Source organism: Nitrobacter sp. (assembly GCF_051535235.1).
Lineage (GTDB): Bacteria > Pseudomonadota > Alphaproteobacteria > Rhizobiales > Xanthobacteraceae > Nitrobacter.
This window is the reverse complement of sequence record NZ_JBPPLZ010000004.1, coordinates 337,911-378,934: the sequence shown is the minus strand read 5'-3', so window position 1 is coordinate 378,934 and position 41,024 is coordinate 337,911. Positions and strand designations below refer to the sequence as shown.

At 61.9% G+C, this 41,024-nt stretch carries 41 protein-coding genes and 2 tRNA genes; 21 read left to right on the top strand and 22 right to left on the bottom strand.

Features of this window, described 5'->3' with window-relative positions; genetic code table 11:
* Positions 1-569 precede the first annotated feature (569 nt).
* The gene (locus tag ACS3WA_RS08200) at positions 570-2,306 is read left to right on the top strand and encodes a FecR domain-containing protein (RefSeq protein WP_438278022.1); all 1,737 of its coding nucleotides are present in this window, start codon (positions 570-572) and stop codon (positions 2,304-2,306) included.
* Positions 2,307-2,627: 321 nt separating this feature from the next.
* On the opposite strand, the gene ACS3WA_RS08195 is transcribed toward ACS3WA_RS08200, so the two are convergent.
* Positions 2,628-3,038: an NADH:ubiquinone oxidoreductase subunit NDUFA12 gene (locus ACS3WA_RS08195; RefSeq protein WP_438278021.1), complete on the bottom strand. Its 411-nt coding sequence runs from the start codon at positions 3,036-3,038 to the stop codon at positions 2,628-2,630.
* 294 nt (positions 3,039-3,332) lie between these two features.
* Between ACS3WA_RS08195 and ACS3WA_RS08190 the strand changes: the two genes are divergently transcribed.
* Both ACS3WA_RS08190 and ACS3WA_RS08185 read left to right on the top strand, forming a co-directional pair.
* Entirely contained in the window at positions 3,333-3,614 is a 282-nt protein-coding gene (locus ACS3WA_RS08190) for a GNAT family N-acetyltransferase (protein WP_438278020.1), read from the top strand.
* A gap of 121 nt (positions 3,615-3,735) precedes the next feature.
* A complete protein-coding gene (locus ACS3WA_RS08185; protein ID WP_438278019.1) occupies positions 3,736-4,008 on the top strand; it encodes a GNAT family N-acetyltransferase in 273 nt (90 codons plus the stop codon).
* A 168-nt stretch (positions 4,009-4,176) separates the two neighbouring features.
* Here ACS3WA_RS08185 and ACS3WA_RS08180 read toward each other — a convergent pair whose 3' ends face one another.
* Positions 4,177-4,554 carry a DUF3597 domain-containing protein gene (locus ACS3WA_RS08180; protein ID WP_438278018.1) on the bottom strand — a complete coding sequence of 126 codons (378 nt, stop codon included), beginning with the start codon at positions 4,552-4,554 and terminating at the stop codon, positions 4,177-4,179.
* A gap of 463 nt (positions 4,555-5,017) precedes the next feature.
* Here ACS3WA_RS08180 and ACS3WA_RS08175 point away from each other — a divergent pair, with 463 nt between their 5' ends.
* The 3 genes from ACS3WA_RS08175 to ACS3WA_RS08165 all read left to right on the top strand — a co-directional run bounded on the left by ACS3WA_RS08175 (position 5,018) and on the right by ACS3WA_RS08165 (position 8,804).
* Entirely contained in the window at positions 5,018-5,953 is a 936-nt protein-coding gene (locus ACS3WA_RS08175; RefSeq protein WP_438278040.1) for a DUF2189 domain-containing protein, read from the top strand.
* A gap of 291 nt (positions 5,954-6,244) precedes the next feature.
* Entirely contained in the window at positions 6,245-7,678 is a 1,434-nt protein-coding gene (trmFO, locus tag ACS3WA_RS08170) for a methylenetetrahydrofolate--tRNA-(uracil(54)-C(5))-methyltransferase (FADH(2)-oxidizing) TrmFO (protein ID WP_438278017.1), read from the top strand.
* Between the two features lie 25 nt (positions 7,679-7,703).
* Positions 7,704-8,804 carry a serine/threonine protein kinase gene (locus tag ACS3WA_RS08165; RefSeq protein WP_438278016.1) on the top strand — a complete coding sequence of 367 codons (1,101 nt, stop codon included), beginning with the start codon at positions 7,704-7,706 and terminating at the stop codon, positions 8,802-8,804.
* A gap of 3 nt (positions 8,805-8,807) precedes the next feature.
* Here the strand turns inward: ACS3WA_RS08165 and ACS3WA_RS08160 are convergent, their stop codons facing one another.
* The 5 genes from ACS3WA_RS08160 to yajC are packed head-to-tail and all read right to left on the bottom strand — an operon-like array spanning position 8,808 to position 13,323.
* Positions 8,808-9,671: a phytoene/squalene synthase family protein gene (locus ACS3WA_RS08160; protein ID WP_438278015.1), complete on the bottom strand. Its 864-nt coding sequence runs from the start codon at positions 9,669-9,671 to the stop codon at positions 8,808-8,810.
* 46 nt (positions 9,672-9,717) lie between these two features.
* The gene (locus tag ACS3WA_RS08155) at positions 9,718-10,104 is read right to left on the bottom strand and encodes an Mth938-like domain-containing protein (protein ID WP_438278014.1); all 387 of its coding nucleotides are present in this window, start codon (positions 10,102-10,104) and stop codon (positions 9,718-9,720) included.
* A complete protein-coding gene (secF, locus tag ACS3WA_RS08150) occupies positions 10,101-11,291 on the bottom strand; it encodes a protein translocase subunit SecF (protein WP_438278013.1) in 1,191 nt (396 codons plus the stop codon). Before secF ends, ACS3WA_RS08155 begins: the two co-directional genes overlap by 4 nt.
* A 16-nt stretch (positions 11,292-11,307) precedes the next feature.
* Entirely contained in the window at positions 11,308-12,909 is a 1,602-nt protein-coding gene (gene secD, locus ACS3WA_RS08145; RefSeq protein ID WP_438278012.1) for a protein translocase subunit SecD, read from the bottom strand.
* Positions 12,910-12,921: 12 nt separating this feature from the next.
* On the bottom strand, positions 12,922-13,323 hold the full coding sequence (gene yajC / locus ACS3WA_RS08140; protein WP_438278011.1) for a preprotein translocase subunit YajC: 402 nt from the start codon (positions 13,321-13,323) through the stop codon (positions 12,922-12,924).
* 190 nt (positions 13,324-13,513) lie between these two features.
* On the opposite strand from yajC, the gene ACS3WA_RS08135 reads away from it, so the two are divergent.
* Complete coding sequence (locus tag ACS3WA_RS08135; protein WP_438278010.1) at positions 13,514-14,479, top strand: ATP-binding protein; 966 nt, start codon at positions 13,514-13,516, stop codon at positions 14,477-14,479.
* Positions 14,480-14,630: 151 nt separating this feature from the next.
* On the opposite strand, the gene ACS3WA_RS08130 is transcribed toward ACS3WA_RS08135, so the two are convergent.
* Both ACS3WA_RS08130 and ACS3WA_RS08125 read right to left on the bottom strand, forming a co-directional pair.
* Positions 14,631-15,956: a peptidoglycan DD-metalloendopeptidase family protein gene (locus ACS3WA_RS08130; RefSeq protein WP_438278009.1), complete on the bottom strand. Its 1,326-nt coding sequence runs from the start codon at positions 15,954-15,956 to the stop codon at positions 14,631-14,633.
* Between the two features lie 157 nt (positions 15,957-16,113).
* Positions 16,114-16,767, bottom strand: a complete 654-nt coding sequence (locus tag ACS3WA_RS08125; RefSeq protein ID WP_438278008.1) for a protein-L-isoaspartate(D-aspartate) O-methyltransferase — start codon at positions 16,765-16,767, stop codon at positions 16,114-16,116.
* Positions 16,768-17,068: 301 nt separating this feature from the next.
* Between ACS3WA_RS08125 and ACS3WA_RS08120 the strand changes: the two genes are divergently transcribed.
* Positions 17,069-17,458 carry a response regulator gene (locus ACS3WA_RS08120; RefSeq protein WP_438278007.1) on the top strand — a complete coding sequence of 130 codons (390 nt, stop codon included), beginning with the start codon at positions 17,069-17,071 and terminating at the stop codon, positions 17,456-17,458.
* Between the two features lie 170 nt (positions 17,459-17,628).
* Here ACS3WA_RS08120 and surE read toward each other — a convergent pair whose 3' ends face one another.
* Positions 17,629-18,396 carry a 5'/3'-nucleotidase SurE gene (gene surE, locus ACS3WA_RS08115; protein WP_438278006.1) on the bottom strand — a complete coding sequence of 256 codons (768 nt, stop codon included), beginning with the start codon at positions 18,394-18,396 and terminating at the stop codon, positions 17,629-17,631.
* Positions 18,397-18,598: 202 nt separating this feature from the next.
* Here surE and ACS3WA_RS08110 point away from each other — a divergent pair, with 202 nt between their 5' ends.
* A complete protein-coding gene (locus tag ACS3WA_RS08110) occupies positions 18,599-18,799 on the top strand; it encodes a hypothetical protein (protein ID WP_438278005.1) in 201 nt (66 codons plus the stop codon).
* 42 nt (positions 18,800-18,841) lie between these two features.
* On the opposite strand, the gene ACS3WA_RS08105 is transcribed toward ACS3WA_RS08110, so the two are convergent.
* The 6 genes from ACS3WA_RS08105 to ACS3WA_RS08080 form a co-directional block, all read right to left on the bottom strand.
* Positions 18,842-20,170: a chloride channel protein gene (locus tag ACS3WA_RS08105; RefSeq protein WP_438278004.1), complete on the bottom strand. Its 1,329-nt coding sequence runs from the start codon at positions 20,168-20,170 to the stop codon at positions 18,842-18,844.
* Positions 20,170-21,648, bottom strand: coding sequence for a serine--tRNA ligase (serS, locus tag ACS3WA_RS08100; RefSeq protein WP_438278003.1), 1,479 nt, complete (start codon positions 21,646-21,648; stop codon positions 20,170-20,172). The genes ACS3WA_RS08105 and serS overlap by 1 nt, the downstream gene beginning before the upstream one ends.
* Before the next feature lie 162 nt (positions 21,649-21,810).
* On the bottom strand, positions 21,811-22,620 hold the full coding sequence (tatC, locus tag ACS3WA_RS08095; protein WP_438278002.1) for a twin-arginine translocase subunit TatC: 810 nt from the start codon (positions 22,618-22,620) through the stop codon (positions 21,811-21,813).
* A complete protein-coding gene (gene tatB / locus ACS3WA_RS08090) occupies positions 22,617-23,138 on the bottom strand; it encodes a Sec-independent protein translocase protein TatB (protein WP_438278001.1) in 522 nt (173 codons plus the stop codon). Before tatB ends, tatC begins: the two co-directional genes overlap by 4 nt.
* 109 nt (positions 23,139-23,247) lie before the next feature.
* The gene (locus ACS3WA_RS08085) at positions 23,248-23,484 is read right to left on the bottom strand and encodes a twin-arginine translocase TatA/TatE family subunit (RefSeq protein WP_438278000.1); all 237 of its coding nucleotides are present in this window, start codon (positions 23,482-23,484) and stop codon (positions 23,248-23,250) included.
* Between the two features lie 198 nt (positions 23,485-23,682).
* Positions 23,683-24,345 carry a protein-L-isoaspartate O-methyltransferase family protein gene (locus tag ACS3WA_RS08080; RefSeq protein WP_438277999.1) on the bottom strand — a complete coding sequence of 221 codons (663 nt, stop codon included), beginning with the start codon at positions 24,343-24,345 and terminating at the stop codon, positions 23,683-23,685.
* Between the two features lie 256 nt (positions 24,346-24,601).
* Between ACS3WA_RS08080 and ACS3WA_RS08075 the strand changes: the two genes are divergently transcribed.
* The 4 genes from ACS3WA_RS08075 (at position 24,602) to ACS3WA_RS08060 (ending at position 26,172) form a co-directional block, all read left to right on the top strand.
* A tRNA-Asn gene (locus tag ACS3WA_RS08075) sits at positions 24,602-24,676 on the top strand.
* Positions 24,677-24,967: 291 nt separating this feature from the next.
* Positions 24,968-25,441, top strand: a complete 474-nt coding sequence (locus ACS3WA_RS08070) for a hypothetical protein (RefSeq protein ID WP_438278042.1) — start codon at positions 24,968-24,970, stop codon at positions 25,439-25,441.
* Positions 25,442-25,595: 154 nt separating this feature from the next.
* Entirely contained in the window at positions 25,596-25,793 is a 198-nt protein-coding gene (locus tag ACS3WA_RS08065) for a hypothetical protein (protein ID WP_438277998.1), read from the top strand.
* Between the two features lie 160 nt (positions 25,794-25,953).
* The gene (locus ACS3WA_RS08060; RefSeq protein WP_438277997.1) at positions 25,954-26,172 is read left to right on the top strand and encodes a hypothetical protein; all 219 of its coding nucleotides are present in this window, start codon (positions 25,954-25,956) and stop codon (positions 26,170-26,172) included.
* A gap of 53 nt (positions 26,173-26,225) precedes the next feature.
* Here the strand turns inward: ACS3WA_RS08060 and glmU are convergent, their stop codons facing one another.
* Entirely contained in the window at positions 26,226-27,587 is a 1,362-nt protein-coding gene (glmU, locus tag ACS3WA_RS08055) for a bifunctional UDP-N-acetylglucosamine diphosphorylase/glucosamine-1-phosphate N-acetyltransferase GlmU (protein ID WP_438277996.1), read from the bottom strand.
* 148 nt (positions 27,588-27,735) lie between these two features.
* Between glmU and ACS3WA_RS08050 the strand changes: the two genes are divergently transcribed.
* Complete coding sequence (locus tag ACS3WA_RS08050) at positions 27,736-29,106, top strand: hypothetical protein (RefSeq protein WP_438277995.1); 1,371 nt, start codon at positions 27,736-27,738, stop codon at positions 29,104-29,106.
* 185 nt (positions 29,107-29,291) lie between these two features.
* Positions 29,292-29,672, top strand: a complete 381-nt coding sequence (locus ACS3WA_RS08045) for a hypothetical protein (protein WP_438277994.1) — start codon at positions 29,292-29,294, stop codon at positions 29,670-29,672.
* Here ACS3WA_RS08045 and ACS3WA_RS08040 read toward each other — a convergent pair.
* The gene (locus tag ACS3WA_RS08040) at positions 29,632-31,257 is read right to left on the bottom strand and encodes a beta-(1-6) glucans synthase (RefSeq protein ID WP_438277993.1); all 1,626 of its coding nucleotides are present in this window, start codon (positions 31,255-31,257) and stop codon (positions 29,632-29,634) included. The two genes, ACS3WA_RS08045 and ACS3WA_RS08040, sit on opposite strands and share 41 nt — an antisense overlap.
* A gap of 259 nt (positions 31,258-31,516) precedes the next feature.
* Here ACS3WA_RS08040 and ACS3WA_RS08035 point away from each other — a divergent pair, with 259 nt between their 5' ends.
* The 5 genes from ACS3WA_RS08035 to ACS3WA_RS08015 all read left to right on the top strand — a co-directional run bounded on the left by ACS3WA_RS08035 (position 31,517) and on the right by ACS3WA_RS08015 (position 37,878).
* Positions 31,517-32,092 (top strand): beta-1-3, beta-1-6-glucan biosynthesis protein, encoded by a 576-nt coding sequence (locus tag ACS3WA_RS08035; RefSeq protein ID WP_438277992.1) that lies wholly within the window; start codon positions 31,517-31,519, stop codon positions 32,090-32,092.
* A gap of 191 nt (positions 32,093-32,283) precedes the next feature.
* Positions 32,284-34,950 carry a glycosyltransferase gene (locus ACS3WA_RS08030; RefSeq protein WP_438277991.1) on the top strand — a complete coding sequence of 889 codons (2,667 nt, stop codon included), beginning with the start codon at positions 32,284-32,286 and terminating at the stop codon, positions 34,948-34,950.
* A gap of 147 nt (positions 34,951-35,097) precedes the next feature.
* Positions 35,098-35,173, top strand: a tRNA-Lys gene (locus tag ACS3WA_RS08025).
* A gap of 86 nt (positions 35,174-35,259) precedes the next feature.
* Positions 35,260-36,159 carry a hypothetical protein gene (locus tag ACS3WA_RS08020; RefSeq protein WP_438277990.1) on the top strand — a complete coding sequence of 300 codons (900 nt, stop codon included), beginning with the start codon at positions 35,260-35,262 and terminating at the stop codon, positions 36,157-36,159.
* Between the two features lie 516 nt (positions 36,160-36,675).
* The gene (locus tag ACS3WA_RS08015) at positions 36,676-37,878 is read left to right on the top strand and encodes a KAP family P-loop NTPase fold protein (protein ID WP_438277989.1); all 1,203 of its coding nucleotides are present in this window, start codon (positions 36,676-36,678) and stop codon (positions 37,876-37,878) included.
* A 609-nt stretch (positions 37,879-38,487) separates the two neighbouring features.
* Here the strand turns inward: ACS3WA_RS08015 and ACS3WA_RS08010 are convergent.
* A complete protein-coding gene (locus tag ACS3WA_RS08010) occupies positions 38,488-38,667 on the bottom strand; it encodes a hypothetical protein (protein ID WP_438277988.1) in 180 nt (59 codons plus the stop codon).
* Between the two features lie 135 nt (positions 38,668-38,802).
* Here ACS3WA_RS08010 and ACS3WA_RS08005 point away from each other — a divergent pair, with 135 nt between their 5' ends.
* A complete protein-coding gene (locus tag ACS3WA_RS08005; RefSeq protein WP_438277987.1) occupies positions 38,803-39,408 on the top strand; it encodes a hypothetical protein in 606 nt (201 codons plus the stop codon).
* A 24-nt stretch (positions 39,409-39,432) separates the two neighbouring features.
* Here the strand turns inward: ACS3WA_RS08005 and ACS3WA_RS08000 are convergent, their stop codons facing one another.
* Genes ACS3WA_RS08000 through ACS3WA_RS07990 form a run of 3 tightly spaced genes read right to left on the bottom strand, consistent with a single transcriptional unit; the run spans position 39,433 to position 41,014 of the window.
* Positions 39,433-40,086 carry a hypothetical protein gene (locus tag ACS3WA_RS08000; protein ID WP_438277986.1) on the bottom strand — a complete coding sequence of 218 codons (654 nt, stop codon included), beginning with the start codon at positions 40,084-40,086 and terminating at the stop codon, positions 39,433-39,435.
* Positions 40,077-40,835 (bottom strand): terminase large subunit domain-containing protein, encoded by a 759-nt coding sequence (locus ACS3WA_RS07995; RefSeq protein WP_438277985.1) that lies wholly within the window; start codon positions 40,833-40,835, stop codon positions 40,077-40,079. The genes ACS3WA_RS08000 and ACS3WA_RS07995 overlap by 10 nt, the downstream gene beginning before the upstream one ends.
* Entirely contained in the window at positions 40,835-41,014 is a 180-nt protein-coding gene (locus ACS3WA_RS07990; protein WP_438277984.1) for a hypothetical protein, read from the bottom strand. The genes ACS3WA_RS07995 and ACS3WA_RS07990 overlap by 1 nt, the downstream gene beginning before the upstream one ends.
* Positions 41,015-41,024: the final 10 nt, after the last annotated feature.

Below are 41,024 nucleotides of genomic sequence, written 5' to 3'. Positions count from 1 at the left end.
AACCGGCTATGACAATGGTTCGGAACATCTTGCGCGGCTTTGTCTGGCTCGAATCAGGGCCGGAACATTGTACAGAAATTTAAAGGCTCCAAGCCGCTCGCAGGCGCCCGGTTAACACGGGGATTGCGGCGGGGGAAGGGCGGCCTGCGTACGCGCCAACAGTCGGATGCGGCAGCCTTCTCAGGGATCGCAGATCGAGTCGCGCCCGATGGAGCGGCGGCGGCCGGCGATCTTCGATGATGGCCGTTCGAATCGCCGACCTCAAAAAGCGCGGCCGCATCGACGGCGCGATCCTATCAAGGCGTGCTGAAAATTCGGAGAACGCCATCGACCTCGTTGCGACCGAGCTTTTGTTGCTGCCTCAACTCCGGCACGCACGTCCCGAAACGAGCAGGCTTGGGCAAGCCGGTTTGGGGACGAGCATATGGCAGTGGATTTAGGGCAACAGATCGCATCATTCGAGTCCTGAACGGTATTTTGGTAAGCCCGTGGGGTTGGCGCATTCGAGGTGTTCAGGGCTATATTCGAGGCTATACTCGCCTTTTCAGTTTTGCGTGTCGGGGATTGCCATGAGCCGGACGGGGGCGTTTCAGCTTGCGATAACGACGGCCGTGCTGGCGCTTTGCGGCGCGACAGCGCAGGCCCAACAGGTCGGCACGGCATCGGCGGTCAACCCGGCCGCGACCGCGAACCTGAAGACCATCACCATCGGCCAGTCGATCGCGCACAAGGAACGCATCCAGACCAAGTCCAGCGGCTCGGTGCAATTGCTGTTCCTCGACAAGACCTCGATGACCATCGGTCCGAACAGCGACCTTACGATCGACGAATACGTCTATGATCCCAGCGCCAATACCGGCAAGCTGGCGGCGACGCTCGGCAAGGGCGCGCTGCGTTTCGTCGGCGGCCAGATCAGCCATAACGGCGATGCCGAGATCAAAACCGCATCGGCGTTGATCGGCATTCGTGGCGGCGTGATGATGACCGACGGCAAAGGCGGCATCTATTCCGGCTACGGCACGATGACCGTGAACTCCGGCGGTCAGACCGTGACGCTCGGAGCCGGCGAATTCACACAAACTCAAGCGGGCGGCCCGCCGACTCCGCCCGGCCTGCCGCCGCCGGGATTCGTGCAGAAGCAGATCGCACGCTTTCAGAGCGCGGCCGGTCAAACCGGCGGCGCACGCCGGGGCGCGGCGTCGCCGGCAAATGTCGCAGCCGCAGAGCACAGTGCGACCGGATCGCCCGGCGGATTGGTGACGGGATCGGGCGCGCCGCCCTCTCCTGCTCCGCCCACCATCGTCCAGCAGGTCAATGCGATCACGTCCGCGTTCACGCAGTCGATCCAGACGTCCAATCAAGCGGCGGCGTTGCAGGAGATCGTGCAGGATCGGCCGACGGGCGGCAACAACACACCGCCTATCGACAACAGCCCGCGACCTTCGGCAACGCTGACCGGATACGTCGGGGGACTGGACGTCGTAAACCTGAACAATACCAATCAGGCGCCTGACTCACGTCCGATCACCGGCACGGCGGCGATCAACCTCGATGCGGCCAACAATCGCGTTCAGGGCAATCTGGACATATACGCCTATGATCCGGCGAATCCGTTCACGCAACTCGCGCAAAGTATTCACGCGCTGCTGCAGTTCGGATCGACAGGATCGACCGGCCCGGCCAACAGCGGCTATTCCAATTACAACAATTTTTATGCGAACATCCCCGACAACTCCACCGTCAATAACAAAGCGGTCACCGGCGTGCTCGTTTCCGCCAACGGCATCGCAGCGAACCAGGTCGTCACCGGCGCGATCCCCAATCTGACGGCATGTCAGTGCGACTATACGCGCTGGGGATTCTGGGCGGTCAGTGCAGCCAACGGCAATGCGACGCCGGACGAAGCGCTGATTGGCACCTGGGTCGCCGGCCGGCCGGTCGGCAGCATCAGTGACGTGCCCACGACGGGTACCGCAACCTACACCGGTCACGTCATCGCCAACGTGAACAGCGCGGGCTTCGTCGCCGGCGGCTTCTCCAACGCCGTAGACTTCGGTGCGCGATCCGGCGCGGTCAGCGTAACCAACCTCGACGGCGCCAACTACGCCGGCACGGTGAATTTCAACAACGACCCTCGTAATTTCGGTGGCACCATTGCTGGCAATGTCGGCGGCCGCAGCATGGCCCTGCAGGGCAGCTTCTTCCAGGGTGCGCACAGTCCCGTCGGCGAGATGGGTGGAAGCGTTGCGATTTCAGGCGCCAACAATTATCTCGGCAGCGGCATTTTCGCGGCCAGCAAGCGCTGAGAGTTGCCTCAATCGCGCTGAGCCTCGGGTGAGTTTGATTGAATTGTCATGGCCGGCTTCAGGCCGGACATCCACGTCTTGCAGCGTGGATCGACTCGGCATGTGGATCGAAAGACCTGGATCGCCGGCATAGGCAAGCGAAGCGAGGCCGTTCTCCGAACGGCCATGATCCGGTCATGACCCGCTGAGACGCTTCATCGCCCACTCATCCTGAGCGAGCGCGTCGAAATCACCATGGCGCGACGCGCTGCGAAGTGCGCGGCTGCCCAGAACGCAGTTCGTGCGGCGTGTCAGGGATTGAGATATGGCGCGTCGGTGTCTTTATTTCCCCGGCATCCAGGGCTGGTAATCGCCGGTCGCCTTGGGACGGCGGCCGCTTACCATGGTGGAGCCGGGCGGGCGATAGGCTGCCGGCGTGCCGGTCATGTTCGGCACATGCGGCTTTTGCCATTCGCGCGGCCGATAGTCCTCTTTGGTCGGCGGAACATCCACAATGTGATGAATCCAGCCGTGCCACTCCGGCGGAATGCGGCTGGCTTCCGTGTAGCCATTGTAGACCACCCAACGCCGCTCGAAGCCGAGCGTCGGATCGATCTTCCCGCCGCGCGTCCGGTAATAGCAGTTGCCCTGGCTGTCTTTCCCGACCAGTTCGCCGAAGCGCCACGTCCAGAGCTGCGTGCCAAAAGTCTGGCTGTTCCACCAGGTAAAGAGTTTGAGAAAAAACTGCTTCATGGCCGGGTCCGCCGTGGAAAGGATCATCAACGCCCTGATTTGATGGCATCCCGCCGCACTCTTGTCCAGCGCGACCGCAAAGCCGAATGGCGAGGCCCGCCCGCCGGCAGATGCCGGATCGGTCCGAATTGGCGGGTTGCGCCTTCGGCTAAGCTGCCCTACAGACCCACCCTCCGTCCGGCGACATCCCCGCTGCGCCCGACACCGCGCTCCGTGATCCAAGGCTGCGGCTGTTGACGGGCAAGACAGAACCCTGAATGTTGCCGTCCAGGCATGAAAAATAAAGGCTGCGAAATGTCCGAAGTCGTCAACAACATGGAAAAACACCGCTACGAACTCGAAGTGGACGGGCATATCGCCGCGATCTACTATCGGTTTCTGGACGGAATCATCGTGTTTACTCACACTCAGGTGCCGCCCGAACTCCGCGACAAGGGCGTGGCTTCGGAACTCGTAAAGGGCGCGCTGGATCAGGTGCGCGCCGATCGATTCAGGGCGGGCGCCCAATGCCCCTTCGTGAAGGACTGGATCGACAAGCATCCGGATTATGCCGATCTGCTGAGGTCGAATTTGTAAGAGGCAAATGTCTCAACACTCGCGCTCTTGAAGGACATTACGCCGCCGCCCGCCGCGAGGCGCTATCGGGAATGCCCGCCGCGGGCTAAACCGAGGCGCCGGGAGGAATCTGAGCGCAGACATGATTGCGGTCAACGACAACAAAGCCCTGAGCCGCTTTGAACTGGAAGTCGAGGGCGGCGTTGCTTTCGCGAACTACCGCCTCGCGCCGGGTGTTGTCGTCATCACCCACACTGAAACGCCGCGCGAACTGCGCGGACGCGGCATCGCATCGGCGCTGGTGAAGGGTGCGCTGGCGCTGATCCGAACCGAGGGCCTGAAGGTGGTCGCCGGTTGCGGTTTCGTCGCCAACTATCTTGACAAACATCCGGACGAAGCCGACCGCGTGGCCTGAGGCTGCGGGCACCCGCTGGAAGCTGCGCCAACGGACGCCCGGCGTTTTCGCTTCCGATTGATCAGAAGCGCCGGACGATTGTTCCGATGCGTTTTCTTGACGCGAACCGGTGCCCCCATGCTCGGATCAAGCCCGAGAACATGCTTCGCTCGAAAACGCTCTAACGCATCAGTGCTGCTTCATATCCGGCGGCAACTTGCCACCGTTGGCTGCGAGTTGAGCCATCATCTGCTTGTGCAGCCAGATGTTCATTGCCGCTGAATCGTTGGTGTCGCCGGAATACTTCAGATCCTTCGCCAGTTCCTTGCGGGCGCTCAGGCTGGAGTCGATATCGAGGGCCTTCATCAGATCGACGATCGATGTCCGCCATGCCAGCTTTTCCTTCTTGGCGGCGACGGCCTTGTCGAGAATGGCCGCGACATCGACGCTGCCCGCGGGCGCAGCGCCCGATGAGGCGACCGCGCCGCCGCCTGCTTCAGGCGCCGGTGTTGCCGCTTCGGCGTGCGTGCCGAAGATGGCGCCCATGATCTTTCCGAATATGCTCATTGTGCCGCTCCAATAGCTTCACGTCTTGTACAGATCGATCCGAGGCGGAACCTCGCATCCGTTTCCGTCCGGTCGTAAAAAGAGTAGCCGCCTCGTTACGGCTTGCCAATGACAATGCCACACCGCGCGAAAGCGCGCTTGTTTCGTTCGCTGCAAGCGACATCACGACATCACAATGTCGCATTTGACATTGTCGCGCTTTGCGAACGGGTTCGCTCGCATGCAATTCAAAGTCGTGACGACATTGTTTCCTTTTATCGCGCCAACCGGCGGCCGAAAAAAATCACTGAACAGTGAGCAACGAAAACCAGCGATAGGGATTAGAATTGCCTTACAGGTCGCGGCAAGACCAGGTTCCTTGCTTTCGCGTCTGGGCTTGATCGTGATCGGTTTCCGGAGGGGCAAACCTGCGCCTTCTGACGGACGGCGTGAGGATTGGCCCCGTGAAAGGGAGACAACGAACATGGCCACCTCTTATCCTGTGGACGCCCCATCACGACTACAATCAGGAACGGTCGCCACCGACGGACCGGTTATCCGGCACATCGGCCTCTCCGACCTTTTCGATGCGCTGCGGCTGGGCTGGGAAGACTTCAAGGCGGTACCCAGCCACGCCATTGTCCTTTGCGTGATCTATCCCATAATCGGAATTCTGGTGGCGCGGATGGTTCTCGGCTACTCGGTCTTGCCGCTGCTGTTTCCGATCGCCGCCGGCTTTGCGCTGATCGGACCGTTTGCGGCGCTCGGACTTTATGAACTGAGCTATCGGCGCGAACTCGGCATGGATGCGTCCGCCTGGCACGCGTTCCGCGTGCTGCGGGCACCGTCGTTCGGCTCGATGCTCGGACTCGGCGCGCTGTTGCTTGTCATTTTCTTCGTCTGGGTGGCGACAGCGCACGCAATCTACGTGTCCACCTTCGGCAACGCCCCGGCATCGGTCATTCCCGATTTCCTCGGGCGCGTCTTCACCACCCCCGAGGGCTGGCGCCTGATCGTAGTCGGCTGCGGCGTCGGATTTCTGTTCGCGGCCGTCGCCCTGTCGATCAGCATCGTGTCGTTCCCGCTGATGCTTCATCAGCACGCCGACATGGCCGACGCCATGCTGACATCGATGCGCGTGGTTGCGAAGAATCCCCTCGCAGCCGCGGAATGGGGCTTGATCGTCGCCGTCCTGCTGGTGATCGGGTCGATCCCGTTCTTCCTCGGCCTCACCGTCGTGATGCCGTTGCTCGGTCATGCGACGTGGCACCTCTATCGCAAGGCGATCGAGAGCCCTTTGACGTCGTCAGCACACGAAGTTCCGGAAACGGAAAGGGAAAAGCGCTACGCGGCGGACTTCCCGTCTGTCCTGTTCCCGCCTTACGGGCGCAAGCACCGATATTTCGATAGTGCGGATTGACGAAAGACGCCTCCCACACGGCCGTCTCGTTCGCGAGACGGCCGTTGGCGTGAGGAACGTTCGGCTTGCGCTCCAGCCCCGTGACGGTGCCATGGGAAATTTCGAAAGTGCGGGATCAGCAAAGCTAATAATCAAAGCCAGTAGTAATGAATAAATATTCATCACTATGGCGACTCACTGTTGCCGATCGCGGGCAACTCTTCAGGGCTACAGCGCCGCACACCGTCTACTCCGTGACCGCTGCCGCAAAGGCGATTCCCCTGGGCCGGAAAACGCGCTACCCCTTCGTCCATGACACAGATCGACTTCTCCAGCGCCGCCGTTCATATCGTCGGTGGCGGTCTCGCCGGCTCCGAGGCCGCCTGGCAGGTCGCCAATAACGGCGTTCGGGTGGTGTTGCACGAGATGCGGCCGCAGCGGATGACCGCGGCGCACCAGACCGATGGCCTGGCGGAACTTGTCTGCTCCAATTCGTTCCGTTCCGACGATGCAGCGAACAACGCGGTCGGACTGCTTCACACCGAGATGCGCCGGCTGGGTTCGCTGATCATGCGTTGCGCCGACGCCAATCAGGTGCCGGCCGGCGGCGCGCTCGCGGTGGATCGCGAGGGCTTTTCGTCCGCCGTGACCAAAGCGCTCGGCGATCACCCGTTGATCGAGATCAGCCGCGCCGAGATCGCCGGCCTGCCTCCGGCGGCCTGGCGCAATGTTATCGTCGCCACCGGTCCCCTCACCTCGGCCCCCCTCGCCGATGCGATCCGCGCGCTCACCGATGAATCCGCCCTGGCTTTTTTCGACGCGATCGCGCCGATCGTCCATCGCGACTCTATCGACATGTCGAAGGCCTGGTTCCAGTCGCGCTATGACAAGATTGGTCCCGGCGGCAGCGGCGCCGATTACATCAATTGCCCGATGACAGAGACGCAGTATCACGCCTTCGTGGACGCACTGATCGAGGGCGAGAAAGCCGTCTTCAAGGACTGGGAGACCGACACGCCCTACTTCGACGGCTGCCTGCCGATCGAGGTCATGGCTGAACGCGGCCGCGAAACGTTGCGTCACGGTCCGATGAAGCCGGTCGGCCTGACCAATCCGCACGATCCCACAGTGAAGCCGTACGCCATCGTGCAGTTGCGGCAGGACAACAAGCTCGGCACGCTTTACAATATCGTCGGCTTCCAGACCAAGCTGAAGCACGGCGCGCAGACCCGCATCTTCCGCACCATTCCGGGTCTTGAGAACGCGGAGTTCGCTCGCCTCGGCGGTCTGCACCGCAACACCTTCCTGAACTCGCCGAAACTGCTCGACTCACAGTTGCGCTTGCGCGCCGAGCCGCGGTTGCGCTTCGCCGGGCAGATGACGGGGTGCGAAGGCTATGTCGAATCCGCGGCAATCGGACTGATCGCCGGCCTCTATGCCGCGTCCGACGCGCGCGCGCGGATGCTTTCGACTCCGCCGCCCACCACGGCGCTCGGCGCGCTGCTCGGCCACATCACCGGCGGCCACATCGAGACCATCGACGCCGGACCGCGGTCGTTCCAGCCGATGAACGTCAACTTCGGATTGTTTCCGCCACTCGCCAATCCGCCGACGAAGAAGCCGGACGGCACGCGGCTGCGCGGCAACGAAAAGACGGCAGCGAAAAAACAGGCGATCTGTGCCCGCGCGCTATCGGACCTCGACCGCTGGATTGCGGACGCGCTTCGTCCGGCAGCGGCTGCGTAGTTCAACGGCCCTTTCAGGATCATTCATGCCTCTTCCGAAACAGGACGCCGCATTCCTGTCCACGACCTGGACCGAGGGAGTCCTGCTGAAACGCGACGTGTTCTCGACCGTCGAGCGCGGACGTTTCCGCACCGATTCCGGCGAGGTCGACGCGGTGCTGCGGCGGCTCGATCAGGTGCCGTGGTGGTCTTATCTCGTCGCGCGGCATCTGTTCGAGCGCGAACGCAAGGCGTTGACGCTCGCGCGCGATCTCGGCGTCGGCCCGAAGCTGTTGTGGAACGGCCGCCGCTCGCTGGTGCGCGGCTTCATCGACGGCGTCGCGCTGCATCTTGCCAGGCCTCACGGCGATGTCGCCTACTTCCGCTCCGCCAAGGCGGCGCTTCGCAAGCTGCATCGCGCCGGCATCTGCCACAACGATCTCGCCAAGGAACAGAACTGGCTGCGCGGCAGCGACGGCCGTGCCTACCTGACCGACTTCCAGCTCGCGGCCTGCTTCACGCGGCGCACGCCGCTGTTTCGGATCGCCGCTTACGAAGACCTGCGGCATCTCCTCAAACACAAGCGCACTTATGCACCGGGCGCCCTGACGCTGAGTGAGCGCAGGATTCTTGCGCGCAAGTCGGTTATCGCGCGCACCTGGCTGATGACCGGCAAGAAGGTGTATCAGGCCATTACGCGCGGGCTGTTCAGCTTCACCGACCGCGAAGGCGGCGGCCGTCGTCTCGTCAACGACGCCCCGGTGCTGATCGCGCGCATCCGCGAAAACAACGACGTGCGCGACGCGGCCATCGTCGCCTTCGCGGATCGCCGCAGCGGCGTCGGGCTCTACGCCTTTGTGGAAGCCGATCTGCCCGGACTGGAAGCGCAGTTGCGCTCGGCGCTCGGCTCGGCGGGCGACCCGAAACCGCCGGAGCACATCCAGATCGTTCCACGCCTGCCGCGCGATGCGGACGGCAAGGTGCGCACGGAAATCCTGCAGCTCATCGCGATGAACCAGATCGATCTGATCGAGCCGCTGATCGCCAGCCCGGCGGACCGTGAGTTCTTCCGCAGTATCCTGGAGAGCCGGAAAAACCTGCGCGACCGCTTCAATTTTGCTTCGACCGATCAGGCACTCCCATCCTGATCGTCAGCCGCGAAACGGCCTCGCGCGCGAGGCTCGCCACAACGTCCACAGAATGCGCAGCCGCGATGCAGGCTGCGGCATGAAGGGATCGTTATCCGCGCGAACCCGATCATTCAACGCACGGCGCACCATTGCGAGCGAGAGATAGACAGCGCGCGGTTCCGGCGGCAATTCCGGGAGCATGGCGATCGCCTTGTCCAGATGCGATCGCGCGCCGTCCGCCAGCCCGCGGAGCGCGGCGCGAAGCGCCGGCGTGTCGTGACCCGCGAAAACCTGCTCCGGATCGACGCCGTGCTGCTCCAGCAATTGCAGCGGCACGAACGACTGCCGCCTTGACGCATCAAAACCAATCATCGCGATCACCTGAGCGATCCCGCGCGCAAGACCGGCGTGGCGCGCGAGATGATCCATCGCGTCGGATTCCTGCCCGACGATGCGCGCGGAGAGCGAAAACAGCGCGCACGATGTATCACCAAGATATTGCTCCAACGCCGCCATGTCCGGCATCGGATCGTTGTAGAGGTCGAACTGATGCGCCTCGATCAGCCGCGACAGACGTTCGACCGGCAGGCCATGATCACGAATCGCGAGCAACAGTTCGGCCGCGACCGGATTGCCCTCGACGCCGCCGTGGCCCTCGCCTGAGAGCACATCCGTCCACCATTGCAGACGGACTTCACCGGCCAGCGGCTGGGTGATCTGCTGCCTGACCTTGGCGATCTCGACGTTGAAGGCATAAAGGGCCAGCAGCGCGCGGCGGCAACGCAACGGCGCGAACAGCGTTGCCGCATAGTTTTCGAAATCGTGGCTGCGCACGAGTTCCGCGCAGAATGCAGCGGACGAACTTTCAGATGCCCCGCCGCTCATGACGTCACGCGCAGGACCGCCGGGCACCGCCTCGCCATCGCGCTTGTCACGGAACGGCTATCAGCGCTGCCGCGACCCGGCGCCGCTCGCCCAGCATGATGTTGTAGGTCCGGATCGCCGCTCCGGTCAGCATGGTGTCCACTCCGACGCTCACGCGGCGCAGGGCTTGGCGCAGTTCCTCAGGGGCAAGCCAGACCTCGGTGCCGGTGCCGATCAGCAACGTATCGATCGCGGCCGAACCTGCGAACACGCGCGCCAGCGCATGGCGGTCGATCTCGTCCGGGCGGGTCACGGGCCACGCCCAGATGCCGTCCGGCAGGCACAACAGCGAGCCGCGGTGCGACATGGTGTCGAAACGAAAGCCGCCGCTGCCATAGGCCTCGATCGCCGCAGGCCGCGGCAGGTGCGGCACCTCCGGCAGGTCGCCGCTCACGGCTTCGATGGCTTCCGAGCTTTGGCCGGCTTTTCAGGCTTGACCGGCTTTTCCGGTTTAGCCGTCTTCTCGGACTTGGCCGTTTCCGCAAGCTTGGCTGTCTCGGACTTAGCCATTTCGGACTTGGCCGTCTCGGGCTTGGCTATCTCGGGCTGTTTGGCCGGCTTGTCGGAACTGGTCGTCTCAGTCTTGGCCGGCTTCTCCTCGACATCGGCGCGATGGTCGCCGACCCCGAGATAGATCAGAATCGGCGCGGCGATGAAGATCGAGGTATAGGTGCCGACCAGCACCACGCCGAACATCATCACGGCGGTGAAGCTGTGAATGGCGGGTCCGCCGAACAGCAGCAACGCAAGCAAGGCCAGCGTCACGGTGACGTGGGTGATTATCGAGCGCGACAACGTCGAGTTGATCGACTCGTTGAGCAGCTCGGGCATCGGCATTTTCTTGTAGCGCCGCAGCATCTCGCGGATGCGGTCGTAGATGACGACGGTATCGTTCAGCGAGTAACCCAGGATGGTGAGAAGCGCGGCGATGCTGGTGAGGTCGAAATCGACTTGCGAGATCGACATGAAGCCGATCGTCAGCACGATATCGTGAACATTGGCGATCATGGCGCCGAGCGCGAACTGCCACTCGAAGCGGAACCACAAATAGATCAGGATGCCGACGATCGCCAGCATCAGGCCGACCATGCCGTAGGCGAGTAGTTCGCCGGACACGCGCGGCCCGACCACCTCGACGCGGCGATAGGTGACGGTCTCGCCCAGCGCGCCCCGCACCTTCTGCACCGCCTCCTGCTGCGCGGCGTCGCCGCCCGGCTGCTCGGCGACGCGGATCAGCACTTCGGTCGGCCCGCCGAACTGTTGAAGCTGGACCTCCCCGAGACCGAGACCGTTCAGCGTGGTGCGCATGCTCGCCAGATTCGCATCGCCCGACTTCGACTGCACCTCGAGCAGCGTGCCGCCCTTGAAGTCGATGCCGAAATTCAGGCCGTGCGTGAAGAACAACGTGATGGCGACAATCGACAGCACGGCGGAAATCGGAAAGCTGATGCGGCGGAAGCGCGTGAAGTCGAAATGCGTGTTGTCCGGAACGATCCGCAGCGACGGCAGCAGGCCGAAGCAACTGATGATGGTCAGGACGACGATGAGGGCACCAAGGCCGAGCAAAATCCAGTGAGTCACAGCCGGCTCCGCGTCATCAGATCGGCACGTTCTGGGGTCGCTTCCAGCGCACCCATGTCGCGACGATCAGCCGGGTCACCTCGAATGCCGTGAACACCGTGGTGATGATGCCGATGCCGAGCGTCACGGCGAAGCCGCGCACCGGGCCGGTGCCGATGTAGAACAGCACCGCGGCCGCGATGAACGTCGTGATGTTGGAATCCAGGATCGTCGCCAGCGCCCGCTTGAAGCCGGCGTCGATTGCCGAAATCGCGGTGCGGCCGCCGCGAACTTCCTCACGGATGCGCTCATAGATCAGCACGTTGGAATCGACGGCGATGCCCACGGTGAGCACGATGCCGGCGATGCCGGGCAGCGTCAGCGTCGCGTTCAACAACGACAGCACGCCGAAAATCATGGCGACGTTGATGGCGACGGCGATATTCGCGAACACCCCGAACAGCCGGTAGGTCAGCAGCATGAACAGGATGACCATGATCGAACCGACATAGGCGGCGAGTTCGCCTTTCTCGATCGAATCCTGTCCGAGGCCGGGGCCGACGGTTCGCTCCTCGATGATCGTCAGCGGCGCCGGCAGCGCGCCGGCGCGCAGCAGGATCGCAAGGTCGTTGGCCTCCTGCACCGTGAAATTCCCGGAAATCTGGCCGGAGCCGCCGGTGATCGGTTCGCGGATGACCGGCGCGGAGATCACCTCATTGTCGAGGATGATGGCGAACGGCTGTCCGACATTTTCGGACGTCGCCTGCGCGAACTTGCGCGCGCCGTTGCTGTTGAATCGGAAGGTCACGATCGGCTCGCTGGTGCGCGAGTCGAATCCGGGCTGCGCGTCGGTCAGGTCGCCGCCGGAGACGAGCACCTGCTTCTTGACGACGTAAGGCGTCTTGGGCGCCTGCGAACTCATCAGCACTTCGGAATCGGCGGGCACCCGGCCTTGCAGGGCCTGCTCGGGCGAGACGCTCGAATCGACCATGCGGAAATCCATCTTGGCGGTCTTGCCGAGGATTTCCTTCAGCCGCGTCGGGTCCTGCAATCCCGGCACCTGCACCAGAATGCGGTCGGAGCCCTGGCGCTGGATCAACGGCTCGACGGTACCGAGTTCGTTGACGCGCTTCTCGATGATCTGGATCGACTGCTCGACCGACTGGCGGATGCGGTCGGTAACCGCAGCCTGCGGAACCGTCAGGCGGATCAGCCCGCCTTCAGCACTGCTGACTTCGAGGCTGCGCTGACCGTTGGAGCCGAGCAAGCCTCCGAGCGGTTGCGACAGATCGCGCAACTTGCCGAGCGCGGTCTGGAATTCATCATCCTTGCTGATGCGCACCTCGACAGCGCCGTTCTTGACGGCAAGGCCGGTATAGGCGATCCGCGCGTCACGCAGCGCCTTGCGTGCGTCGTCGCGAACCTGATCGAGTTTCTCTTTCTTGACGTAGTTGGAATCGACCTCGAGCAGCAGATATGAGCCGCCCTGAAGATCGAGACCCAGTACGAGGTGGCGCTGCGCCCATTTCGGCCAGGTCTTGACCTGCGCCTCCGGAAAGAAGTTCGGCACGGCGCACAGGCAGACCAGAAAGGCGGTTGCGACGATCGCCAGCGCTTTCCACCGCGTAAAGTACAGCATCGCGATAACCCGTCAGCTCGCGGCGTCCTCGTCCTTGGCGTCCTCGCCTTTGGCGCGTCCCTTTGCCGGTTCGCCCTTGGTCGGCTCGCCCTTCGCCGGCTCGCCCTTGGCGCGGACGATTGAAATCATCTGCCGCATCTGCCGCACCCGAACGCCGTCCGCGATTTCGAACTCGATCTGGTCGTCGTCCACCACCTTGGTGACTTTTCCGACGAGACCGCTCGAGGTGATGACGGTGTCGCCGCGACGGATATTCTTCACCAGCTCGTTGTGCTCTTTCGCCTTCTTCTGCTGAGGACGGATGATCAGGAAATACATGATAATGAAAATCAGCGCGAACGGCAGCAGCGACATCAGAAGGTTGTTGGTCTCGCCGGCACCGGCGGCCTGAGCAAACGCGGGAGTTATGAACATTCGGACGATTCCTTGAAACGGAGCAGGCCTGCGCGACGGCAGAGTCGCCCGGCGCGAGACAAATTCGCGCGGACTATAGCGGCCACAGTCCCAATTGCAACGCCGCCAGACCCTTGATCGGGCCTCATTATTCCGGCTGCTTGCGGGGAAGGGGGCAGCTCGCTAAGGGTCGTGCTCAGGAAGGGCCAAGATGGCAAGAAAGTCAGGGAAAACCGGCACCCGTAAAATGCCGGGGGCCCGCACCGGCAATCGCGGCAGCGGCGCGACAAAAGGTCCGAAATCGGCTGCGGCGCCAGCCGCCGCGGAACGGATCGCGAGCGCGCTCGAGGCGATCGCCGCGGCCATGTCCTCCGCGACAACGAGGCCAGACTACGGCGCGGCGCTGACACGCGCGGACGCCTTCATCTGGCACCCGGAAGGACGACTGGTGCCGGTGCCGCGCGTCAGCCGGGTCGACCTCGGCCTGCTCAGGGGGATCGACCGGATGCGCGACATCCTGATCGAGAATACCGAACGCTTCGCCAAGGGCCTGCCTGCGAACAACGCCCTGCTCTGGGGCGCGCGCGGCATGGGCAAGTCGTCGCTGGTCAAGGCGGCGCATGCGAGCGTCAACGCCCAGGCCGGCGGTCGGCTCAAGCTGATCGAAATTCACCGCGAGGATATCGAGAGCCTGCCGGGCCTGATGGAACAGCTCCGCTCGTCGGACTTCCGTTTCATCGTGTTCTGCGACGACCTGTCGTTCGACGGCAATGACGCCTCCTACAAATCGCTGAAGGCGGTGCTCGAAGGCGGCATCGAGGGACGTCCCGACAATGTCATCCTGTACGCGACGTCGAACCGCCGCCACCTGCTGGCGCGGGACATGATCGAGAACGAGCGGTCGACCGCGATCAATCCCGGCGAGGCCGTCGAGGAAAAGGTCTCGCTGTCGGACCGCTTCGGCCTCTGGCTCGGCTTCCATCGTTGCAGCCAGGATGAATATCTCGCGATGGTGCGCGGCTATTGCTCCCATTTCGGCATCAAGATCGACGACGCCGAACTTGAACGCGAAGCGCTGGAATGGTCGGCGACGCGCGGCTCGCGATCGGGACGCGTCGCCTGGCAGTTCACGCAGGACCTGGCGGGGAGACTTGGCGTGCGGATAGCGACGAAGTAGCTCTTGCAAGCAGACGCCTCTTGCAAAACCCGACGTGATACCCGACGGCGGGCATCGCGCGCCTTGTCCTTTTCAATCAGCGCGAGAGGTCCCGGATACCGGATCACCCGCTTTCGCGGGTGACGGTGCTGCACCGGAGATGCTGCCGGCCTCACGCCCCGTTGAGGAAACGAAGCGGGTCAACCGGTGTAGACCCTTTTCGGATCTCGAAGTGGAGCTCCGGCGACGCCGCCTCACCCGATTGACCCGACTTGGCAATGACCTGGCCGCGCTTGATGGTATCCCCGCGCTTCACCAACAATTCACTCGCATGGGCATATGCGGTCACGTAACCGTTGGGGTGCCGAACCAGGATCAGGTTGCCGTAGCCCTTGAGTTCATTTCCCGAATAGGCAACGACGCCATCCTCGGCAGCCTTCACCGGCGTACCCTCGGGCACCGCGACGTTGATGCCGTCATTGGATTTGCCGTTGGTCCTGGCGCCATAGGCCGCGATCACACGGCCGCGGACCGGCCAGCGGAAAGTCGGCAGCGCCCCGGTCGCCTCGGCGGTCTTTACCGCCGGCTTGACCGCGGCCTCTTCGGGCGTCGTCGTAACCGCGAGGTTGACCTTTTGCACCGGACCTTCCGGCGTCGCCGCCGCTGTGTGAACCGCAGGTGCAGCGGCTGCGGGAGGCGCGGCCGCAACAGGCTGGGCGGCCGCGGCGGCGACCTTCGTCGGCACCGTTATCTTCATGCCGACCTTCAATGTCGCACCCGGCTGCAGACCGTTGGCGCGGGCGAGTTCGCCGACCGCGAGATGATTGCGGCGCGCGATGCTCATCAGCGTGTCGCCACGGTTGACGTAGTGGGTGGCGGAGGCAGCCTGAGCGACCGCCACGGGCTTCGCTGCCGGAGCGGCATGAGTGTCCGCCGCCGCCGCGCGCTTCGGAATGATCAGTTGCTGGCCGGGCTGCAGCCTGCGGGGACCGTGGTAGCCGTTGGCCTTGAGGATTTCGGCGGTGGAGACGCCATAGCGGCGCGACAACCCCTCCAGCGTGTCGCTGGTGCCCACGATGATCGAAGTGCCGCCATTGTGGTTCCAGCCATCCCGCGATGCGACGTGGCTAGCGGGCTCGATCGGACGCGCTGGCGGCGCATACGAGTGCGCGCTTCGCCCGCTCTCGGAGGCGCTCGATGCCACCGGATAGGTTTTTGGCGTCGAGATCGGCGGCGGCAGCGGCTGGGATTGATATTGCGACCGCGAATACTGCGGCAACTCGCGGCGTTCGACAGGCGCCGCCGGCGCTGGCGCCACCGAGCCGGTTGACTCGCGCTGCCACCCGAAACGACTTGATTGCTGCTGCGGACTGCTGTCGATCTGCGCAAGGCGCGAGGACATGTCCGCGCTGCATCCGGCAAAACCGATCGACACCAGCGTCAGCACCGCGACCTGCGGTACGCGACGCGAGCAAAGCACCTCGATGACACGCGACATGGTTACTCACTCGACGCAACTAAACTACAAAATTGACTAAACACGCCTCGAGTAAACAAGCCTTTAACCGTAGAACAACGCATTGCGGCGACGACCAAACTTTGCGCGCCCCGAAATTCGCGGAAGGCGCTACGCGGTCGGCAAACCCTTATCCGGGCTAAAGTTCGCGGGCGATGCCCGGCAGCGCCGGCACGAAACGAACATCGATCAGTTCCTTGCGGACCAGTCCGGCGGTGGTCCGCCGGAGGAGGATCAGCGTCTGCCGTCCGTTGTGCGGCCCGACCGGCGCGATCAGAAGCCCGCCGGGCTCGATCCGAGCTATCAGCGCGTCCGGAATCCGCTCCATCGCCGCCGTCACCAGAATGCGGTCGAATTGTCCCGCTTCGGGCGGAATGTCGAAGCCGTCGCCCAGCATGATCTCGACATTGTCGCACTTGAGTTGCACCAGCAGGGCGCGAGCACGTTCGGCAAGCTCGCGAAATCGCTCGATGGTCACGACCTCGCGGCACAGCCGCGACAGGATCGCAGCCTGATAGCCGGAGCCCGTGCCGATCTCCAAGACCCGGTTGTCGTCGCGCAACTCCAGCCGTTCCGTCATGTAGGCGACGACGAAAGGCTGGCTGATAGTCTGGCCGCAGGCGATGCCGAGCGCGGTGTCCAGCCAGGCATCGTTGCGATCGGCCACATCCACGAAGAGGTCGCGCGGAACGCTTTCCATCGCGCGCAATACGCGCTGATCGCTGATGCCACGCCGCCGCAGGTTGAGCTGAAACATCATCTTCTCGGGCGGCGGACGATCGACGAGGGGCATTGGTGAACTCTCGAGCGCTGGCGCCTGGCCGCGCCGAATATCAAGATCAGGTGATGCAAATCTGCGCAGATCGCCCGCCGGGTCAATCCGGAGGATCAAATTTTTGTTCCCCCGCGGAACGAGAACGGCCCTGCCCGGACCCCACCCGGGGCGCCGGAAGACCCAAAATTACGTCCAAGTAGTTGCTGCAATTCGACCCCGCAATACCTTATCATGCTGGCAGCGACAGCGGCACGCATTGCCTTGGGAGGCGTAATTTGCGACCCTGTATTGGAAATTGGTCAAGGGATCGGTCTCTTCCATGGCGCCAGTAAAGCCGTCCGGTGGCTCGGTGTTCCTCGTCGAGGACGAGGTCATGATCCGCATGATGGTTGCGGACATGCTGGAGGAGCTCGGCTACAGCATCGCCGCCGAATCCGGCGATATCGAGCAAGCGCTCATGCTCGCGCAGACCGCCGACTTCGACATCGCCATCCTCGACGTCAACGTCAACGGCAAGCTGATTTCCCCCGTGGCCGAGGCGATCGAAGAACGTAACCGGCCTTTCATTTTCGCAACCGGCTACGGGACGCAGGGCCTGCCGCCGGAATATCGCGACCGCCCGGCGTTGCAGAAACCATTCCAGATGGAAAACCTCGCGGTCATGATCGAGAGCACGCTCAATCGCAGCGCCGCGGCCGAGCGCACCTGACCATCGCGATCCCGGCAAACGCCGCCAGAGTCTTTTCGTTTCTCACGGAATCGAAACGAGGCTCCATGATTTTGTTTTGACGCGTTTACCTGACGCGAACCGCTATCCGCTTCGCGCGAAAACGCCGTGGCGGCTCAAAGGCATTTCTTCTCTGCAAAGAACCGCGCACCCTATTTCAAGGCCGTCGTCAGAACCTTAAGGAACGCATCGTCGGTGCGATCCAGCCGCAACGGCGTCACCGAGACGCACCGCGACGCGATCGCCGCGAGATCGGTCCCTGCCGCCGGGGTATCCGCGGCATCGGCCTTCTCGAATCCGATCCAGAAATACGGGTTGCCGCGGCCGTCGCGGCGTTCAACGATCTTGAGAAAGCCGAGATTGCGCTTGCCCATTCGCGTCACCAGCACCCCCGCCACATCCTCCGGCGCGCAGGCGGGAAAATTGACATTGACCACAGTGTTTTTGGGAATGCCGGCGTCGATCACCCGGCGCAGGATCTGCGGCCCGAATGTGAGCGCGGTTTCCCACACCGGCCTGTCGCCGGTCTCCATGCTGAATTCCTGCGAGAGCGCGAACGATGGCAGGCCGAGCATCGTGCCCTCGAGCGCGCCCGCGATGGTGCCGGAATAAACCACGTCCTCGGCGACGTTGCGGCCCCGATTGACCCCGGAAAGCACGAGATCAGGCCCTTTTTTGCCGAGAATGTGCCGCGATCCCATGATCACGCAATCGGTCGGCGTACCCTTCACCGCGAAATGACGCGGTCCGATTTCGCGCAGTCTGAGCGGGTCGTTGAGCGATAGCGAATGTGAGACGCCCGACTGATCATGCTCGGGCGCGACCACCCAGACGTCGTCCGACAGCTCCCTTGCAATTTGCTCGATGGTCGTGAGGCCCGGCGCGTTGATGCCGTCGTCGTTGGTGCAGAGAATTCGCATTCGTGAGGTTGCCTTTTCCGGCCGCCGCCAGCGCCGTTCGGACACCTCTTATCCGGCCAGGCCAAGCCTGGCAAACCTGACGATCCGACCTCGCCGAGGATTTTTTACGTTCGGGTGATGCATCTCACATCGCCCGCCGGAGCGCACGTCTATGCCCGATGTCGCGACCGGAAATGTCCGGTTTTCATGACAGGAGCGAGACATGCACAGCGACATTCGAGAGCTGACCGCAGGCGAACTCAACGACGTCGGCGGCGGCGAGATCACCATCGTCGCCGACAAGGACTATTTTGGAATTGAAGTATCCTTCGGCAAATACGGCGTCGCGGTCTGGGCCACCGGCGGCTCGGTCTGCGGCGCGACCTACACGCCTCATCACAACGGCGGGACGTGCCTTCCGTAAAGACCTGCAAGGGTGGCGTCGCGCACGCCGCCCTTGACGCCGTCACCGCGCGTTTCCGGCCGCACAAGCGCTGTCCGCGCGGGCGCGTTGCAGGAACCCTTTGGCCAGCGCGTGGTAGACGCCTTCCTTGCAGACCAGCCGCGAGCTGCCATAGGCAATCAGCGCCGCCGCCATCAGCGGCACCACCATGGCGTGATTATCGGTCATTTCCGTCACGATCACGAAGGCGGTGATCGGCGCCTGCACCACGCCCGCGAAATACGACACCATGCCGAGCAGCAGGATTGCGCCCAGCGGCGTGCCCGGGAAAAAATGGGCCACGTTGGATCCGAGTCCCGCGCCCGCCGCGAGCGAGGGCGAAAAGATTCCGCCGGGAATGCCGCTCACAGTCGAGAGCAGGGTTGCGAGCAGCTTCAGCACCCCGAAACTCTCGGGCAGCGGCGCCCCGCTCTCCAGCGCGTGCTTCACCTGCGCATAGCCCGTGCCGTAGATCGTGTCGCCGGACAGGTATCCGCACACGGCGACGCCGAGCCCGCAGGCAAACGCAAACGGAAGCGGATGGCGCTTGATGAGCGAGCCGAGCCGTCCCGGAAGCCCGAACGCCAGCAGGATCACAAGACGGCTGAACAATCCACCGGCGAGGCCGCCGAAGACGCCGCAGATCGGCACCGCCAGCCAGTCGACGCCGTGGCCGAGCGTGGTCGCGGTGTGGCCGAAGTAAGCATAATTCCCGACCAGCGCCAGCGATGTGAGCCCGGCCGCGATCACGGTGCCGATGATCAGGCCGCTGGTGCGCACCTCGAAGGCGCGGCTCATCTCCTCGATGCCGAAGACGATCCCCGCAAGCGGCGTGTTGAAGGCCGCGGCGACGCCTGCGGCCGCTCCCGCAAGGATCAATCCGGGCTGGCGGCGCGGGGACATCCGCCCGATCGCGAACATGATGGATGCGCCGATCTGCACCGTCGGCCCCTCACGACCCACCGATGCGCCGCAGAGCAGACCCAGCACGGTGAGAAAGATCTTCCCGACGCCGATGCGAAACGAGACCAGCCGGCCGCGCGCCTCATGGTCGCCGAGCTGGCGCGCCGCGATGGCCTGCGGGATGCCACTGCCTTGCGAGTTCGGAAAGAACCGCAAGGTGAGAAACACCGACAGCACAAATCCGAGCGGGGTAACGACAAAGGACGCGTAGCGCCATTTTTCGAGCAGGCGCGCGAACAGGAACTGGGCGAGGTCCGAGGCCTGCGTCAGCCCCACCGCGGCCGCGCCGACGGCAACACCGCCCGCGACAAAAATGACCCGCCGCTGCCACCGGGTCGAGATGACCCGGACCGATCGCAATTGCCGTTCGGTGAGGTGCGGCCTCTGCATCATCCCTCGCGGCCGATCACCTTGAGGCCGCCCATGTAGGGCTGCAACACATCTGGCACGGCGATGGAGCCATCGGCCTGCTGATAGGTCTCCATCACCGCGATCAGCGCGCGGCCGACGGCGGTGCCGGAGCCGTTCAGCGTATGCACGAAGCGGGGCTTGCCGTCGCTTGCGCGATAGCGCGCGTCCATGCGCCGCGCCTGGAAATCGCCGCACACCGAGCAGGACGAAATCTCGCGGTAAGCGCCGCCCTCTCCTTGACTCGAGATTTGTCCTGGCATCCACACCTCGATGTCGTAGGTTTTCTGTGAAGCAAAACCCATATCGCCGGTGCACAGCGTCATCACGCGGTAATGCAGATCGAGCCGGCGCAGCACCTCCTCGGCGCAGGACAACATGCGCTCGTGCTCGTCTTTTGATGCTTCCGGCGTGGTGATCGACACCAGTTCGACCTTGCTGAACTGGTGCTGGCGGATCATGCCGCGCGTATCGCGTCCCGCCGCGCCTGCTTCGGCGCGGAAGCACGGCGTCAACGCGGTGAAGCGCAGCGGCAGTTCTTTTTCATCGAGGATGGATTCGCGGACGAGGTTTGTCAGCGGCACTTCGGCGGTGGGGATGAGCCAGAGCGCACTCGCTGCATCTATCAATTGTTGTAATCGCTCCATTCCGTCTTCGGAAAGATAGGGCTTCACACCTGCGTCAGTTTCGATTGGTTCGAAATATTTTGTGTCGCCATATTTGTCAGGCGCAGTGTCTTCCGCATGAAGTTTTTCTAGTGCTTTTGCTTTTTCCGCATTGCTCGCCTTTCTTCTGGCTCGAAACTGATCCTCTTCAAACTTCGGCAACTGCGCGGTGCCGAACATCGCACCATCCCGCACCAGCAGCGGCGGATTGACCTCGGTGTAACCGTGCTCTCCCGTATGCACGTCGAGGAAGAATTGCCCGATGGCGCGTTCGAGCCGCGCCAGCCCGCGCTTCAGCACCACGAAGCGCGCGCCGGACAGCTTGGCCGCCGCCTCGAAATCCATGTCGCCGAGTGCGCCGCCGAGATCGTCATGCGGTTTCGGCGCGAAGGCATAGTCGCGCTTTTTTCCAAAGATGTGATGCTGCACGTTGCCGTGCTCATCGGTCCCATCAGGCACCTCGTCGTGCGGCAGGTTCGGAATCTCGGCCAGCGCCTTTTTCAGCTCCTCGTCCGCCGTCTTCGCCGCCGCGTCCATTTGCGGCATGGTGGTCTTGAGTTCGGCGACCTCGGCCATCAGCTTCGCGGCGCGCGCCTCATCCTTCGTCTTCTTCGCCTCGCCGATTTCCTTCGAGGCCGCGTTGCGCCGCGCCTGCGCCTGCTCGGACGCGAGAATGGCCGCGCGGCGCTTCTCGTCGATGGCGAGCAGAGACGGCGATGCGGGAGCCAGCCCTCGCCGTTTCAGCGCCGCGTCGAACGCTTTCGGATTGTCGCGGATCGCCTTGATGTCGTGCATGGGAGTCAGTCCAAAAGAGAAGAAGCGGCGAGAGCAGCGGCGTCATGTCCGCGAAAGCGGGCATCCAGTAACCCGAATGGCCGGAATTGGAAACCGCTGGCGAACGATGACGACGGGAATCGGGGAGATGATAGCAGATTAGTCCGGCGGCCCCGCCCCGCCCTACTCCGCCGGGTTTCCCGCTGGCGGCGACGTGGCTGTCGCGCCGGCCGCCTTGGCGGCCTTTTTCTCGACCATGCCGACGGCGATGATCGAGCCCTCGTAGAGCAGGAGCAGCGGCAGCGCCAGCGAGGTCTGGCTCAGCACGTCGGGCGGCGTCAGCACCGCCGCGATGACGAAGGCGACGACGATGAAATAGCGGCGCTTGTCGCGAAGCTGCTTCGAGGTGATGACGCCGATCCGCCCCAACAGCGTCAGGATCACCGGCAACTGGAAGGCGATGCCGAAGGCGAAAATCAGCGACATCGTCAGCGACAGGAATTCGCCGACCTTGGGCAGCAGTTGAATCTGCGCGGTTTCGGGACCCGACATCTGCTGCATGCCGAGCGAGAAGCGCACGATCATCGGCAGCACCACGAAATACACCACCAGCGCGCCGAGCACGAAGAAAACCGGCGTGGCGATCAGGTACGGCAGGAATGCGTTACGCTCATGTTTGTAGAGACCCGGCGCCACGAACTTGTAGATCTGTGTCGCGACGATCGGAAACGAGATAAAGCCCGCGCCGAACAGCGCGAGCTTCAACTGGGTGATGAAGTATTCAAGCAGCGCGGTGTAGATGAATTTCGAATTCTCCGGCCCCGCGACCCAGACGAACGGCCAGATCAGGACGTTGTAGATCTGCTTGGCGAAGAAGAAGCAGAAGATGAACGCGACGCCGAAGCCGACCAGCGCCTTGATCAGCCGCGAGCGCAGCTCGATCAGGTGATCCATCAGCGGGGCCTTGCTGGCCTCGATGTCTTCCGCGCTCATGACGCTTTGACGTCCTTGACCGCTTCGTCCCTGCCGACCTCGTGCGGCGTGTCATGCGGGACCGGCTCTGGCATGGCAGGGGCGCTCTGAAAATTGCGCGTGATCGCCAACGGCTCGGATGGAGGCGCCACGGCATCGGCTTTCGTGGAAGGCTCCGGGGTCGCAGCCTCCTGCACAGCCGCTCCGCTTGCGGAAGCGCCGTCGACGGATGCGATAGGCTTATCAAAATCCTCGAGCCTCGGCGGCTCGCCGAGCGATTCGGTCAGCCTGGTCATCAGCTTGCCGCTGGTCAGCCCGCTGGTCGCGTCGCGCACCTCGTCGAAGGATTTTTTCAGGTCGGCCATTTCGGCTTCGCGCATCGCTTCGTTGAACTGGCCTTGGAATTCGGCGGCCATCCTGCGCGCCTTGCCCATCCACTGTCCGATCGTGCGCAGCACGCCGGGCAGCTCTTTCGGGCCGATGGCGATCAGCGCGACGACCGCGATGACGACCAGTTCACTCCACCCGATGTCGAACATGAGATTTTCCGCTCACGCGAGGCCTTGCGCCGGGTCGGCGCGTTCGTAGTCCTCGCATCATTGCCGCGGATTCGCGACCCGCGGCCGTATCGTCAGGCGGCCGTATCGATCAGACCGTCTTGCTGCCGACGTCGGACCGGTTCGTGCCGGACGCCTGCGCGTTATGGTCGATCGTCTTCACGGGCTCGGGTTTTTCCGCAGCGGTCTCATCGTCCTTCATGCCTTTCTTGAAGGCCTTGATACCCTGCGCGACGTCGCCCATCAGATCTGAAATCTTCCCGCGGCCGAACAGCAGCAGGACGATCGCGATCACCACGATCCAGTGCCAGATGCTCAGTGAACCCATCCTGCAATCCTCCAAAAGTCGGCGGCCGGAGTCCGGCCGAAGCTGTACGGAAGGTAGGCTCCGGGGTCGGCGAAAACAAGGATTTAGGCCACGGCCGGGTTAAAAGGAGCCCGGTAACCTTATGACTTTAGTCGGTCATGAACGCGGCGGAACAATGCCGTGGATTTCGAACAGCCGCGCTCGCTCCGAACCATTCCGCTAGAAAACGAAGGCTGGCGGGCGTTCGAGACCCGGCAGCACCGGAACCGACGCATCGAACAGAGGCCGGTCGCCGAAATCGGAGTGCGAATGCGTGACGATGACCGCCCGCGGCGTGCTCATGGCGAACACCCCGACCAGGCGCCCCTCGTCGCCAAGCTGCCGGTAAAGCGACTCCGGCATCACCTCGGTCGCGCCCTCCAGAATTATCGCGTCATAAGGTGCGTTGGCCGGCGCTCCTTCGGGCGCTGCGGCGTCCACCACGCTCACCTCTCCGAGGCCGAGCGTTGCGAGAATGCCGGCCGCTTTCGCCGCCAAGCCCTTGTCGCCTTCGGTCGCGGTCACGCGGCGCGCGAGCTTCGCAACCAGCGCGGCGGTGTAGCCGGTTGCGCAGCCGACCACAAGAACGTTGTCGGTGCTCTTGATGTCGGCGGCCTGGACCATCTTTGCGACCACCATGGGTTTGATCAGAAACCGCTTCGGCGCACCCTTTTCGCTGACGTCCAGATCGAGATCCAGATAAGCCAGCGCGCGGCGATCCTCCGGAACGAAGACCTCGCGCGGCAGCGCCAGCATCGCGTCGATGATCCTGTGATCGGTGACATCGCTGGGGCGCACCTGACCATCAACCATATTCCTGCGAGCGGTCGAAAAGTCAGACATCGGCGATCCCTTGACCCCAGCAAAAGTTCCTCGAGGACTAAGGCACCCCCACGGTCGATGCAAGCATTTGGTGGAATGGCCATTGCCGGCCGTTGCATTTTGTCGCAGCGTTTTCCGTCGGTTGCAGATCGTCCGGCGTACGGAAATCAGCCCACCGTTCTTCCTTGCGGAACGACCACGGATTGCCCATTTCCCGCTTTGCAAGCGTGGGAGGCTTTGTTATAGGCTGCCCTGCCTGCGATGACGTTTCGCATGTTCCCTGGTAGCTCAGCGGTAGAGCATTCGACTGTTAATCGAATGGTCGCTGGTTCGAATCCAGCCCGGGGAGCCATTTAAATCTGAAATTTAAATCTGAAATCAAATCGTTATTCGAGTTTGTGTAAAGCGCCCATGAGGCGCTTTTTTCGTTGGGCTTCCCCTCGAAGGCCTACGGGAGACGCCTTTTGGCGGCCCTCGAACCGGTCAGAAAATGATGTGACTATCCTCTCCCACCCGGGGATAACCCTGTGCACATCCTGTGGAAAACTGCCCAAATTATGACCAATTTTGCGAACTAAGCTGTTGCAATTAGAATTATTATTTTTTCCTTTTGTTGCGTAGTGTTCAGTTGCGTGGTGTCCAAATGAAAAGATTTCATTTGCTTATTCTTGCGGCTTCCATTGCCGGAGCTTCGTCGCTTGCGTTCTTCGCGTCGGTAATACCTGCGCAGGCGATCCAATGCAGTTCCGAATGGCCGTCGAACGCGCGATCGCATTGGTCCTATCGGCTCATAGACGGCCGAAAATGCTGGTATGCAGGCAAGCCGATGTTGTCGAGATCAATGTTGCACTGGTCGCCGACTCAAACGACACAAGCGCCCAAACACAGCACGCGGAGCGCCACCCACGGTGATCGGGATATGTCCGAGGCCCGTCGTCTTAAGGCTCTGACCGACGAGAATGCCCAACTGAAAAAACGGCTGGCCGATCTGGATGCCTACCGCAAACTAAACGGCCTTCCGGTGAATTACAGTCTCTTGGATGCGCAGGCTTCGATTCCGGACGATTCTTTCGAAGCGCGTTGGCGCACGCGCTTCCTCGAAGCCATCGAAAAATAGCAACCAGCCTCCCTGCTATTGCGGCTGCGGCCGCGCAGAAACCGCATGCAGGCACATTCATCCGCCGAATTGAAATTCCTGCCGCCGCTGACCAACGGCATTTCCCGTCGTCCGATTATGGGTTAGCCTTTCGTCATTGCGGAGGAGTGTTCAGATGCGCATTCTTTTAATTGCAACTCTCGCGGCGGCTGTTGTTTTCCCGACCATCGCCAGCGCCGCCAAGGTCAACTGCTCCTATGCCGCTTGCCTCAAGGAGTGCAAGCACCGTGGAGCCAGCAATAATGGCTGCTCCAACTGGTGCAGCAACGCCATGACCGAACGGCAAAACGCCGGTCAGTGCCCTCGGAAATAAAGTCGGTTTCTTCGGGACGGACTGCTGTCACCTCACCCGGCGTCATTCAGACGGACATTGCCGTGCGACCGGAAAGCCGACCGTTCGATTTTGCCTCTCCGCTTTAATCAACGCGCAACGTTTTTGCCGAAGGCTCTTCCCGAGAGGAGGATCATGAACGGTGAACAACACGCGCGATCCCAAACAGTTTTCCGCGATGCGAAGGTCCTCGCTCGGACAAGGGGCGTCGCGCCTCGCGCACTGGCCGCCGCCGTTCCGCGGCACCGTCGCGAAGCCGAAAATCGTCCGGCATAAACCTGACGAGAAGCCGCAACGGGCGAAGCCGCGCGGCTGGCGCCTGACGCGGGCAATGTTCTCGGAATTCGAGGAAGACGGGTAGGCAGCCGGTGCCGGCCGGCACGTCCCCTGCCCCGATTTTCGACCGGCCTGATGTCAACCGGTCTTCGGCTTCCTAGCGAGCGCCTTCATCTCACGGAATCGCTTCGCCCAGCCTTCGCGCGCGGTCTGCTGGCTGCGTCCGACCGCGAGCGCGTCGTCCGGGACGTTCCGCGTGACCACCGAACCCGCCCCGACATAGGCGCCGTTGCCGATCTTCACCGGCGCGACCAGCGACGAATTGGAGCCGATGAAAGCGCCTTCGCCGATCTCGGTGCGAGACTTGTTGAAGCCGTCATAGTTGCAGGTGACGGTGCCCGCGCCGATGTTGGCGCGAGCGCCGACATGGGCATCGCCGACGTAGGTGAGGTGGTTGACCTTGACGCCTGCCTCGAGCACGGCGGCCTTGGTCTCGACGAAGTTTCCGATCTTCGCGCCCTCGCCGAGCGATGTTCCCGGCCGCAGCCGCGCGTAGGGGCCGACCTGCGCCTTGCTGCCGATCGACGACTGGATGAGATGGGAGAACGAGTGGATCACGGCGCCGTCGGCGATGGTCACGCCCGGCCCGATGACGACGTAAGGCTCGATGGTCACGTCCTTGCCGAACGAGGTGTCGGCGGCAAGAAAAACCGTCTCGGGGCCAGTCATCGTCACGCCGGCATCGAGCGCCGCCTTGCGCAGCCGTGCCTGCATGACCTGTTCGGCCTCTGCCAATTGAGCCTTGGTATTGATGCCGCGCACCTCGTCCTCGCCGGTTTCGATCACCGTGGCCTTCAAACCGGACTCCCTGACGATACCGACCGCGTCGGTGAGATAGTATTCGCCCTTGCTGTTGGCGTTGCCGATTTTTTCAATGATCTGCAGCGCCGTCCTGCCGTCGAAAGCCATGAGACCGGCGTTGCACAGCGTGATGCGGCGCTCCTCGGCGCTGATTTCCGCCTGTTCGCGAATCGCCGTCAAGCGGCCGTCGTCCACGATCAGACGGCCGTAGCCCGTGGGATCGGCGGCATGAAAGCCGAGTACGACGAGCGACGCGCCGGCATGCAGCGGCGCCCGCATCCGCGCGAACGTGTCGGCCGAGATCAGCGGCGTGTCGCCGAACGCGATCACCAGATCGTCCGCGCCGGGGGCGATGGCCTCGCGCGCCGCGAGCACGGCATGCGCGGTTCCGAGACGCTCGTTCTGGACAAACGTCATGGCATCGGGCCGCACGCGCCTTGCTTCATCGGCTACGGCCGCCTCCTGGCCCGGACCCACGACGACCGCCAGCGACGTTCCCGGCCCCGCCGGAGCGGCGGCAAGCACATGCGCCAGCAGCGTCCGCCCCGCCACCGGATGCAGCACCTTCGGCAGGGCGGAACGCATCCGCGTCCCCTCGCCTGCAGCCAGCACGACGGTCAGACAGCTTCGGCCGGTCATTCGAGCCCTCATTCTCCGGCGCATCATGCGCCGCGCCGTCATAAAATGTTTTGCCCGAAGGGGAAACTGCCCGGCTCCCTGAGATCGGGCGGATTTCCTGTTAGCATTTGGCCATGATTCGGTGTGCGGGGGTCCGACGTCATCAATTATGACGAAGAATCAAAAAAAATCATCGACGAAGGAACCGGCCGACGACAGTGGCGGCTGGCTGAGCGGATTTCTGGCCGACGAGGGCACGTTCGACCGCCGTGTCCTGTGGCGCCTCGGATCCTGGGGCCTCGGCACGATCGCAGCTATCACCCTCGCAATCCTGGCGAACCAGACCGGGAACGGACCCGGAAAAGGAGCCGGGATCGCCTTCCGGCAGGACCATGCCGGCGCAGCCGATCTGGCACGGCAATCGCAGCAGCTTCAATCGATAGCGAAGGCGAGCGAACGTGAAATCAGCCGCATATCGTCCGCCATCGAAACATTGAACGGCGATCGCGACCGGCTGTTTGCCCGCATAACCGTGCTCGAGCAGGGACTCGATTCCGTCACCGGCTCCATCAGGCAACATGCGGCGCAGAACGAACCGCATCAGGTCTCTCCGACGGAAGCCGCCCTGGACCCGTTACCGGCGGAGCCGCCGCTCCTCCCGCCGCCCGATTTTACGCTGCGGACGGCGCGGCTCGACGCCAGCGCGTCAAACAGCCGTTCGGAAAACGGCGTATCCTCCGCGAACGCACCGCCGTCTGCAGCGGCTGCGATTGTCACGGCGGCCGAACCAGCGGCAAAGCCGTCATCCGCGGCCCCCGCACCCGCGAATTCATCACTCGCCGCGATGCAGGCCGGACCCGAGGCCGCATCACGACCCGTGGTCGCCGCCCGGGACGCGCCTGCAACGAGGCCCGAACCCGATGAAACGTCATCCGTTACCCCTGCGACGACGAAGCCGAACGACGACGGGGAGCCTCACACGCGCCGGGAAGCCAGGAGCAAGGATGCGCAAATCGTGGTCGCGTCCATCCCTCCGGTGATCGAGGCACCCGGGGCGTCAATATCCCCGGCCCACATTCCTGTGCCGCACACCGATTTCGGCGTCGATCTCGGCAGCGCCAACTCGATCAAGGGCTTGCGGGCGCTGTGGCGAAGCGTTCTGAAATCGGAGGCAAAGGAACTGAGTTCGCTTCACCCGATCATTGTATTGAAGGAACACAGCAACGGGATCGGCATGCAGTTGCGTCTCGTCGCCGGACCGCTCGTCGATGCGGCGGCCGCGGCAAGGATTTGCGCTGTCATGACCGAGAATGGCCGCGCCTGCGAAACGACCGTGTTCGAAGGTCAACGCCTTGCCACCAACGAACAGGCCAAGGATAGCGGAGCCGCCGCGGCCACCCCGAAAAAACCGAAATGGAGGTCGTCACGGCATCGGCACAGCGGACAACCCGCGCGCGCCGAAGAACCGGCGCCGCAGCCGCCGCCAACGCCATTAACGCAGCCAGCGCCGCAGCCAGCATTCGGCTCGTCTTCACACTGAAGCGGCCGATGGTGCCGGGACAGTGGTTTCGAGCGAAGCATGTCCTTGGGGCTTGACCGGAGGACGACACAGGTTCGCTTGAAGAAAACCCGTCAAAACAAAACCATGAAGCTTCGTTCCTTATTCGATCAGAAACGAAGTGCTGCCGGGTTGTCCGACCGAGCGTTCCGGATCATATTGGCCCCATGAAAAAAGATCCGTTCCGGCTGACACCCTATCAGGTGCAATGGCTGCTGATCGTCGGGTTTCTCAGCGTTGGTTACGCACTCTATCTGCGCTATCTCGCGGTCGAATTGTCCACGGTGTCGCTGGCGTGCGACGGCGGCCTGCAAACCATGCTGTGCGGGAGCCGCAGCGTCGCGACCTACCTGTTTCGCAACCACGTTTTCGGCATCGCCGCGCTGGTCATCGCCGTGCTGCACGTGATCCGGCCGTCGATCGTGCTGCTGACCGCGGGGCTCGCTGCCGCCGGATTCGGAATCGTCCTCTACAATGTCGGCCTGTCCGGTCTCGCGATCGGCCTGCTTATCCTTGGATTTGCGCGGCCCGCGCCCGCCACAGCGTGATGCCGAGCATGACGTAGACCACGCAGGTCCACAGCGACTGCCAGTTTTTCGGGCCTTCGTTGAACCCGACATAGACGGCCGCGATCACCAGCAGGCCGGCGAAAACCTGTTCCGCGATCGGGCGGGTGCCGGTGAGCGGGCGATTGAGCCACGCCAGCGCCCAGTATGGCGCCACCGCCATCGTCAGCGCGGCGAAGGGAAAGTCGCGATAGCGGGGGTCGAAGACGAAGCCGAGAGCCGTCTCGGCCGCGATCAGGGTCGTCACCAACAGCGTGATTCCCAGCATGACCGACAGCGCCGAACCGGTGCGGCCGGGGCGCGGTCCCATCAATTCGACGAATGTCGGCAGCGCGCGCCCGGACATCAGCGCATTCGCGCCCAGCAGCGGCGAAAGGATTCCGGCCGCCAGCAGCAATCCCCAGCGCAGCGTGTTGCCGAAGCCGAAGCTCTCGTAACACAGCTTGTCCACGGCTACTCCGAGCAGGATTCCCGCCGCCGTCGCCGATACCGCAACCGCGATCCAGGACATCCACCGCGGCTTCCAGGGCTTCCGCCGCAACGTCAGCATGGCGACCATGAAAACAAGGACACATAAGCCCATCCCCGCGCCCATCTGGATTTTCCAGAGTGGATAATTGCTGACGGGCTCGCCGGGTGGATATTTCAGCTTGCGCTGGGTGGCGTCGATCAGGCCCCAGTTGCCGCCGACCGTACCCTCGAGCTGACGCTTCCAGGGCTGGTCATAGGCCTCGATCAGGTTGACGCGAAATTTCTCGCGCTTTGCCATGTCGAGAATTTCGGACACCACGCGCGCCTGGTTGGCGCGCGACGGCAACGCGCCCTCCCGCATCCGGCCGGCGCTCGGCCACCCGGTCTCGCCGATCAGGATTTCCTTGGCGGGAAACGCCACGGCGACCTGCTTGCGGATGGCGTCGACATGCGCGGCCGCGTTGCGCGCGCGGATCGGAAAATCCTCCCAGTACGGCAGGATGTGGATGGTGACGAAATCGACCGCGTCATAGACCTCGCGGTTGCGCAGCCAGTATTCCCAGACGTCCGCGTAAGTCACCGGCACGCTCACCTGCGACTTCACCAGGCGAATGTTGGCGGCGAGATCGGCGGCGGTCATTTCCCCGCGCAGCAGGACCTCGTTGCCGACAACGAGCGCGATGATGGTGTCGGGATTTTCCTTCGCCAGCCTGACCGCGACGTTGATCTGGGCGAGGTTCTTCAGGCGATCGTTGCCGAGCCAGATGCCCTGGATCACCTTGAGACCGACCTTCGCCGCCAGAGCCGGAAGCCGATCGAGGCCGTTCTCGATCGAATAGGTCCTGACGCATTTCGAGATCTTGGCCAGTTGGGCCAGATCCTCGGCGATCTGCTCGGGCGGAATTTCGGTGGTCGCGACCAGCGGAGTCTGTTCGCCCCGGAACGGCGCATAGGACACGCATTCCAGTTTCGCTGCCGGATCGATCGGCGCGCGTGCAAGCCGGATCGGCTCGCCGAGCCACCACCACGCCGCCGCGATCAGGCCCAGCGAAATGACGAGAAGCGCCAGTGGCGTACGAAAGGAAATCGGCTCCATCCTCCGCGAGACGAGTCGTCGATTAGCGGGTCGAGGCGCTTATGCCAAGAGCGGCGGCCGGACGACCACAACCTTATGAGGCCGCGGCTTTACCACGATCGGATTAAACCGGCCGGCTTGCTGGACAATATCCCGAATTTCCGCCATGGAATCCCGGGGATGCTCCGCCGCATTGGGGACCAATTTGAGCGGCATCTGACACCTGGATAAAGGTGGCGTTGCCGCCATACGGTTGCGGCAGCGAGAGCCGGGAGACGTCATGCGTCGAATGCTGTTCGGATTCCACAACGCGTTTTTGCGCGGTCTTGCCGTTCCCGGTTTCGCCTTGCTGTTCAGCATCGGAGGCGCGATCGCGCAAAGCGGCGATCTGCGTGCCCAGGATCAGAACAAGTCGCCCCCGGCCAACTCGACCAATGCGGCCGATACCGCCAAGGACAGCCAGCGCAAAACCGACGAATTCGTCGAAGCCGCGCGCGTCATCAACGGCCCGGCGGGAAATCCGGAATGCGTCTGGCTCGGCCGTCGCGTGGTCGTTCTGATGTGGCGCGACGACCTGGACACGGCCTTTCGTCACCTCGATCTTTACGACCGCTTCGGCTGCCCCGGCGGACACGTTCAGGCGGCATTCCGCTGCCTGGTCCGGTTCGGACCGATCGACCCCAAGGCACCCGACGCACTGAGCGGCCGCGTCCATACCTGCTGGATCAATCCGGACGCGAAACCGGCCGAGCCCGCCGCCGATGCGACGTCCGCACCGGCCGCAGGCGCTGCGCCGGCCCCTGCGACTCCGCCGCCGGCACAGCCGGCGCCTGCTCCCGCCGCGCCGAAAAAATAGCTGCGTGCATTTCTGCCGGGCCTGCGAAGGAACGATATCCGATTTTCGCGGTTGACGCGTCGACCGCCCTCAAAACGCCATGGCGTCATACGAGTTGTTAAATTGCATGGCAGAACTATCTCTGCCGATGTGTCGGGCCTAGGGGACGGGTCCGCGGTCCTGTTATGCTCGCCCCTTATGGTTCAGTCGCGATGCGCGCTGTCGTCGCCGTTCTTCTATTTGTGACCGCTGCACACGCCGCGCTCTGGGGTGTTCTTCAGGACAAGCAGCAGGCCCCCGACTTCAAGGGCGTCCTGACCAGCGTGTCCTACGCGCCCTTCGAAGGGTCGGCGCATCCGGATATCGACAATATTCCGACCGTCGAGAAAATCCGGTCCGACATGAAAGCGCTGGCGCCCCTGACCCGCGCGATCCGCCTGTATTCGTCGACCGGCGGCGTCGAACTCGTGCCCCCGATCGCCAATGAATTCGGCCTCAAGGTCATGGTCGGCGCCTGGATCGACAAGCATGTCGAGCGCAACGAGCGCGAGATGCTGGCCGCCATCGACCTTGCGAAGCACAACAGCAACGTCAACGGCATCGTCGTCGGCAACGAAACGATCTATCGAGGCGACCAGAAAGTCTCGGACCTGATCAAACTCATTCAGCGCGTGAAGGGTTCCGTGAATGTGCCTGTCACTACAGGCGAAATCTGGAACATCTGGCTTGAGCATCCCGAGCTTGCATCGTCGGTCGACTTCATCGCCGCGCACATCCTGCCTTATTGGGAGGGCTTTTCGAGCAAGCAGGCCGTCGATCAGGCTCTGATCATCTATCAGAAACTGCGCGACGCCTTTCCCGGCAAACGGATCGTGATCGCTGAATTCGGCTGGCCGAGCGCGGGGTACAATCTCCGGAACGCCGATCCGGGTCCGTTCCAGCAGGCCGTCACGCTTCGCAACTTCGTCACCAAGGCCGAGTCGATCGGCATGGAATACAACATCGTCGAAGCCATCGATCAGCCGTGGAAGTTCTTCGAAGGCGGCGTCGGTCCCTACTGGGGCATTCTCAACGCGGATCGCGAGCCGAAATTTTCCTGGACCGGTCCCGTCGTCAACGAAGCCTACTGGAAGCTTGCGGGCATCGCGCTTCTGATCGGCATCCTGCTGTCCTTGCCCATCCTGCGGCTGGTCCGTCCCACGGTGATGCAGGCCACGCTGCTTTCGGCAACCGCCAACGGCGTCGGCGCCTGGGTCGCGACGGTCTTCGCCTACTGGACCACCCATTACTTCGTTTTCGGTTCGTCCTTCGCACTGACGCTCGGCCTGATCCTGCTGGTGCCGCTGATCCTGATCGCGATGGCGCGCATCGAGGAGATCGCGGCCGTGGCGTTCGGACGAGGCCCGCGGCGGCTGATCACCAGAGAGGTGGCGGCAACTCAGGCAGCGGCCGCCGGTCCGGCGCCCAAAGTCTCGATCCACATCCCGGCTTATTTCGAGCCGCCCGAGATGCTCAAGCAGACGCTCGATGCGGTCGCGCGCCTCGACTATCCGAATTTCGAATGCGTGGTGATCATCAACAACACCCCCGATCCGGCATTCTGGCAGCCGATCCAGGATCACTGCCGCGCGCTCGGCGAGCGTTTCAAGTTCATCAACGCCGAAAAGGTCGAGGGCTTCAAGGCCGGCGCGCTGCGCATCGCCATGGAACGCACCGCCGCCGACGCCGAGATCATCGGCGTCATCGATGCCGATTATGTGGTGCAGCCGGACTGGCTCAAAGACCTGGTGCCGGCCTTCAACGATCCGCGCGTCGGCCTCGTTCAAGCCCCGCAGGATCACCGCGACGGCGACCGCTCGCTGATGCACTACATCATGAACGGAGAATATGCCGGCTTCTTCGACATCGGCATGGTCCAGCGCAACGAAGTCAACGCCATCATCGTCCATGGCACGATGTGCCTGATCCGCCGCGCCGCGATGGATATGGCGGGAGGCTGGGCCGGCGATACCATCTGCGAGGATACCGACCTGGGCCTTGCGATGGCCGAGCACGGCTGGCTCACGCACTATACCAACACCCGCTACGGTCACGGCCTGCTGCCCGACACCTACGAAGCGTTCAAGAAACAGCGCCACCGCTGGGCCTATGGCGGCTTCCAGATCGTCAAGAAGCACTGGCGGCGCTTTCTTCCCGGCGCGAGCCGGCTCTCGCAGGACCAGAAGCGCGAATTCACGCTCGGCTGGCTCAACTGGCTCGGCGCCGAAAGCCTGGGGGTCGTCGTTGCGATCCTCAACCTGATCTGGGTGCCGATCGTGGCTTTCGCCGATATCGCCATCCCCGACAAGATCCTGACGCTGCCCATCATCGCGGCGTTCGTGGTGTCGCTGGCCCATTTCGTGACGCTGTACCGCCTGCGCGTGCCAGTCAAAACCCCGCAGATGCTGGGCGCCATGGTGGCCGCCATGTCGGTGCAATGGACCGTCTCCCGGGCGGTCGCGCAGGGACTGATCACGGAGCACCTTGCCTTCGCGCGTACTTCGAAGGGCGGCCTGTCGCGGATGTCGATCGAGTTTCAGGCGTTCTGGGAAGCGGTGATCGGCGTCCTGCTGCTCGCCGGAGCGGCCGTGCTGATCGCGTCCAACCAGTACAAGGGCGTCCACGAGATCTACATCTTCGCGGGCGTGCTGGTGCTGCAGAGCCTGCCCTTCCTGTCGGCCGTCGCGATCGCCATCCTTGAGACCTCGCGCATCAATGAATTCTCGTTCTGGCGCAATGCCCGCATCCGCAGCGCCGAATTGATCGGGCTGCGGCCGGCACCAATGCCGACCGGCGGATCACCTCCGGTCGTCCCCGAGATTCAGCGCGAGACAACCTGATCGGCCAGCATTACTCTTTGCAGATTGCTGGAAATCCTGCCTGTAAGGTCTGGATTTCGGTGAGTTTGTTTGCGTTGTGCAGTATCGCGCGCCGAACCCGGCGACTATTGACCCGGACGGAGGGTACCCCTACACAGCGCGGCATGTGAGCGCGTAGCTCAGGTGGTAGAGCACGTGACTTTTAATCATGGGGTCGAGGGTTCGAGTCCCTCCGCGCTCACCATAAAATCAATAACTTATGACGAATTTTAGCGTCCAATGACAGGCAAAAATTTATTGGGGCCACATGAAGGGCCACTTAGGGGCGGCATGAACGTTCCGGAGAATTCTTTCCAAGATTTGCTCACGCGGCCGGCCCGGAACGAATTTGCAGGAAAAATCCGCAGACTCGAGCTCCGGTTGTCTGAAGTCGAAACGTTGGATCCGAACAGTTTCGACCCTGCGGAATTGCATGCGCTTGGAATAGCGATTCGGGAGACGCTGGCCGATGCCTTTACTCTCGGTTCGTTTGCGTATCAGCAATACAGTGAGGCGGCCGAGTTCGGTGTTCAGTTTGACTCCGCTCTCATCGACGTGGGTCAGGTACGGGAGTGCAGAAAGCGTTCGTTGGCGCTGTTGCGCAAGGCAATCCAGTCACGAAAAGAAGCCTTCGAGAACAAATACCCGGGTGTTGAATTGCCCGGATCGGTGGCCCCTCACCCTTCTCTAGCCGACCGCGCGATGGCGGGTGCGGGACGCGTTGGATCAGGTGCGCTCGGCGAACTCACTCTCGATGCGACAGCGGAAGTGGAAGACACCCCCGAGTCGACTTTCAATTTACTCTTAGCCCGAGTCGCGGCGCTTGAAGCCGCTTTGGACGCTCCCAAGCCCCAAATGGATTTGCCGATTGGGCCGGGCCACAACAGGCCACCCGAGTTTGATCCGCCTTTTGAGGAAGAGGAGATTCGCAAACTCATTGATCTACTTAAAGCTCAGGCTCCAACCTCAGCAACCGACCAACCGAAATTATTACACTCAGCTAAAATTGCCCAAGCGTACGTCAGTAAACTGCAAACCCATATTGACGAGTTTACCACCTCTGCGGTCAAAGGGTTCGGCGCAGAGATCGGAAAACGCTTGGCCCAGATACCGTGGTGGTTATCTGTGTCCTCTGCGCTGAATTCGGTCGCTCATGCCCTAGTAACCTGGATCGGCACCCTACCCCATTAATATCGCGCTTGAGTCGCTGACGACGAATAGTCCCGCGTTGGGCCTGGTGAACTTGCCACGGTGGCAGAAAACGGCGCTTAGGGCTGCTTGACTCCATTAGAACAAAATGGGAACATGTTCCCCGTCGGGTCAAGACGGAACAGCGACATGCAAGCCGGTCCACAGCGGGACGAAAGCGACAGTCTGGAAGTCGCGGTCGCAGAGGCAATCGAGGCTTGCGATGGCGATCTACGCGCGACGATTCGAGCTTTGATCCTGGCAAACGAATTTCTGGAAACGCAAATCTCGCAGGGCTATCGGCGCGGCGTGAGACACGGACGATTTAACTGCTATTCTGGATGAAAGTGATGGGCTGGCGCTCGCAAGAGAATTACGAACTGACCAACGAACGCGACTTCAATCGTCTGCCGTGGCGTGATCGGAAGATCATTCAACGGGCCGGTTGGGTTGCGGCGCTAGTGATCGTATTCGCCTGCATCCTGGCCGCGAGACATTGATTGATCGAAGGGGAAACGATTGCACGACATTGCGAAAGATATTTGGGTCGACGATCGTCTCGGACGTGCTGAGCAAGCGGAATACCTCAAAACTTTCCTGCTCAACAGGATAGCGGAAAAAACAGCGGCCGGTCAGCGCGCGTCATACGTTTTGAACCTCAACGCCGAATGGGGGCAAGGCAAATCATTCTTTTTGTGTCGATTCGCGGAGATGCTTCGCGCGGACGGTTATTTAGTCGCCGAGGTTAACGCCTGGAATGACGACCATGCCGATGACCCTCTACTCTCGGTGATGGACTGCATTGATGTTGCCGTGGCCCCAGTCGTCAAAGGTAAAGGTAAAGCTCAAAAAGCCTGGGATGCAGTCAAGAGCAATGCCGGCGCGATCGCCATAGCCGGATTAAAAGGCGTCGTCGTCCAAGCGACGAAAAGAATCGTCGGTGACGCAGCCGATAAGATCGGCGAACTGATGGACAGCGATTCAATCGCGGAAACAGGTAAAGAAGCCGCATCCTCGGTTGCAAAATCGGTTGGCGAAGTTATTGACCAGCAAGGAAAAGCCTTGCTCGAAAAATTCCGCCAAGGGAAACGAACAATCTCGTCATTCCGCTCAAGCATAGCTGCCTTTCTGCAGGCGGTATCCAGCAAACAAAAATTGCCTCTTTTCGTCTTTGTCGACGAACTTGATCGTTGTCGACCCCCATTCGCCATAGCGATGCTTGAGCGGATCAAGCATCTGTTCGAACTGGATCAAGTTGTGTTCGTCGTCGCCACCGATACGAAGCAACTCAGACACTCGATCCGTGCGGTGTATGGAGCAGAATTCGACAGCGAAGGGTATTTGTCGCGCTTCTTTAATCGGGCCTATCACTTTGAGCCGATATCGCGACGGAAGTTCATCGAAGATTTATGGAATCGTGCGTCTATCGCAGAGGATAAGCTATCGATGCCACCCGATAACGAGGCATTAAAATTTCTGATTGAAGCTTTTGACTATTTCAATTTAGCTCCCCGCGACATCGAACAAGCATACGACATTATTCGAACGTTTGTGACTGCCTGGAGCATCGATCACAAAATCGAATTTGTGATTCTGGTCCCACTCGTTGTTGCCTACCAGATGCATGGAGCATTACCCCTCAATGGAAACTTCGCAGAGCATCTCAAAACTTTTGTTGCGAAGATGGGGGGGCGGGCGTTCTCGTTGGATTATCCGATTTAGGGGGGACAGGTTCAACCGAGAAATGGAAAGGCAGAAGGTAACAACTATACTGCAGTCATTCGTCCAAAGCGTTGCGTCACAATCTCTGGACAAAATTTACGAAAGCCAGCCATCTAGTGAACATGGACGATGGATACGACATCGCCTGCAAAACGAGCATACGAAATTGCATGGCAACCGCGTGGGTCAACATTTCTCGGTGATACTTCGCTATCCTGATATGATTAGAAGCGCCGGCCGGTTTACTCAAGGAAATTCATAGTATGGAAGAAACAGTCGAAATTGCCAGATTTCGATGCGTCTCAGACTTCTCTTCCACTTGGTGAGTGTTGCAAAGTTTAATCCGACTCAGCGCGGCCGCCCGCGCCGACTGCTCACTTCAGCGGCACCACGTTGCCCCAATCGACGTCATCACGCGGCCAAGGCTCATCGTCGTCGTATCGAACGTACTTGTCCACGATCGCGCCGATGTGTTCCCGGCTGAAGTGTCCTGCCGAGTAAAAAGCCCATAGATCAGTGATGGCCGTGTCGACGACATCGCTCGCGGTTTGATGAACTCCCGATTTTTCGTACTCTGCGGCGGTACGTCGATATCCATCGTCGCCTTCCTCAAGCCGCGAAACCGAAATCGGGCACCTCGATCCCGCATTCGTTTGCCAGTGCTTCCGCAGCGGCGAGGATCTGTTCTTTTTCGTCCAGCACGACACCGTTGGCGAGCACCAGGACTGTGCGCGCGACGAAATCCATATCTATTGTTTTGGTGCTATTCTGACGGCTATCCTTCGACATGGGTCGCTCCATTTTGAGGGTTAGGCCCGTCTTGGTGTTGGTAGCACTGCGGCGGGCCGCGTTCGTTTCTGAACAAACACACCCTACGCCACGTCGGATGCTAAGTCAATAAGTATTTGATTTCATTGATCTTTGTTGACAAACTACACCGATGGAGTTTGTCAACGCAACGATCGTCGGAGGGGTAACCAATTGAAAGATCGGCAGCAGTTAGAAGGAGGCTCAAAGGCACCAATTACGGAAGTCGGCGTCGTTCTGCTCACGTCCGGCCAATTGCTGAAACTTCGTGGCATCACTTTGTATCCCGTCGAGATGGTCTCGGAGATTACGAAACTACGCGAAATAGCCCTATCCAAAATAGGCGGCGTCTCCTCAGGCATTGGATTTTTGGGATCACCCGGATGGGCCATCGGTGCCGGCGCGGCGCTTGGATTGATCGAAGGCGCGCTATCGTCATCTGCGCGCAAAAAGGGTTTCCAGATGCTGCTCGAAGCAGATCAAAAACACCTTTCACTGCGCAGAACCGGTCGCGTCTTCCCGTTCGGTCGCGTTATTAACAGAGATCAACCCAACCCAAATCTATGGCGTGTGGAGGATGATGGAGCAAAGAGCTGGTCGGGACTGAAAAAGGTTGAGGCGTTCGTTCATGACGGGGGCGAGTTCTTCACTGCCGACACGGAAACCGGATTGATGAATATCCGCTGGCAGAGCGTGGTCGCTTACACAGCAGCGCCTAACTGACCATACTGTGGTTTCTACAACCACCTAATAGAAATCAAGCGGTGCGGTTACGATCTCGAATTTCGGCTGTCCAACGAATGACCACAAAGCCAGAGCAACGGCCAGGACGAGGTCGTCGTGCTTTCCGACGCGCGCTTCCCACTGGGTTCTTCCCGCTGCGCTTACCTTCCGCTGGAAGTCCTTCATCTCGTCTTTAAGTGGGCCAGCTTCCATCAGATCCGCAGCGATACGCAACTCGCCAAGATGGAGACGAGCATCCAGAGTCGAGATTAGAATTCCCTTAGGGACGTGCCAGTGCTGATGATCGATCCTTGTTTGCTCGTTGCCAGCGGTAATCGACACTTTTGTCGGCAACATGCCGGCTTCGTCGAATAGATCGCCAACAGCACGGCCGACGCCGGTGTTGTCGATCACAAATGAACAGCCATCACATAGCGGCGGACGGGCAAGCAGGCGGCGTACTTCGACAACCTGGTCCACGTAATTCATGCCCAAGGGAAGGCGTTGGAGGTATCTCACATCGAAGTGCTCGCTAATGCGGGTAATTTCATCGATGTTCCTGTGCTGCACGATCTGATGCTGCATGACGCAGATCGCAGTCGGGTCGTTGCTCTGACCGATATCCGCAGCCAGAACCCATTCGTTGATTTCTTCGCGTCCGTAGGGGGCTAAGCCCATATTGGTTCAACCTCGCTCGTAAATGCGCGTTCGATGACGGTGGTTGGGAAGGCGTTGTCGATGTTGTCAAGAAATTCGCAGAGGTATTCTTCGCGGAATTTCGTCTCGCCTAAGTTCTTGCGTTCGCGCGCCAGGAATTCCGGTGTGATGCGCGAGCAGGATCCGAGTTCAACTTGAATGCGGTGCCACTCTGGATCGTTCGACGTCCACGTCTCGAAGAAAGAGCCTCGCTTGCCCTTGGGGGTCGACAGGTAAACCAGTTGACCCCGCTTGTTCGTCGCTAACATCGGTCGAATGGCTGCAATCAACGCGTCAGAGCATCGGGCCGCCTCATCGATGATGGCCAGGCGCACATTTGCCAGGCCGCGGATGGTGTCACCGTCGTTATCACCAGGGAGTGCGAGCAGGCGACTGCCGTTATCGAATTCGATGCGGCGGGCGGCGTCGCCGACCAATGACGGGGCATCCTCAATGCGATTGTACGTGGTGCGAGCGCGAAGCACGAATTCATCGGAAAGCCGTTGCGCCGGCGAGGCGATCAAGATCAGGCTTCCCGGCTCCGTGGTCGCGACGGATAGCGACTTGATGACGCTAGCCTCGGTCTTACCGTGCTGGCGCGGGATCAGCATGGCGGTCTGCGGCTTGTCGGATCGGACGAAGTCGGCCTGCCACTCGTCCAAGGTGATATCCGCGTCTCGTGCGAGCAGCGCCGGATCCAGTGACCGCGCCATGTCGCGGGCCATCAGCATCAGAAGGCGACCGGCTCGCGGCTAGACTGGCGCATGGTGTCGCGCAAAGCGACCAGGGCGTCGACGTAATGGCACCATCGCTGCGTGCCCGCCGCCTCTGTCACCAATTCAAGACCCTTTCGGGAAGCCTGTTCGTAGTTCAAGCCGCGGTAAGCGTCGGGAAGATGTTTCGGGGGCAAGGGTTCTCTC

What these genes read in the sequence shown, in the direction of transcription:
- ACS3WA_RS08020 (WP_438277990.1), top strand. Translation starts at nt 35,260, where the DNA reads ATGAACGTTCCGGAGAATTCTTTCCAAGATTTGCTCACGCGGCCGGCC.
- ACS3WA_RS08085 (WP_438278000.1), bottom strand. Translation starts at nt 23,484, where the DNA reads ATGGGTTCACTGAGCATCTGGCACTGGATCGTGGTGATCGCGATCGTC.
- yajC (WP_438278011.1), bottom strand. Translation starts at nt 13,323, where the DNA reads ATGTTCATAACTCCCGCGTTTGCTCAGGCCGCCGGTGCCGGCGAGACC.
- ACS3WA_RS08185 (WP_438278019.1), top strand. Translation starts at nt 3,736, where the DNA reads ATGATTGCGGTCAACGACAACAAAGCCCTGAGCCGCTTTGAACTGGAA.
- ACS3WA_RS08165 (WP_438278016.1), top strand. Translation starts at nt 7,704, where the DNA reads ATGCCTCTTCCGAAACAGGACGCCGCATTCCTGTCCACGACCTGGACC.
- ACS3WA_RS08070 (WP_438278042.1), top strand. Translation starts at nt 24,968, where the DNA reads ATGAAAAGATTTCATTTGCTTATTCTTGCGGCTTCCATTGCCGGAGCT.
- ACS3WA_RS08010 (WP_438277988.1), bottom strand. Translation starts at nt 38,667, where the DNA reads ATGTCGAAGGATAGCCGTCAGAATAGCACCAAAACAATAGATATGGAT.
- ACS3WA_RS08045 (WP_438277994.1), top strand. Translation starts at nt 29,292, where the DNA reads ATGAAAAAAGATCCGTTCCGGCTGACACCCTATCAGGTGCAATGGCTG.
- ACS3WA_RS08135 (WP_438278010.1), top strand. Translation starts at nt 13,514, where the DNA reads ATGGCAAGAAAGTCAGGGAAAACCGGCACCCGTAAAATGCCGGGGGCC.
- ACS3WA_RS08040 (WP_438277993.1), bottom strand. Translation starts at nt 31,257, where the DNA reads ATGGAGCCGATTTCCTTTCGTACGCCACTGGCGCTTCTCGTCATTTCG.
- ACS3WA_RS08200 (WP_438278022.1), top strand. Translation starts at nt 570, where the DNA reads ATGAGCCGGACGGGGGCGTTTCAGCTTGCGATAACGACGGCCGTGCTG.
- tatC (WP_438278002.1), bottom strand. Translation starts at nt 22,620, where the DNA reads ATGAGCGCGGAAGACATCGAGGCCAGCAAGGCCCCGCTGATGGATCAC.
- secD (WP_438278012.1), bottom strand. Translation starts at nt 12,909, where the DNA reads ATGCTGTACTTTACGCGGTGGAAAGCGCTGGCGATCGTCGCAACCGCC.
- tatB (WP_438278001.1), bottom strand. Translation starts at nt 23,138, where the DNA reads ATGTTCGACATCGGGTGGAGTGAACTGGTCGTCATCGCGGTCGTCGCG.
- ACS3WA_RS08180 (WP_438278018.1), bottom strand. Translation starts at nt 4,554, where the DNA reads ATGAGCATATTCGGAAAGATCATGGGCGCCATCTTCGGCACGCACGCC.
- surE (WP_438278006.1), bottom strand. Translation starts at nt 18,396, where the DNA reads ATGCGAATTCTCTGCACCAACGACGACGGCATCAACGCGCCGGGCCTC.
- ACS3WA_RS08030 (WP_438277991.1), top strand. Translation starts at nt 32,284, where the DNA reads ATGCGCGCTGTCGTCGCCGTTCTTCTATTTGTGACCGCTGCACACGCC.
- ACS3WA_RS08110 (WP_438278005.1), top strand. Translation starts at nt 18,599, where the DNA reads ATGCACAGCGACATTCGAGAGCTGACCGCAGGCGAACTCAACGACGTC.
- trmFO (WP_438278017.1), top strand. Translation starts at nt 6,245, where the DNA reads ATGACACAGATCGACTTCTCCAGCGCCGCCGTTCATATCGTCGGTGGC.
- ACS3WA_RS08125 (WP_438278008.1), bottom strand. Translation starts at nt 16,767, where the DNA reads ATGCCCCTCGTCGATCGTCCGCCGCCCGAGAAGATGATGTTTCAGCTC.
- ACS3WA_RS08175 (WP_438278040.1), top strand. Translation starts at nt 5,018, where the DNA reads ATGGCCACCTCTTATCCTGTGGACGCCCCATCACGACTACAATCAGGA.
- ACS3WA_RS08160 (WP_438278015.1), bottom strand. Translation starts at nt 9,671, where the DNA reads ATGAGCGGCGGGGCATCTGAAAGTTCGTCCGCTGCATTCTGCGCGGAA.
- ACS3WA_RS08105 (WP_438278004.1), bottom strand. Translation starts at nt 20,170, where the DNA reads ATGCAGAGGCCGCACCTCACCGAACGGCAATTGCGATCGGTCCGGGTC.
- ACS3WA_RS08130 (WP_438278009.1), bottom strand. Translation starts at nt 15,956, where the DNA reads ATGTCGCGTGTCATCGAGGTGCTTTGCTCGCGTCGCGTACCGCAGGTC.
- ACS3WA_RS08195 (WP_438278021.1), bottom strand. Translation starts at nt 3,038, where the DNA reads ATGAAGCAGTTTTTTCTCAAACTCTTTACCTGGTGGAACAGCCAGACT.
- ACS3WA_RS08190 (WP_438278020.1), top strand. Translation starts at nt 3,333, where the DNA reads ATGTCCGAAGTCGTCAACAACATGGAAAAACACCGCTACGAACTCGAA.
- ACS3WA_RS08000 (WP_438277986.1), bottom strand. Translation starts at nt 40,086, where the DNA reads ATGGGCTTAGCCCCCTACGGACGCGAAGAAATCAACGAATGGGTTCTG.
- ACS3WA_RS08080 (WP_438277999.1), bottom strand. Translation starts at nt 24,345, where the DNA reads ATGTCTGACTTTTCGACCGCTCGCAGGAATATGGTTGATGGTCAGGTG.
- ACS3WA_RS07995 (WP_438277985.1), bottom strand. Translation starts at nt 40,835, where the DNA reads ATGCTGATGGCCCGCGACATGGCGCGGTCACTGGATCCGGCGCTGCTC.
- glmU (WP_438277996.1), bottom strand. Translation starts at nt 27,587, where the DNA reads ATGACCGGCCGAAGCTGTCTGACCGTCGTGCTGGCTGCAGGCGAGGGG.
- ACS3WA_RS08120 (WP_438278007.1), top strand. Translation starts at nt 17,069, where the DNA reads ATGGCGCCAGTAAAGCCGTCCGGTGGCTCGGTGTTCCTCGTCGAGGAC.
- ACS3WA_RS08035 (WP_438277992.1), top strand. Translation starts at nt 31,517, where the DNA reads ATGCGTCGAATGCTGTTCGGATTCCACAACGCGTTTTTGCGCGGTCTT.
- ACS3WA_RS08050 (WP_438277995.1), top strand. Translation starts at nt 27,736, where the DNA reads ATGACGAAGAATCAAAAAAAATCATCGACGAAGGAACCGGCCGACGAC.
- ACS3WA_RS08065 (WP_438277998.1), top strand. Translation starts at nt 25,596, where the DNA reads ATGCGCATTCTTTTAATTGCAACTCTCGCGGCGGCTGTTGTTTTCCCG.
- serS (WP_438278003.1), bottom strand. Translation starts at nt 21,648, where the DNA reads ATGCACGACATCAAGGCGATCCGCGACAATCCGAAAGCGTTCGACGCG.